Source organism: Candidatus Neptunochlamydia vexilliferae (assembly GCF_015356785.1).
Taxonomy (GTDB): domain Bacteria; phylum Chlamydiota; class Chlamydiia; order Chlamydiales; family Simkaniaceae; genus Neptunichlamydia; species Neptunichlamydia vexilliferae.
Genome location: NZ_JAAEJV010000002.1, coordinates 57,393 through 97,947 on the forward strand (window position 1 = coordinate 57,393; position 40,555 = coordinate 97,947).

Sequence of the window (40,555 nt, forward strand, 5' to 3'; positions counted from 1 at the left end):
GGGTGGCGGCACCGAAGGTCATGGGGTAGGCTTTTACACGGTAAAAGCCAGCTGATTTGAGTTTGGTGCAGAAAGCTTCTCCATAGGGGAAGGTTTCGATCGTTTTGTTGAGGTAGAGGTAAGCCTTAGGCTCGCGAGAAACGAGCCCTCCAACAAGGGGAAGGATGCGGCGCAGGTAGAAGAGGTGGAGTCCCCGGATGAATCGGTTTTTAGGAAGGGAGAGCTCAAGGATCATCAACTTGCCAGAAGGGGTTAACACCCGAAAACACTCTTCAAGACACTTTTCAACAGAGGTGACGTTGCGAATCCCAAAAGACATTGTAACGCAATCGACCGACCCTTTTTCAAGAGCAATGTTGGTGGCATCTCCCTCAGCAAGGGTGATCCGGTGGGTGTAGGGTTTGTCGATAATTTTTCGTTGCCCTAGACGGACCATTTCTTGCGACATGTCGAGCCCAAGGGCTGTTTCGACTTGCTTGGCCCTTTTCACAATGGTGATCAGTTGGTCACCTGTTCCCGTTGCTAAATCTAGGAGGCGGAGTCCCTTTTTTTGGGGGAGATGGCGGATCAGCTGCCGCCGCCAATAGTGGTCGATCCCAAAAGAGAGCAAACGGTTGACCAGATCATAACGAGGAGAGATCCGGTCAAACATCTTCCACACTTCATCACGCGATTCTTCAATAGCCATCTTTTTAAGTTAACACCTCTTTTTAAAAAGGACAACCTTTTAATTTTTTAAAAAGGGCGCAATTCCTTGGTGTAGAGGGTGATAAAATCCTTGAGTTTGTAACAAAAATGACCGGCTTTTTGCTCACTTTTTATGCAGGTTTTTGGTACAATAAACTTGCACTTTTAAGAGGTATTTTCTATAGTTGGAAAAGATGAAGCGAACGCCCAGAAACTATGATGGGAGCAAGCCAACTGGAAAGGAAGTGAAAGAGTTGCTTCCGGGAATGTTGGCAAAGCTTTCTGCAAAGTGTGACTATAAACCGCTCCAAATTTTAGAGGCATGGCCCGAAATTGTGGGAGAGCGGATTGGAAAGATGACCCGCGCGGTTAGTTTCGATGAGGGCGTGCTAAGAGTACAGGTAAAAAACTCTACCCTTTATAGCCTCCTTGTGGAGCATGAGAAACGACGCCTTGTGACGGAGTTTCAAAAGAGATTCCCAGCCGTAAGGGACATCTGGTTTAAGATTGGTTAGTAATTTATAGGACATTATGACGATGACGAAAGAAAAAGAACCTCGCAAGAAAGACTACACTGCGAGTTCGATCACAGTTCTTGAAGGACTTCAAGCGGTGCGAGAGCGGCCCGGGATGTACATTGGAGACACCCAGGTCAATGGACTTCACCAGCTGGTCTACGAGGTGGTCGATAACTGTATCGATGAAGCGATGGCGGGCTACTGTTCCCTCATTCAGGTCACGGTACATGAAAACAATTCGATCACCGTCGAGGATAATGGACGGGGAATTCCTGTCGGAAAACATGAAAAAGAATCGAAAAAGCAGGGACGGGACGTTTCGGCGGTCGAAGTGGTCATGACCATCCTCCACGCCGGTGGTAAGTTCGATAAAGATACCTATAAGGTCTCTGGTGGTCTCCATGGGGTCGGCGTGAGCTGTGTGAACGCCCTCTCTAAAGAACTACGGGTTGAAGTATCTAAAGATGGAAAGCTCCACACGATCGACTTCTCAAGAGGAAAGGTGGTCAATCCTCTAAAGGTTACTGGCGATACCGATAAGCAGGGAACCAAAGTCTTCTTCGTTCCCGATGACCAGATCTTCACCGTTACCGAATATGACCATGGAATTCTCCTGAACCGCCTAAGAGAGCTCGCCTTCTTAAACCGAGGGATTCAGATCCTCTTCCGTGACGAGCGGGATGAAGGGGCTGAAGAGATCACCTTCAAGTATGAGGGGGGAATCTCCTCGTTTGTCTCTTATCTCAATGAAAACAAGACGATCCTCTTTGACAAGCCGATTTATATTAAGGGGTCCAAGGAGCTTCACGATGGCCCTATTGAGTTTGAAGTAGCGATGCAATGGAATGGCTCCTATAGCGAATCGATCTATTCCTACGTGAACAACATCGCAACCCGCAATGGGGGAACCCACGTTTCGGGCTTCTCTTCCGCCCTAACCCGCTCACTGAACCAATACATCAAAAACAACAACCTCCTAAAAAATGCAAAGGTCTCTGTTACGGGTGAGGATATGCGTGAAGGGCTGACAACGGTCCTTTCGATTAAGATTGCAAACCCTCAGTTTGAAGGGCAAACGAAACAAAAACTTGGGAACAGTGAAGTTGCTTCGGTGGTTCAGCAGATTGTGGGAGAGGAACTTTCTACTTACCTGGCTGAAAACCCTCAGATCGCCCGCACGATTGTGGACAAGGCGATTCTCGCGGCGCAAGCGCGAGAAGCGGCAAAAAAAGCGCGGGAACTGACCCTTAGAAAGACAGCACTCGATAGCACCCGCCTCCCTGGAAAACTGAGTGACTGTCAAGAAAGTGACCCTGCAAAATGTGAGATCTACATCGTTGAAGGAGACTCTGCGGGTGGATCGGCCAAACTCGGTCGTGACCGCCGTTTCCAAGCGATTTTGCCGATCCGCGGTAAGATCCTCAACGTTGAGAAAGCAAGGCTCCAAAAGGTCCTCCAAAATAACGAGGTAGGGACCATGGTTTCAGCTTTTGGATGTGGCATTGGAAAGGATAACTTTAACCTTGAAAAGCTCCGCTACCATAGAATCATTGTAATGACAGATGCCGATGTCGATGGCTCCCACATTCGAACCCTTCTATTGACTTTCTTCTACCGCCATATGCCGGCTCTGATTGAGAACAATTACGTCTATATTGCGCAACCTCCCCTTTATAGGGTGTCACGGAAGAAAACGAGCCGGTACATCCACTCGGAGAGGGAGATGGATGAGTACCTCCTGAGCTTAGGGATCAGCGACATCACCGTTCGGATGGCTTCCCATAACCAATCGCTCGAAAAGGATGAGGTGAAAACCCTCCTGTATGCCATCCTTGAGGTGGAGAGCTTAATCGGCTCGATTGAAAGGAAGGGGATCCCTTTCCGCGAGTTTTTAGGAGCACAAAATGAAGAGGGGCACCTTCCCCGGTTTCACATTATTCTGAAAGGAGAGCATCAGTTCGTCTACTCGAACGATGAGTTTAAAGAGCTCAAAGCGCAAAACGAGGAAAATGAGCGGAAAGAGCACGCAGAAACGCTCGCGTCGATTCCTGAAGAGGAGCAGGCCGAGGAGATGAAAGAGTTCACCCCCCGCCCTCTTGCTTTTGTCGAGCTCTATGAAGAGGGGAAACTGAAAGCGCTGAAAGAAAAACTTGCGGACTATAGCTTCTCTCTTGGCCAATATGTAAAGGCGGAAGGGAAACTTCTCGACATCGTTGAGGAGGGAGGAGCGGAAACCCCCATTTACACCTTGAAGGAGCTGATCGAATTCCTTCGCGCGAATGGAAGAAAAGGGATCGAAATCCAGCGGTATAAGGGTCTCGGTGAGATGAACGCTGACCAGCTATGGGAAACCACGATGGATCCTGCTGAACGCACGCTGGTGCAGGTGACGATGCCCGACGCCGTTGCTGCCGACCACATGTTTACCATGTTGATGGGAGACGAAGTCGCTCCCCGCCGCGCCTTTATTGAATCACACGCCTTATCGGTTAAGAATCTAGATATATAACAGGAGAAACCATGTCGTATACAGAAGGAGAAACAGTTGTCCCACGCAGTGTGGAAGAGGAGATGAAGGAGAGCTACCTTCGCTACTCCATGTCGGTCATCATTGCCCGCGCTCTTCCCGATGTTCGTGATGGACTCAAACCCTCACAGCGACGGGTTTTATACGCGATGCGGCAGCTGAACCTCAGCCCCGGCGCGAAACACCGAAAGTGTGCAAAGATCTGTGGTGACACCTCAGGGGATTACCACCCTCATGGTGAGCAGGTCATTTACCCCACCCTTGTCCGGATGGCTCAAGATTGGGTGATGCGCTATACAATGGTCCAAGGGCAAGGAAACTTTGGCTCGATCGATGGAGACCCTCCAGCGGCGATGCGTTATACAGAAGCCCGCCTCACAAAGCCCTCGATGGCTCTGATGGAAGACCTCGATAAGGAAACGGTCGAATACATCCCCAACTACGACGAAACAAAAAAAGAGCCCACCGTTTTCCCCGCAAAGTTCCCGAACCTCCTCTGTAACGGTTCATCAGGAATTGCGGTGGGAATGGCGACCAACATCCCTCCCCACAACTTGACTGAGCTCTGCAAAGCGACCGAGCTTTTGATCGATAACCCCAATGTGACTATCGATGAGATCATGGAAGTGATGCCTGCTCCCGACTTCCCAACAGGAGGGATGATCTGTGGTTACCGCGGAATTAAAGAGGCGTTCCACACCGGAAGAGGAAAGCTTAGAGTTCGAGGAACCATTCATGTTGAAGAGACCAAAACTGCTGACAAACAGCGTCTCATCATCGACCAAGTTCCCTACAATGTCAACAAAGCCCGTCTCATCGAGCGGATTGCCGACCTTGTTAACAACAAAGCGATCACCGGAATCGCCGACATCCGTGATGAATCGGATAAGCAAGGGATGCGCGTAGCGATCGACCTTAAGAAGGGAGAGATCCCCGATGTGGTGATCAACCAGCTCTACAAATTTACCGACATGCAGATCACCTTCGGGTGTAACATGCTTGCCCTCGATAAAGGGCTTCCCCGCATCATGAACGTCAAGCAGATGATCGCAGCATGGGTGGAGCACCGGATCGAAGTGGTCCGAGCGCGGACCCGCTTTGAACTTAACAAAGCCGAAGCGCGGGCTCACATCTTAGAGGGATATCTCAAAGCGCTTAGCCACCTCGATGATGTGGTCAAGATCATCCGGAAAAGTAACACCCGTGAAGAGGCAAAGATTGCCCTTGTCGAAAAGTATCAATTTACCGACCGTCAAGTCAACGCTGTCCTCGACCTTCGCCTCTATCAACTCACCGGAATGGAAAAAGAGAAGATCGAAGCCGAGTACGCCGATCTTCAAGCAAAAATTGCCCACTACCGGGCTATTCTTGGCAGTGAAGCTCTTGTTCGAGGGATTATCAAGGATGAACTCGGAGATATCCAAAAGTTTGACAAGACCGAGAGAAAAACCCAAATCGTCCCAGCCGAAGAGGAATTCCAAATGGAAGACCTCATCGCTGACGAGCCGGTGATCCTCACCATCTCAAATGATGACTACATCAAGAGGATGCCAACTGGAACCTTTAGAGAACAGAAGCGAGGAGGTCAAGGAGTCATTGGCTTCGACCATAAGAAAGAGACCGATATGATCAAAGATATCTATGTTGCCTCGACCCACGATACCCTTATGTTCTTCACCAACTTTGGCCGCGTCTATTGGGTCAAAGTGTGGCAGATTCCTGAAGCGGGAAGACGTTCGAAAGGGAAACCGCTCGTTAACCTCTTAGAGGGCTTGAGTGAAGGGGAGCGGATTGCCGCGCAGCTCCGCGTCCGTAAATTTGATGAGGAAGAGGCATCGATCCTCCTTGCAACCAAGCAAGGGGTTGTGAAGAAAACTCTCCTCGAAGCCTTCAGCTCGCCTCGCCGTAAAGGGGTCTATGCGATCAACATCGACGAAGGGGATGAAGTCATTGCAGCCCACATGGTTCGCCCTGAAGAGCAGATCATGCTCTTTACCCACGAAGGGATGGCTGTTCGCTTTGACCAAGAGCAAGTCCGTGCGATGGGACGGGTGGCCCGTGGTGTCCGCGGCGTAAAGCTCAAAAGCGCTTCGGACCATGTCGTCTCGTGCGAAGTGGTTAGCGGTAACGAGACCGTCCTTGTTGTCTGTGAAAATGGATATGGAAAGCGGTCGAGTGTCGAGCAGTTTAGACAGACCCACCGTGGTGGCGTCGGAGTCCGCTCGATCATTACCAGCAAGAGGAATGGACAAGTTGTCGGCGCCCTTTCTGTCGGCGATAAAGATAGTGTGGTCCTTATGGCAAGCTCAGGGCACACCCTCCGCCTTAGCATGCAAGACATTCGGGTGATGGGGCGCTCCACCCAAGGGGTGAAAGTAGTCAACCTGAAAAATAGCGACACCCTTGTGGCGATGCAAAAAATCGAACATTTGGAAGAGAGTGAAGAGAAAAAATAGAGCCCTTTTTGTCACCTTCGAAGGAGGTGAAGGGGCGGGAAAGACCACCCTCATCAATCGGGTCTATGAAACGCTCTCCTCCAAGGGACACACCGTCATTAAGACCTTCGAGCCAGGGGATACCCCTCTGGGTGAGGAGATCCGTAAGCTTGTCCTCTTGCAAGAAGAGCGCCCCGTCTGTAAGCAAAGTGAGCTTTTCCTCTTCCTCACAGATCGGGCTCAACATGTGCAAGAGGTGATTGTGCCCGCCCTCGAAGAGGGGAAAATCGTCCTGTGCGACCGGTTTAATGACTCGACGATGGCCTACCAAGGGGTTGCCCGCGCTCTAGACCCCGATCTTCTCGAAAAAATCTGTCTCACTGCAACCGACGGCCTTGTCCCCGATCTTACCCTCTATCTCGACCTCGATCCCAAGGAGGGACTTAAGCGGGCGCAACACAAAGAGGCCCATGACCGGATCGAAAAAGAAAAAGGGGACTTTCATAGCAAAGTGCGTGCAGCCTTTCTCTCCTTTGCCGAAAAAGAGCCCGACCGATTCCATGTGATCGATGCGAGTCAGCCCATCGACACGGTCTACCAAAATGCCATGTCTGAGGTAGAATTAGCTTTATGTCACATCTAAAACCCCTTCTTGAAAACACTCCCCACGCCATCCTTGTTGAAAGTGACGCAGGGGTCGATGCCTTTGCCCGCACCCTCCTCAAAACCGATAAAAAAGAGCCCCCCGACCTCCGCCATCTCTATCCCGAGGGAAAAAGTCGTCGCCACCCGATCGAAGCGATTCGTACCCTCATCGAAGAGGCGAACCTGCTCCCTTTCGAATCGGAGCACAAAGTCTTTATCATCCATGAAGCTGACCGGATGCTTCCCTCTAGCAGCAACGCCCTTCTAAAAATCTTAGAAGAGCCCCCCTCCTTTGTGACCATTATCCTGATCAGCGCCCACCCGGAAGCGCTCCTTCCAACGATTACTTCCCGCTGCTTCCAGGTTCCCTCTGACACAAAAGTGACAACCGATCGAGAGCTTTCAGACCAGATGTTTCGCCTCGGGATGGCCCTGCTTCAAAAAGATTTCCTAGCGGCCAAAGAGCTTGCCGCGACCGAAGAGCCCCAAAAAGCCCTTGCCTATCTCTTCTCCTTTTACCGCGACCTTCACCTCCTCCGCGCGGGAGGCAACCCCGAGCTTCTCTTCTACAAAAACAAACAAGAGACCTTAGAGACAGTTGAAGGGGAGCTTCCCTCGCTCGAATCGATCGAGGAAAAGATTGAAAGGGCATCTGAAGCGGTTGAGCTCAATCTTTCCTTAGCTTCAGCACTTGCTATTTTCTAAAAACCTAGCCCTAATTCAAACGCGAAGGTATTTAGCCATTCAAAATGTCCACTATACTCAATTTCAAATGGAATATAGTGGATTTTTCCGAAAAATTTCTTGTTCTTTGAAATAGAGTAGTCTTGACCAATGAAAAGAGAAGAAAGAAAGCTATCATCATCCTCATTAGAAAATGCACTCAATGCTTCTAATCCAAAGAAAAATTGACTGGTTAAGTTAGGATTAACAAAGTAACTGATATTACCTCCTAAAATAATCATAAAGTCGTTACCAAATATGAAGTCGCTGGTGAGAGCTTGAAATCTTATGTTAAGGCCAAGGCCTAGATGATTCTTTTGGTATTGATATCCAATTTCTGGAATAAAAAAATGGTAGGTTGATAAGCCTCCAAAATAAAAATAGCTATTTTTAATCTCTGTAACATCAGGTTGAGACATTGCAGTATAGGCTTCTTGTTTTTCTTCAGCAGTTAGTGATAGGCCAAAGCAAATAATAAATAGGACAATAAATTTTTTCATAAATCCCTGTTAGTTGGGTATACATGTTGTATTTTCTTTTTACATCTGTAGCTCCTATTTTTTCAAGTCAAAATTTTAAAACTCGATGGTCAAGGTTTTTTATGCTGACACTTATAAAATAGCTTTTTGCTATTCTCTCTTAGAGAAACAGCCCTTTCATTTTCCAAAAGAGGACAATTCAAAAAAAATATTGCAAAAAATGTCTGCAAATGATTAGATGTAATTCTTTAATTAACAAAGAACTTTCAATATTTACCTGGAGAACGTAAATGGTCGTTTCAAGGCACCTTAACTATATTAGAAAGCACCTCAATAAACTCGTTGAGAAAACATCTGGTGAAGTCCATAGTGTTGCAAATCAGCTGGCTAAAGATATTCATGAAGAAATCGAGGCTTTTAAGGTTGCTTATGCTGATAGTTTAAACTTGACAGTTGATAAGTTAGACCCCTTAGTTAGGGGTTGGTTGGAAAAAATCAATCAAAGGGTAGAACATCTTGAAAAAAAGATAGATAAGGTAGCCTTAGTCTGGCCCGATTTTGCACTAAATACTTCCCTATCTGTGCCATTTATGGGGAATTATCCTAAAGTAACTCGATGGTCACCAAAATATGTTTTTGGTAAAGAGAATGCGATAATTCACTTTCATGGGATTTTTCCCTTAGACTCTAACCCAAAGCTTAGAATCCAGGATAAGGTGATTGAGCCTTATGAACATATCAATACACAAATCAGCTTCTCTATTCCAAAAGAGCTTTATGCTGAGGTTAAGTCGCCCCGATTTATAAAAGGAGAATTGAGGTTAACAGAAAGGTCACAAGTCATTTCTTGTATTTCCAGTAGATTAACCTTTAAAACAACCCTTGTTGCTTTTCCCGAGTTTGCCGGTAAGCTTTCTATTCTCACACATGAACAAGAAAAGCCAGAAACCGTTAATCTTCGCTGGGGTGAAACTATTATTAGAGGAGTAAAACCCAACAAATGGAAGATTTGCTTTGATGCCTATAATAATAGCCATTATGAGTTTATTGGTACGACACTGAACAACCCGATTCTAGAAGTTTCAGACTTAAAAGATCGCGTGAAAATTTTTGTTAAGGGTCCTAGGATGGAGCTTTTGCATCTACGGCATGTCGTCGATCAAGTTTCTATTCTAAAAGAGCCAGAACAAAAAACTCCACCAACTAAGGCTCCTCCTCCACCAGTGCCACCAACTAAGACTTCACCCCCATTAGTGCTACCAACTAAGGCTCCTCCGCCAGTGCCACAGATTCATCCTTTTCGGGCAGCTCTTGGTCACCTTCCCCATCAGATTCAATCCAATCACTTCCAATCATCCGGGCAGAAAATTCCCGCAGCTATTAAAAAAAGCTATCCCTACCTCTACAAAGAGCACATTCATAAAAAATCGACCCAAGAAGTGCGTATTGCTCCCGCACATAAAGCCATTGCTATTTACAAAAGTGGAAAATGGCGATTCTACTGGCTAGGGCCTCCATCATCGGCAATCGTAGAAAAAAAAGGTGGTTTCCAAAAAGCCTTCGATGCTTTTAAACCAAAATACCTAGAGATGGCTCGTAAGCCCTATATAGCCAGTCGTCTTTAACACTAAGATTAAATCCAATTAGGAGAAAACCTATGTCTAGCAGTTCTACCTATAGTTCTTCAAGTAGCAGCTCTTCGAGCTCAACTTACACAAATAACCCATTACACGAACCAAAAGACTATTGGGTAAAGAAGCTAGTGTTTAATTGCATAAGTTAGCGATCGTATTTCTAAGTTGAGCCCCCTTTACTTCTCTTTTTCTCCATACAAAAGGCTTTGCCCCTTCGTGGTATATGGAACTTCTTTTTTCTGGCTTGCTGTGAACAGTAAGCTCGAGTGGCGTAATAGAGCGCATGATAATCAAAACTTTTTTCGCGGGAGATTTGCATTTCTATAATGAAACAGTTCCTGCTTTGATCCTCACACATAACATCAACGACTGAAACACGGAGCGGTGCAGTTCCAGGGTCTTGATTTATTTTAAGAAGATTAACTCCTTGACAGGGCAAGGTCTTTCAAGGATATCATTTAAAAAATGGGTGAGAATGTCTTTATTTTTTTCGCTTCCAAAGATTCTTTTAAAGACTAAATGTTTTATTGGGTTTAAATACTTGCTGGTTAGGAACATTTTGCAAATCCTACAACGCTTTCGTAGCAAAGGAGGAGGTGATCGACCCCATTCATCGCCTTATGAGGATCTCCCTCTATTGGCAACCCAAGAGCCTCTGCGATTTTGTTTTTTGAGACCTCGGTTTCCCATGGCTTAATTGTTCCCTCTTGGAGGCACTTTACCCAGTACATCGGAGGCTAAGTTGAGCCAATGGTAGGGCCGTTCAACTTCTCTTGTGTATCAGCATCGACGAGCTGGAAAAAAAGGCCCGATCGAAGCGATCCGCACCCTCATCGAAGAGGCGAACCTGCCCCCTTTCGAATCGGAGCGCAAGGTCTTTATCATCCACGAAGCCGACCGGATGCTTCCTTCCAGCAGCAATGCCCTTCTAAAAACCTTAGAAGAACCCCCTTCCTTTGTGACTATTATCTTGATCAGCGCTCACCCCGAAGCCCTTCTTCCCACCATTACCTCCCGCTGTTTTCAGGTTCCCTCAGACGCAAAGGTGGCAACCGACCGGGAGCTTTCCGACCAGATGTTTCGCCTCGGCATGGCCCTGCTTTGAAAAGACTTTCTAGCTGCTAAGGAGCCTGCTGCGACCGAAGAGCCCCAAGAAGCCCTTGCCTATCTCTTCTCCTTTTACCACGACCTTCACCTCCTCCGCGCGGGAGGCAACCCCGAGCTTCTCTTCTAAAAAACAAACAAGAGACCTTAGAGACAGTTGAAGGGGAGCTTCCCTCGCTCGAATCGATCGAGGAAAAGATTGAAAGGGCATCTGAAGCGGTCGAGCTCGATCTTCCTTTAGCTTCAGCACTTGCTATTTTCTAAATTTTTTTCCTAGACATCTTGATAAAATATAACCGGCAGGTTAGACTCGAATTTGTGTTTGACCTGCCAACTATAGAAGGTCTATAAGTGGCAGGTTAAACATTTTGAGTTTAATTTGTTAATTATTAGAGTTTTGAGTTTGTTGAAATCATGACAACATGTTTGTTGGAGAATCGTTCAAAGAAAATTATTGGACGTATAAGAGAGCAGAAAATACTAAAAGATCTTTTTGACTCAAAAAAGGCTGAGTTTATTGCAGTTTATGGGCGTCGTAGGATAGGAAAAACCTATTTGATTAAGAACTTTGTAGATTCGGTGTCTACTGAATTTTTCCATGTAACAGGTATTCAAAAGGGAACTTTAGGAGAGCAACTAGGGGAATTTGCAAAACAGTTGGGAGTAGCTTTTTATAAAGGAGCTTCAATCACTTCCCGAAGGACTTGGATAAAAGCATTTGAAGATCTTACACGAGCAATCAATGAGATCCCTAAAGATAGAAAAATTATTCTTTTTTTTGATGAGCTTCCTTGGATGGCAACCCCCCGTTCAAAATTACTTACAGCTTTAGAGTTATACTGGAACCGCTACTGGGTGTTTGATGATCGAATCAAACTCATTATATGTGGATCAGCAACCTCATGGGTTATTGAGAATATTATTAATAATAAAGGAGGGCTTCATAATAGAGTCACAAGGACAATCCAATTAAAACCGTTTACCTTATATGAGGTAGAAAACTTTCTGAAAGAACATCATATCCACCTTGATCATCGTCAAATTCTAGACCTTTATGTTGTTTTAGGTGGAGTGCCTTTATACTGGTCTTTTATACAGAAAGGGCAATCTGCTCATCAATGTATTGATGAATTATGCTTTCAAAATGATGGACCTCTTATAAAAGAATTCGATAGGCTTTTTCAGTCACTTTTTAATGACCCCGCACCCTACATAGATCTCATTCGGATTATTGCAAGTCACCGTTATGGAATTGGCCAGGCAGAGCTTATAGCAAAGTCAAAGTTTCCTGGTGGAGGGGGAACGGTTCGTAGATTACATCAATTAGAGGAGACAGGGTTTATAACCAGTCTTATTCCTTATGGTCATAAGGATAAAGGAATCTATTACTTGGTTGAGGATGAGTATAGCCTTTTTTACTTATATTGGATTGAACCAAACCTTAAAACCCTCACTAAAAAAGGTCTTGCTGAAGGGTTTTGGTTGTCTCAATCTAAGCAACCTTCTTGGAAAAGCTGGGTTGGGTATGCATTTGAATCTATTTGTTATAAGCATATTCACCAAATCCGTAAGGCCTTAGGAATTGATCCAGGAGCTTTTATAGGGACTTGGCGGTATGTTCCAAGAGCTCAATCTGCCCAAGAAGGAGCTCAAGTGGATTTACTTTTTGATCGTCCCGATGGAGTGATAACAATATGTGAGATTAAGTGTTGTGACCATCCATTTGCAATCGACAAATCTTATGCAAAGAACCTTCTAAAGAAATTAGAAGTATTTCGTAAGCAGACAAGAACGAAAAAGCAGCTATTTCTTTCAATGATCACAACGTTTGGTCTTAAGCCGACAATGTATTCCGAAGAAATTGTAACCAATCAAATTACACTCAAGGATTTGTTTAGTTCCTAAGGTCTTTCAGAGTCAAAGCCAATAACTTTCTCATAGCAGAGAAGGAGATGGTCGACCCCATTCATTGCCTTATGGGGGTCTGCCTCTAATGGCAGCCCAAGAGCTTCTGCGATTTTATTTTTTGAGATCCCGGTTTCCCATGGCTTGACCGTTCTCTCTTGGAGGCACTTGGCCCAGTACATCGAGGCCAAGTCGAGCCAGTGGTAGGGCCAGTTCAGCTTCTCTTGTGTATCAGCATCGACGAGCTGGGAAAAAAAGGCCCGATCAAAGGAGGGGTTTTGGCAGATAAAGACCGCCTTGCCCCGTTCGATACCGCACCGGGCGAAGGAGCGCTGGATGATGTCGGCCGCTTCTTCTCTCTTCATCCCTTTTTGGAGCTCTTCGAAAGTAAAGCCATTCACTTCAAGGCTTGCGGGGTCACTTTTTGCCCACTCCACATCGGTCACAAAGAGGGGAGTTGAAAAAGCCTCGATCGAAGCGCCCGTTTGAATATCGATAATCTTGTAGGCAATCTCAATGATGTGGTGTCTTTTCACATTGAGGCCATTTGTTTCTGAGTCTAGAAAGATTCCAAGCACGGCATATCCTAAAAGGTTCGAGTATACACTTGTCAAATTTTAATGCATACATTAAATATAAGAAATATGGAAAAAGATACCCTTTCAGTCAACACCGCCATTGAGAAGCGGGATGAAATCTCTGAGCTTCTCTATCCCCTTCTTGCAAGCACCTACGCCCTCTACCTCAAAACGCAACACTGCCACTGGAATGTTGTGGGACCTCAGTTCTACTCTTTCCATCTCCTCTTCCAGAGCCAGTATGAAGAGCTTGCTGAGGCGATCGATGAGATGGCTGAGCGGATCCGCGCTCTTGGCTCTTTCCCTGAGGGCTCTTTCGACACCTTTTCCAAGGCGAGCTTTATCCCGGAGGCCGACAAGCCCCTTTCGGCGATGGAGATGATCCAGGCCCTCCTCGAGGGGCATGAGGCGCTCATCCAATATATGCGGAAACACCTCCCCTTCATCGAAGGGGAGGGGGATGGAGCAACCGCCGATTTTCTCAATAAAAGACTTGTCATCCACGAGAAAACGGCCTGGACTCTCCGCTCAACAATTCTCTAATCTTCTTCATAAATATGCTTGCTACGGATACGCTCTTTCCACTTCGTCCAGCCAGGAAGGCGGTAAAGCGATAGAAGGGCAAGGACAATGATCGTTCCCCCCGTCGCTAAAATGTACATCTTGTTCGCAATAGCAAGACCAATCGAGGCCGTTGCCCAAAGGGTTGCCGCCGTAGTCAGCCCCCGAATATGCCCCTTGTCTCGCAAGATGACACCAGCGCCCAAGAAACCAATCCCGCTCACGATCTGAGCAGCGACTCGCGAGGGGTCTGCGGTTCCACCTACCGTTCCCTCAAAGGTAGCAGGGGAGATATTCATCGAAATAAAGCCAAAAAGACAAGCCCCCAGGGCCACTGCTGCATGGGTCCGGATCCCAGCCAGCCCCACATGACGCTCTCGCTCTAGCCCAATCAGAGCTCCTAAGACAGCCGCCAAAAGGAGGTGGGCGGCCATGATCAGTTCAACATCAAAGTTTTCCATAGCCTCCTTTTAGTCGCTCGCAAACCAACTGTAAAGAAAAAAAACCTTTACGGAAAATGGTACCAGCGTTACCTTCGGCTTAGTGTCTAACCCGGTAATAGCTTATTTAAAAGGAAATGTTGCTGGAGATTGGCTGCCTTGGATACATACATAAATAACCTGAATGATGAATCACGCCCCTTGTGTTTAATTTTTTAATTTGCTAGCGTTGGGGTTGTAGTTAGTAGAGCTACCTAGGACAAGTTCCCTTACCCAAAACTGCTAAATTTTTTAACCCATGGGCAGGATTGGCTTGGGTGAAAGCCCCTAGAAGCACGGGAGCTGTCGCCCCTCTCAAATTGATAAGGAGCTATAAGAATGGCATACCCTGTAATATCATCAAAAAACACACAGGTATCTACATACCAACAGTTAAGTTATTCTGGAATTAAAGTAAAAGATCCTAAAGCCACGGCTGTTATAACGGGGGTCCTTTTGGGGGTCAATATACACCGCCGTAAATATTTAGTGACATCTGAAGAATTGGGAGAAATAAACTCGATCTTAGGGGCTGGGATTACAAACCAAATACCCACATATATTCAAACATGCAATACAGTAGATAAAGCTTTAAGTCTAACAGGCTTAAAGCTCCGTCGTCAAATGTATTCTAAATGGCCAGACCGTAGTCAGCAAAGGTTCCAAAGGCTAATAGACTTCATCATGAAATGCCCTTTTTGTATTATTTTGCCAGATAATCAGTGTCGATCAGGAGATGGAGAGGTACTTACTGTTCATAAAATAGAAATCAGTGCTTCGGATAGTCGGATATCGGCTATAGTTACACCAAAGTTTGCAGCATTGAGTAAACGTAGCTCGAAGTCAACTTATACTTTAGCTGCAGTCTCTGAAAATGCAATGGCTGCTTTAGCAATGATGGCTAACCGGTCTTCTATTCATTTAGATATGGTAGACAAACCTACCCAGCCTTTAATGCCTCACTCAGCAACAAATAGTCAGAAAGACTGCTGTAACTGCTTAATGCTTTAGATTCTTGTGCTTAAGGTGCTAATTATATAGCTAATTGCAATGCGCATTGCAACTAGCCCAGGAAAGAAAAATTTACCTTTTGTTCTTGCAAGGGGTGTGGTATGCTATGCGTATGAGCCTATCCCCCTAATAAGTTGATTGGGGTTTTTATGGATTTTCGAGCAGATTTTGAAGATTTATTTGAGCACATTGTCCAAGAGACAAGGGCGAAAAATAAAGCTTTAAAAGATGCCGAAAAGGCGAAAAAGATCAACAATTTATTAGGGGGATAAGCTCATGGTAGCTTCTCAAAGAAAATTTAGAGAGATCGTCTTTCAAACCCTCTACAGTCGGGACCTCAACGAGGAGGCCGACGCAAAGGTCCTTTCCTCTTTTTTGGACCAGTTTGTGGTGACCCGCAAGGTTCTCCATCAAGCTTATGCCAAGGTGGAAAAGATTTTTAGTGACCTAGAGGCGATTGATGCCTTGATTTCTAAATTTTCAAAAGATTATGATTTTAAAAGGATCTCTCGCGTTGAGCGGAACATCCTTCGGCTAGGCGTTTATGAGCTCAAGATGGAAGGGGAGATCCCCCCAAAAGTCGCGATTGCAGAGGCGATTCGGCTCAGCCGAAAGTTTGGAACTCCTGAGGGAGGAGCCTTTGTCAACGCTGTTTTAGATGCGATTTTTCAATCAGAGGAAGCTCCATGTCTATCGAAGCCCGTCTTGAACCCAACAAGCCCCTAAAGGAGCTTTCCACCTTTGGGATTGGGGGACCGGCCCGCCTCTTCATTACCATTGAGACACTCGATGAGATGATCGCTCTGCGCAAATACATTAACCGAGAAAAGATTCCTTACTGGGTCGTTGGCAAAGGGTCCAACTCCCTTTTCGATGACCGGGGTTTTGATGGACTGGTCATTTTAAATAAGATCGACTTTATCGAAATGGAAGAGGGGAGTCTCTACGTAGGGGCAGGCTATTCTTTTTCCTTGCTGGGAGCGCAAACAGCCCGCAAAGGGTGGGGAGGACTCGAGTTTGCTTCGGGCATTCCAGGAAGCGTTGGAGGGGCGATCTATATGAATGCGGGCGCTGGAGGGGCTGAAGCATGTGACGTTTTGACAAGCGTTGGTTGGATCGACGTGGAAGGCAATTTTATCGAAACGCCACGCAAAGAGTTGACCTTTTCTTACCGCACCTCTCCCTTCCAAAAAAAGGAAGCAATGATCGTTTCGGGGCGGTTTCAGCTTGAAAAGGTGGAAGGTGCGCGGAAGAAACAGCTTGAGATTATTGCTTACCGCACCGGAACGCAGCCCTATGGCGACAAAAGCGCTGGGTGCATCTTCCGCAACCCGAAAGAAAAAGGGGCAGGAGCCTTGATCGAAGCATGTGGTCTTAAAGGAAAACGGATCGGCGGAGCCGAGGTTTCCCCCATGCACGCCAACTTCATTGTTAATCGGGGCGATGCGACAGCTGCTGATGTCTTGGAACTTGCTCGATTTATTCAAGAGGAAGTGCGACAAAAAACAGGTCATAACTTACAAATGGAGGTGAGAAAAGTTCCCCATGATGTCTGATCCCCAATATTCTTTAGAAAAATTGCACCATCTTTTCGGCCCCAGCACTCTCTTCAAATCTCGCCTTGTCTCTTGGACAATGCTCTCGATTTTTCGAAAGCGCTGGAACCAAAAATCTGGAGGCACTTTTTCTGAAGAATCTTTGCGATCAGACGCCCGTTTTGATCTCCATTGCCACTCGACATGCTCTGATGGGACATGTACCCCTCTTGAGCTCCTTGAGCTTGCCAAAGAAAGGGAGCTCAGCGGCATTGCGATTACCGATCACGATACCCTCGATGCCTACACCGAGGAGCTTTTTGCTCAGGCCCAAGAGCTTGAGGTGAAACTCTATGTGGGGGTGGAGTTTTCAACCCGCCACCAAGGCTATCCCGTCCATCTCCTTGGCTACGGTCTTCAAAAAACCCCCGAGATCTTAGCCTTTTGTCAGGAGCACCAAGAGAGACGTCTTCAAAGAAACCGGGCTATTTTAGAAAAGCTGAGCCGTCTTTCGATGGTGATCGACGAAAAGGAACTGGGCGATCCAAGCGATCGGACGATCGGGCGTCCCCATATCGCAGAGCGTTTAATGGCAAAGGGGTATGTCCAGTCGATCCGAGAGGCCTTTGACCGGTTTTTAGGGGAGGGGAAACCCTGTTTTGAAGCTGGCTGCTCTTTTGGGGTCGAAGAGACGATTACTAAGATCCATGCGGCAGGAGGAAAGGCCTTTATTGCCCACCCTTACCTCGTTAAAAAGAGTGGTATTTTAAAAGAGCTTCTCGAGATGCCTTTCGATGGGATCGAGTGTTACTATAGCCTGTTCCATAATGGGCAAGAAAAAAAGTGGCTCAAGATCGCTGAAGAAAAGGGATGGCTCATCAGTGGCGGTTCCGACTTTCATGGAAGCGTTAAGCCCCATGTACAGTTAGGGTGCTCATGGGTCCCTGAAGAAGATGTCCTCAAAATCTTTGGAGAAAGATGAACAGCTACGACGAACTCTTTTCCCTAAAAGGTCCCCAAGAGCGACGAAAAGATCTTTCTGGAATCCTTGCTGCTGCTAAAAAACTGGGCCATCCCGAGCGAAAATTTCCCACTGTCCATGTCGGGGGAACCAATGGAAAGGGGACCGTCTGTTTCAAACTTGCTGAGGTCCTAAAAGATAATGGGTATCGGGTGGGGCTTTTCACCTCGCCTCACCTTTTTACCTATCGAGAGAGGATCCAAATCAATGGGAAAATGATCCCCGAAGAGGAGGTGTTTGGCCGTCTTAGCAAGATCTTACCGTTAGCTGAAGAGCCCACATTTTTTGATGTAACAACCCTTCTAGCTTTCGATTACTTTGCCGATGAAGAGATCGATGTGGCTGTCATTGAGGTGGGGATTGGGGGGCGTCTTGATGCCACCAATATTGTCACCCCGATCCTTTCGATCATCACCTCGATTGGCTACGACCACATGGCGATTCTTGGCGAAACCCTGGAAGAAATCGCCACAGAAAAAGGGGGGATTATCCGAGAGGGGATTCCCGTTATTGTGGGAGAGACAGCAGCCCTTCCCCCTATCTTAGAAAAAGCCACCGACCTGACCATTGCAAGGAACAACTCAACCGATATCGTCAGGAGAGCCCTTAAAAAGCTCCCCTTTAGTATTGATGTGGGAGAGGGGATCCGAAGACGTCCTCCCTGCCGGTATGAAAAGCGGGGCGATGTCATCTTTGATGTGGCCCATAACCCGACCGCTTTTGAACGTCTCTTTAAAACCGTTCAAAGGGAGTATCCCGGGAAAAAGATCCATCTCCTTTTAGGGCTATCAAAGGATAAAGATGTCGAGGATTGTTTAGAGGTGATCGAGCGATACACCGACCACATTGCCCTTTTGCCGGTCGAGCATCCCCGCCTCCTTCCCCATGAAGCCTTTAGAATAGGGACACCACTGACTGCAGAAAAGGCCCTTACTCATGCTAAGCAAGAAAACGCAGTCGCGGTTGTGACCGGCTCTTTTTACATCATGAGTAGCTTGAAGCCTCTTCGAGAATCTCTAGGGCTTCTTCCTTAGAAGGGGGCTCATTACCCAAAAGTTTAAACGCTTCGGTCACGATTTCATGAGGGGTTTTGACCCCAATTCCCGGGCACAAAATCTCAGCCTCATGGACCCTTCCAATATGGATTAGGCGCGCCGCCTCTAATCGATTCAGTCCCTCTTCCGCCTCTTCCCAATCGGGGGCCGTGACCGCCCCTTTTGCATTTGACTCTGGAAGCATTCCATCCTCCATGCTTGTTTGAGAATGGTGTACCACATCGACCTTCAGACCTGCAAGAATCTTTTGAACCAAAGCAATAAAACTTTTACTTTCTCCCTCTCTTTCTAGGAACGGGTTGTTATAGCGCAATTCATGTAAAAGAATGTCTAATTCTAGAGCCCGTTCTTCTAGCTCTTCGTAAGAGGCGTAGCGCCCCTCTTTCAGTTCGATTGCTTCGTCCACTAAAGCATGGAGCTCATTCTGAAGGCCAATGTGGTAGATCCTTCCGCAGAGGCTTTGGTAGGTTTCAAGAGCGCGGGCAGAAAGCTCTTTGAGATCGATTTGAGCCACCTCTTCCGTTGCTTCTACTAGCATATCAGGGGCATAAAGATCTTGTTTGTTCATCGTATTAAAAAGACCTTCAACCTGAAATAAGTTTGTTGCATTTATAAGCATAGAATACCCCGTTCTGTACTAATTATACCATACTTTTACCGAATAATCAATCGGCAAACATTTTTGCAATGATTAAAATATTTATTACAATGCCTTTTGAATCAAAAGCATCGAGGGAGCAGTCATCTTTTCCCCCCAAGTTTTGTGAGAAACTTCAAAACTCTCTTTGGGAAAAGTTTTTGCAAACTCCAAAAGAGCCTCTTTCTCCCGTTTTCCTTCCGTGTGACCGGGGTAGAGGGTGAGGGTCATGAGTCCTCCCCTAGAGAGGAGCGTAAGCCCTTTTGAGACACTTTTGAGGGTGGTATTGACTCGGGTGGTAATGGATTTGTCCCCACCGGGGAGGTAGCCGAGGTTGTAGACGATCAATTCAATATTTTCCTCAACCCCAGGGAAGGTTGAGTGGCATTCCAAGTGGTAGGAAATATTTTCCTCACCCACCCTTTTTTTTGTCTCTTCGAGCGCCTTTTTTTGGATGTCGAAAACATAAAGATGGGAAAGGCCCATCCCACTCAAAAAAAGGGTGTCATGCCCGTTACCGCAGGTGGCATCGATTGCCCGATCACCTGGCTTGAGGTGCTGTTTCCAAATCTGCCCTTGAAAAGAAAAACGGTCTTGGTGTAGAGTCATTGATTAATCCGGGGTATTAGCTCAGTTGGTTAGAGCGCCACGTTGACATCGTGGAGGTCGGCTGTTCGAGTCAGCCATATCCCAATGAACCTATTCGCTGTTTATAACATCCTTTCTTTTCGTGCTTTCTGCACCTTTTTGGAAGCTGATTTTTCGCCCTTGTCTCTTGGACAATGTGCTCAAATCAGTTTCCAAAAACCTGCTAGAAATCAGCTGAAAATTAAGAATATCATAAATAGCGAATAGGTTCATGCGTATCTCTTTCAGTGCTGCGGAACTTTTAGCCGCAGCCGTTTTAGATTATATCCCAAAGGCCACGTTAGTTCAAGGGGGAGGGGATGCCCAACCTTTTTATTATGACTTTATCTTTGGAGCCCCTTTTTCCGAAGAGATGCTTCCCTTAATCGAGGAGCGGATGCGCGCGCTTGCCTCCAAAAAACTCCCCCTAGAAGTGAAAGAGATGGTTCCCTTTAGTGGGGCCGAGTTTCTCCGTCATCAAAAGCACCACCACCGCGCCAAGCGGGCCAAGAAAGCTTCCACCCCACTCGTGCAGATCTTATACATGGGGGAGTTTGTCGACTATGTCCCTTTTGAGCTCGTTAAAAATACCCAAGAGATCCCCCTTTTCAAACTCACGAGGGTAGAAAAACGGCCCGACCTTGAGGGGAAAGAGGTCTACCGGATCGTCGGGCTCATTGCCGAGACCAAGAAAGAGCTTAAAGCCCTTGCCAAACAAAGGTTTGAAGATCCTCTAGAGGCTGGGGAAAAGAAAGGTTTTTTTCTTGCCGAGCGAAGGCGCAATGGGGATGGCGAGGAGGAAGAAAAAATTTACTGGAAGGCTAAAGGAGAAGCGCTCATCCACACCCTTTATAAAGAGTGGCGCGCGGCCCGCTTAAAAGAAGGTTTTGAGCTCGTGGTGACCCCCGATCAAGACCATCAGGCTCTGTGCACACGGTCTGGCGCCTTTGCGGAGTGGCATTTCCCTATGAGCACCCTCACGATTTGCTGTCTCAAAAAAGAGTTAGAAGCGGCAAAAAAAAGATTGGAAGCTCCCTTCGAAGTGGTCAAAAAAGGAGAACTTTATATTCTCATAAAAAAGATGTCGCAAAAAAAAGAGTTATTCTGTAGAATGGCTCCTTACGCTAATTAGGACGAAAAAGCATTGAGAACTAACAAAGAAATCCGGGCGCCAAAGCTGCGACTGATCGGAAAAGATGGAAAGCAAATCGGTGTTGTGACCAACTCTGATGCCCAGAAGCAGGCTCAGCAAGCAGGGCTTGACCTTGTGGAGATTTCTCCCAATGCCGTCCCGCCCGTTTGTAAGATCATTGACTATGGGAAATTCCGCTACCAAATGACGAAAAAGGAGCGGGAGAGTAAGAAAGCGCAACACCAGGCGAAGCTCAAAGAGGTCAAGGTCAAGCCCAACATCGATGAACATGACTTGCAAGTAAAGATCAAGCGAGCAAGAGAATTTATCGAAAAGGGAAATAAGGTTCGCGTGACCTGTATGTTCCGTGGGCGAGAAATGGCCCGCGTGGGGTTAGGGCAAGCTGTTGTAAGCCGTATTGTGGAAGAGCTCAGTGACATTGCGCAAACCGAATCGCCTCCTAGACAAATGGGGCGTAACTACAGCCTCGTTCTTGCCCCCGTAGGCAAAAAGAAAAACTAACATAAGTTTGGAGAATCATCGTGACGAAAATGAAAACAAAAAAAGCGATACGGAATCGCTTTAAGAAAACAGGAACCGGAAAGATCATGCGGACCAAGCAGGGACGGAGACACATTCTGACCAAGAAGACTTCGAAGAAGAAGCGGCAGCTGAAGAAGCAGACCGTAATGAGCGAGTCTTACGCTAAGAAATACAAGCGTCTTGCTTGCATGTAACCGCAAAAAGAATTAGGAGAATAAAGAGTTATGGTAAGAGCAAGAAATACAGTTGCTTCAAGAAAGCGGCGCAAAAGACTACTTAAGCGAGCGAAAGGGTTTAGTGGAGATCGGAAGAACCACGTCCGCCTCAGCTCAGATGCGGTGATGAAGGCGCTAGCCTTTAGCACAATGCACCGGAAGAAGAAGAAAGGGGACTTCCGTCGCCTTTGGATTACCCGGATTGGGGTTGCAGCAAAAGCGCAGGGGATTTCCTACAGTCGCCTGATCAATGGACTGACCAAAGCAGGATGTCAGATCAACAGGAAGATGCTTTCGGACATCGCGATCCGCGATCCCCAGAGCTTCGCCGCTTTCGCTGACACTGCCAAGCAAGCACTAGCGTCGTGAAAGAGCGGATCGAAGACCTTAGACAGTCATTCAAAAGTGAAATCGAAGAGATAGATAAGGTCAGAGATCTCGAAGCGCTCCGCATTAAATATCTTGGGAAGAAAAGTCCCATCCAAGCCCTTATGCAAGATCTCAGGAGCTGCTCTCAAGAAGAGCGTCCTGAGATGGGCAAGCTGATCAATACCCTCAAGCAAGAGGTCTCTCTAGAGATCGACGCCCACCACCAGACCCTTAAAGAGAAAGAGCTTTCCCTCCGTCTCACCCAGGAGAAAGTGGACGTCACTCTTCCAGGGCGTCGCCCTTTCCTCGGGAAGGAGCATCCCTTATCCCAAATGGAAGACGAAGTGATCGACATCCTCATCGGCATGGGGTTTTCGGTCCAAGAGTGTCCCGAGATCGAGTCTGAGTACTATAACTATGGGGGGCTTAACTATCCTCCCGACCATCCCGCACGCGACATGCAGGACACCTTTTACATTACCCCTGATATCCTCCTCCGCTCTCACACCACCTCGATTCAGCAACACATGATGGAAAACAGCACGCCCCCGATCCGGATCCTTGCAGCCGGCAAATGTTACCGGAACGAGACCATTACCGCCCGCTCACATGTTTTCTTCCACCAAATCGACACCCTCTACATCGACAAAGGGGTGACCTTTGCCGATCTTCTTGCCACCAAAGAAGAGTTTTATGCCAAGGTCTTCAAGCGGAAGATTGAGCTACGGGTTCGTCCCAGCTATTTTCCTTTCGTTGAGCCCGGCATGGAAGTGGACATTAAGTGTACCGCGTGCGGCGGAAGTGGCTGCCAACTCTGCAAACACACTGGTTGGCTCGAAGTTGCAGGAGCGGGGATGGTCCACCCCAACGTCCTCAAAGCAGGGGGAATCGATCCCGAAGTCTACTCCGGCTACGCCTGGGGTGGGGGAATCGAGCGTCTCTTCATGCTCCGACATGGCATCAGTGACATCCGCCTCTTCACCGAAAACGATACCCGTTTTCTCTCTCAATTTGCATAATCCTCTTGCCAATAAGAGCTCATAAAATGTATAGTGCTAATTTCTAAATGATTTGGAAGAGTGGCAGAGTGGCCGAATGCGTCTGTCTTGAAAACAGAAGTGCCGCAAGGTACCGGGGGTTCGAATCCCTCCTCTTCCGAATTTTTCCAAAAATTCGAAGTGGGGGATTAAAACTTTTTTTTATAGGGGTTCATCGATCACAAGAGTGGGGTTTTACAAAAAAAAATTTATTTCTTGAAACAATATTAATCAATGCCTTACACTGTCATCTTTGAACACTGATGAGCCGACTCAGGTCGGACTCTTGGGAAAATTTATGTACTTTTTGCCCAGAGTGGGTAATGTACGAAAAACTAACAAAAAACTAAATTCACGGAGGAATTTATGGCAACTTGCAAAAATATCGGGAATGCTGCTAATTGGTCAGCTTTCGTTGACTACAAAACTACAGGCCAAGACACACTAATTGGTGGTGTAGCCTTGGGCTTTATATGCCTTCTTGGGAAAAAACTTGACGTTGTCAAGCTTCCTAAGCTAGACCTTAATGTGTCTCAAGCAATCCTTGGGACGCTTCTCTCTTATAGCGGATCTGTCGGTATTCGTCAAGCCTTCTTCACTGAAAATAAAGAAGCAGGCGACACCAACAAAAAGAGCCCAATTTATAAAACTGCTGGGTTGGCGCTTATTCTTTTTGCTTTAACTTTAGGAACGCAATATTCTAAAGTTAAGAGTCTGTTTGGAAATAAATTTGTAGCAACTCTGAATCGGGAATTTGCAATTTCTATGGGTATTGCAGGGGCTCTTACTGCTGTTACCGGTTATCTTACAAGAGAAAAGGTTAGCTCTGAAGACAGCCTGCCCTCCACCGGTAGTAACAGCAACGATAGCACCCCCAAACAAAAAGAAACCATCAGTAACGACGACTAATCGTGCTGGAGTCAAACTCTTGTTTGATAACGAGGTGGCAATCGCCACCTCGTTTTTTTTTGCCACCAAAAAATGACGATCCCTTAGGTTTTGCTCTCGAAATTGAGGTTACTACTGTCAATGGCTTCAATTTTTTCATATCTGTCCAGAGAAAAAAATTCTCCTTTACTTTGGAGGGCGATATCTGCTAGAATCATTTCTGATTTTACTCTTGATAGACCCTTATAAAGCGGTCTGAGCTTTTAGGAGAGCAACGTGGCATCATTACATTCCCCTACCAGCCCTTGTTATTTAGGTGGTTCATGGATTCAAGGAGCGCAAGGTCTCGTAACCCACCTGTGTATAGATGCTGCTGCTGCGACGGTGGCTAGCATAGCCTTTCTCCTTATACGTGGAGTGGAAGATTTTTCTCCCGTCTTGTGTACAGCTCCAGCTACTGCGGTTGCTCTAGATGGGATGCATGCTATTACCCATATTTGGCTAGATAAGACTGAGAATATCACCCTTCCATGGGCCTTAGCGGGTTTTGTGTTGTTTGGTTTTGTAACTTATCTCATTGCCGATGTTTCTTTGAATCATTGTCAGATCAAGCTCTCTAATAAACGGATTTGTCAATATAGCGCTATTGCATTTGTTGGAATCGCTCTGAATAATGGACTTATCTATTTATCAGCGCAAGGGGAGCAAAATGGGACTGATTAAAGGTCTTTATTCTACCCCTCAAAAAAAGGGGGGGGGAGTACCAATGAGCCCCAAGGCAAGGCATTTGAACTTGGACAGTGGGGACAGTTTTTATTTGTTCATACAATGATTGTAATGGCAATCGAAGGGTTAGCGGTCTTAGCGATCAACCGCTGGAAGCAGAAAGAGGTGATCCCTCTTAATTTTGTAGCAGCCCATGCAGCGATCTCTGCTGGAATCTTCGCCAGTTGTATCGATGGGCGCACCTTTATGACTGGAAGGCGTATTCGCCGTTCTGAGTTTTCCTTTGGTTTGGGGAAGCCATTAGGACCCTTTATGATCACTTTTGTGATCACTTCCATTGCACTCCCTCTTGTGGCTCGCTTTGCCCCCGATTATGGCTTTACCTCTCCTTTAAGTACACGTAAGATCGCTTGTCTGGGAGTGGTGTCGTCACTCATTCATGGTCTCTTAGAATCAGGACCAGATCCAAGTATAGGGCGTATATGGGAGTAGTCATTCAAAAATTGGCTCTGCAAGGGGTGGGCACAACCCTTTTAGGGGGCGCTTTTGCTTATGTTGGAGCTCTAGGACTCCGAAAAGTCTCTTGGCTTCAACTAAAGATCCCTCGCTCCCATATCGGAATGGCGATGCTTGCAGGAGGACTCACCTCTGCAGCTGTCCGCATTCTCCTTGTTGATACTCCTGCGAGGGGAAATTTAAAAAAGATTAAGCTTTATGAAACCGCTTTTCTTGCTGCGATCTTCTTTTCTACTCTTTTCCTGATGCCGCGGATTGCTCCCCACTTTAAAGTGGAGACAATCATCACTAGAGAAGCCGTTCCTTGCGCCGCTTTGGTGACTGCAGGAGCGGTTTTTGCCTATCTCTTTACCAGTTCTTCTTAGGACCGGTAAAGAAATAACTTCTCAATCTTAAGCGCCATATCATCTTCATCTACTTTGTTGCAAATTCTTGTAAACTAACAAGTTTACTTCGAATTTGCGCTGTGTAGCTGAAACGCTATGACACTTAAGATCAGAAATTTATTTACCGGTCCTTAGGGTTATGCGCCACTAAGTGCAACTTGTGCTCAAAGAAGGAGTAAACCGCCACAAGGCGGGAGACGAGGATCGCAATGTAGAATTGCCCGATGATCCCCTCTAGAATCGCGCAGGTCTGAGCCACATCTTTGATCGCTAAGATATCCCCATACCCAATGCAGAGAAGGGTCACAAAGCTAAAGTACATCATCTCAGAGAGATAGTGGCTATGGGTGATCAGGGTGGGGTCGATATTGGCGAAGTAAAAGGAGCCAGGGGTAATCAGATCGACAAAGAAGTAGGCAAAGGAAAACCCGAAAGCGACCATAAAGTAGGCGCAGACAACGCCGATGAGGGTCTCCATCTTCACCCGGGCATTGAGAACCACTCGCTTAATGATCGAGCCGGTGATGATAAAGACAAAGACAATGGTGAGAAAAAGAAAGGGGAGGGCGAGGATTTTTGTGTTGAAGATCAGGTTAAGCCATTGAAAGACAAGGGCGGGAACGGCGATACAGCTGGCAACGATCTTGGTTTTCTTCGAGTGGTTGCAGTTGAGGGTGGCGGCAACGAAAACAGCAAACAAAAAGAGCTGCCAGATAGCGAGATAGAGGGTTCCCCGGTCGTAGGGGCGGAAGATAAAGAGGAGAATAAGAGAGATCAGAAGGAGGTTAAAGTGGCCTCCGCCAATCTTCATACACTTTTGGTAATACCGGTCGAAAAATCCTTTCATATTTTTCTATATCTGTGATTGAAGGGTTTGGATCAAGAAAAAATTATTTTTCTTGAAGAAGAAGGGATTTCATGCAAAGCTAAAACAGGGAACTGCAAAAGAGGGGAGTTATATACCCAAACAAGTTCAAGAGTTGGTTCTTGAACTTGTTTGGGTATATATGGCTGCAAGCTAGGAACCTACACCATGGGATAATCCTTTTCTAGGAGGGATGTCAAAGCTCAAGAAAGAGCTTTCAAGCTCTTTAGAAACATTCATTTACACTTTTGAGCATGACCACCAAGGTAGGCCTTATTCACCTTTACAGGTAAAAAGTTCGCACATTTATCGGTGGTATATGTAAGAAAGATACGTCGGGGGCAAGCCCCCCGTTGCCCCCTTGAAGCCGTGGACACTTCACGACGCAGCTTTTCTTCGCCTTCGGCTCTGAAGCTGCGTAGGTTCAGTGTTTTTTTTTGTTAAGCTGAAAGTCAAACCAAAGCGAATATGGTAAGTGGCTAAAAAACTGAAAAAAGGAGACTTACTGCTTGGTAAAAGATGAGCGAGGTTTTCTAAAAAAAATCTTTCCAGCGAACGGACATGGCTTCGGAGCCGAAGGCGAAGAAAAGCCATGCGGTGAGCTGTCCGCGACTGTCGTGCTTATGCCTTTGGTGGGGGAGACCCCAAGAAAGTGATCGGCGATCTGATCAAACTCAGGCAAGATCTGGAGTAGAGGTGTTTGAAGCAGGGGATCCTAAAGAGCTATTGAAGGGGAAGGTGCAAGCCTTTCTGCAAGATTTTGAGGGTTCGGAAGATAGCGAAGAGGCGGTGAAAACCCTCCTCTCTATGTGCGGGATGAGCTCCTCAATGGAGCCCATGAAGTAGGGGGAGCTGTGCACATAGGGGTGAAGACCTTAATGAATGTGTGTGAGGATTATGCTGGTGGCAGGAGCCTTCTCGATAGGGTCTGCCAAGAGGCGAAAGAAATCCGTATTCAACTCGACTTATAACTTAAAAAGTATTAATGTGGTCTTATGTTTTTTGTGAATAATGTCTATGGAGGGCGAGAGCCCTACCGCGTCCAACCCATTGAAAGGGATCGTTCTAAGGATGACCGTCCCCGCCAGCAGTTTCAAGATGAGGATGAGGAAGAGACCCGGGAAAACTTTCTGAAGGCGAGCAAAAAGCTCTATAAGAAAAAATCGGTCGTGACAATTGCTGAAATCATGAGCAAGAAGCTGGTCGAGCTTGAAGAGGGGCTGTCTCTTAAAGAGGCGTGGGAGCGGATCAAAGGTCATAAAATCAAACACTTTCCCTTGGTCAACTCAGAAGGAAAACTTTTAGGGATGCTCACAGAAGGGGAAATCCTTCGGGAGCTCCAAGAGGGGGGAAAGAAAACCTTAAAAGAGCTCGTCTCTGAGCACACCCTGTGTGCCGATCCAGAAACAGAAGTTTCCGAGGCGATTCAAGTTTTCACTGATCATAGTATTGAGGCGGTTCCCGTTGTCGATGCCAAAGAAAAAGTTGTCGGGATCCTGACCCAGAACGAACTTCTCCAGACAATGATTAAAATGACCCATATTTTCCCTAAATAATCGCTAAATGTGATATAAGTCGGGGATGGACCAAAAAACTTCCTTTACTCGTTTTCTTCCCTTTCTCATTTTAATCAGTTTTGTCTCGTTTTTAAATATTTTGGCACGAGTGATTTTCCCTGCCCTTTCCCCCTACATTTGTGAGGAGATGAACCTTTGCCATGGAGACACGGGAAATCTCTTCTTTGTCCTGTCGGTTGGCTTTGCAATTACCCTTTTTGGTTCGCAGTTTCTCTCGTCAAAAATTTCCCATAAGATGACAGTCATTTTTTCGATCTTGTCGACCGGGTTTGCCCTCGTTTTGACCTCTTATGCAGAGAGTTTTCAGTTCTTCCGTTTTTGCCTTTTTTTAGTGGGGCTTTGCTCAGGTTTTTTTATCCCTTCGGCAGTGGCAATGATCCGAAACGCTACCCCCGAAGGTCACTTGGGAAAAGCTTTTGGAATCTTTGCAACGGCTCAAAGTGTGGCCTTTATTTTTGGTCCCGTCATCGTTCAAAATACAATTGGTCTTTTTACCTGGCAGCAGATCCTGAATGGAAGTGGCCTCATTTCAAGTCTCATTAGTATTGTCCTTTTCTTCCTCATTAGGCAGGGAAATGAAAGGGGAGAGCCGATCACCTTAAACTTTGCGAAAAATGTCTTTTCCTGGCCTTCATTTTGGATCCTAATCGTTCTTCTTTGCGTTGCCAACGGACTCAATATCGGGATTTACAATATGGCCCCCGACTACTTCCAGCGGCATGGCCTTATCGATAAAGGTGCGGTCTATAAGCTCATTATCATTGCCCGCATTTTAAGCTTTGGAACAGCGATTGCTGCAGGGATCCTTGCCGATCGGTTTGGCCTTAAGCGGTCAATGGTCCTTGCCTTTGTCTTTTGCGGGATCCTCACCTCGATGATGGGAACGATGACCCCTTCGGGCTCCCTTCTTCTCTTTACCCTCCAATCTCCCATGGCTGCTTGCCTGATGCCCTTAATCCATTTTGCGGTGGCAACCATTGTTCCTCCGGAGAAAAATGCTGCGATCGTTTCGATCAGCGCCCCCTTTGGGTTCTTAATGGGAGCGGGGGTTCTCCCTCAACTCCTCGGCTTTTTGGGTGACTTTAACCTCTACGAACAAGGGTTTGTCCTCTTTGGCTTTACCGCTCTCCTATCGGGGGTTCTTTTCAACACTAATGCTGTCTACAAACATGTCGCCTTCAGCCAAGCAAAAAGCGCAGAGAGCGCACCTGGATAGAGATTTTTAATGCAAATTGACCCATCTTTTCTACTCTGGCGCCCTCTCAAAATCTCTATCAAGGTGCGCTAATGTCTATTGGTGTTCTCCTTGTTAACCTAGGGACCCCAACCTCTTCAGCCCCTTCCGATGTTAAACGTTACCTCACTGAATTTCTCACCGATGGACGGGTGATCGACCTTCCCCCTTTAAAGCGGAACCTCCTTGTGAGGGGAATCATCGTTCCCAAACGGTATAAAGAGTCGGCAAAGCTTTACCAATCGATATGGACCAAGGAAGGGTCTCCCTTACTTGTCTATGGCAAAAAAGTAGAGGCTCTTCTTCAGGAAAAGCTCGGTGAGGCCTACCAAGTAAAACTTGCGATGCGCTACCAAACCCCGTCGATCGAAGAGGGGTTAAACGCCTTAAAGGTAAGCAAAAAACTCATCATTCTTCCTCTCTTTCCTCAGTATGCTTCCGCGACAACCGGCTCGGTTCACCAAAAGGTTTTCGACATCCTTTCCAATTGGGAGGTGATCCCCGAAGTTCGCTTTATCGATCAATATGCGAGCCACCCCACCCTCATCGATGCTTTTTGCGCGAGGGGGAAAGAGTATGACCTCGAAAGTTATGATCACATTGTCTTTAGTTATCATGGCCTTCCAGAAAGACAACTCCGCAAAGCCGATCAGACCGGAACCTGCCTAAAAACCACCGACTGCTGCCAGAAAAATCCTCGCTGCTATGCCGCCCAATGCCTTGCCACAACAAAGGCCATTGTAAAGCGGCTTTACATCTCCCCGGAAAAGTGGAGTCACTGTTTTCAGTCGCGGCTTGGCAAAGACCCTTGGATCAAGCCTTATACCGGCCCTGTTCTCCAGTCTCTTGTCGAAAAAGGGGCGAAGCGGGTCCTTGTTTTTTGCCCTGCATTTGTGGCTGATTGTTTAGAGACGCTTGAGGAGATTGGGAGTCAATATCGCAAAGAGTTTACTGAAGCAGGAGGGGAGGTTCTCGACTTGGTCCGAGGGCTCAATGACCACCCCAAATGGATCGACACCCTAGAGGAATTAGTGAGGTGATGGTGTGTTTAGCGGACAGCTCACCGCGTTCGTTTCTGTGCCCTCCGGGCTTGAACTCACGTCAGTTCGCGGGGGAAGAAAAAAAACTCTCCAGTGAACGGACATGGCTTCGAAGCCGGAGGCGGAGAAAAGCCGTGCCGTGAGCTGTCCGCGGCTTCAAGATGGTTGTGTAAAATCGGCATGAAGGAGGGGTGGATCAGTGCTTCGCACGGCCCCCCGAGGAAGGTCGATTTGGCTTGCCAGATTGAAGCTCAAGGGGCAGCGGGGGCGCCAGCCCCGACAGGTCTATATATGGATAAATGGATTTTTCAACTGGTTAATTTCTTAAATTTTCTCTTGCACAAACCGTCAATTAACTAACTAAGGAGCTGGGCAAAAATAACTTATACATTTCTGCAACCATAACATCTTCATCTGCTTTGTTGCAACTCCTTGAAAGCTAATAAGCTTCCTGCGGATTTGCGCCGCGCAGCTAAAGCGCTATGGCACCAGAAATGCATGAGTTATTTTTGCCCAGCTCCTAATTGATCTGTTTGGAGAAAAGGGTGATGGTGCTTAAGGGGGTGTTCGGCCCCTCATTAGCCATGTACTTAAGGAGGTCGCCTGCTTGAGGATCAAACCAAAGATCAGCATGCCAAAACATCTTCTTGAAGCCGGTCAGGGTGAGCTTCACCCGGAGAGCCTCATAGGTTTTGCCATGAATTTCTAAGGTCTCATACCGCTGCTTCGTCGCAACCATATTGTGGAGGCTCATCTTCTTGGGATGGACAATCGAGAAGGTAAACGATCGATTGTCAGAGTGGATAAAAGGCTTGAAACAGAAATCAAACTCCTGAACCCAAGCATTATTCCCAATGTGGAACTCCCTCACACTCTTTTCCCCATTAACCTCTTGAGTGGCAATCAGGTGAGCCCCATCTCTTAAAACGGTATAGGTATTGCTTTGATTCTTGATCGCATAGGTAAAACACTGGGTGACCCGCTCCGGAGTGGCGATGATCTTTGTTTGACCTGTGAGGCTTTCCCCTATAATGTGGAGCATATCGTCACTCTTTTTGAGATCAAGTGTCCAGGTTGTTTTTGAGGTCCGCCCCTCCAAATCTTTGTTATAGATATAGGTGACCTCGGCAAAAAGACTCGAACAGACAAGTAAAAAAACGATGATTTTCATATTTTCGGTGTATAACACCTTGCGCTTTTTTTGTCCTCTATCTAAAATGAGTTATCTATTTGGAGGTATTATGAAATATCTATTTGGACTGCTTTTATGCATGTTTTCTCTATTTGCTAAAGAACAAGGAGACACTATGGCAAAGACCCACCCGATTATCGTGATGGAAACCACTCAAGGAACCATCGAACTGGAACTTAGACCTGACGTTGCCCCTAAGGCCTGTGAAAATATGATAAAACTTGCTGAACAAGGGTACTATAATGGGATTATCTTCCACCGTGTCATTCCAAAGTTTATGATTCAAGGTGGAGACCCCACCGGAACAGGACGGGGCGGCGAGTCGGTTTGGGGAAAACCCTTTGCTGACGAATGCACCCCAAGCCTCACCTTTAGCGAAGAGGGACTCCTTGCTATGGCCAATGCCGGCCCAGGGACCAACGGAAGCCAGTTCTTCATCACCACAGCTGAAACCCCGTGGCTCAATGGAAACCACACCATTTTCGGGAAGGTGGTTAAGGGCTACGATATTGTCCAAAAGATCGAAAAGGTCGAAACAGGAATGGGCGACAAACCTGTCAAAGAACAGAAAATCATCAAGATGTATGTAAAGAAATGAAAATAGCGCTCATCGGTTATGGAAAGATGGGGCGGGCGGTCCATGAGATCGCCCGAGAAAGGGGGCACGAGTGCTCTTTGATCTATCATCCAGATGCAGATGTGTGTATCGACTTTACCGAGCCAGGAGCGGTCCGGGGAACGCTCGAGCTCCTCGCTCCAGCCAAGACCCCTTGGGTCCTCGGCACAACCGGATGGAGCCAGGAAGAGGTTTTGCCCCTTGTTCGAGAGAGAGAAATCCCTCTTCTGTATGGCCCTAACTTTTCTTTCGGTATCGCCCTTTTCCGCCGTCTCGTTCGGACAAGTGCGGCGCTCATGGGAGAGCGGTATCGGGTCAGCGGTACCGAAATCCACCACACCGAAAAAAAAGATGCCCCTTCCGGAACAGCCTTAAAGCTCATGGAAGACATTTCAGGCCTCTCCTTTGATAGTATTCGGGAAAATGGGGAGGTAGGAACCCACCAGATCACCTTTGACTCGGAAGAGGATCAGATCGAGCTCACCCACCAGGCAAAAAGTCGGATGGGCTATGCAAAAGGGGCCGTCTTGGCTGCCGAATGGCTTGCCGACAAGGGGGGAGTCTTTACCTTTGACGATTATATAGAAGAGGCAATGCAAGGATGTTTAAAGGCGTCATCACCGCTTTAGTTACCCCTTTTAAGGAGGGCCATCTCGATGAACAGGGCTTTCGAGAAAATATCTGGTTTCAGCTCGAAGAGGGAGCCGATGCTCTCCTCGCGCTGGGAACTACCGGCGAAGGGGCCACCCTCACCCCAGGAGAGCGGAAACGGGTCATTGAAATTCTTGTCGAAGAAAGCAAAGTTCCCCCCCTAGTGGAAGTGGGCGACAACTCGACAGCCCGCGCGGTTACCAAAATCCAAGAGGCGGAAAAGATGGGGGTCCAAGGGGTTTTGGCAATCGCTCCTTATTACAACCGCCCCACCCAAGAAGGACTCTTTCGCCACTTTGAAATCCTCGCTGCTGAAAGCTCTCTTCCTATAATCCTCTATAACCAGCCTAAGCGGACCGGCGTCTCGTTTACCGTAGAAACGCTTACCCGCTTAGCTGAAATTAAAAATATCGTCGGGATTAAAGATGCCTCGGGTTCGATCCCCTTTGCTGCGGCAGTAATGCACGCCTTGCCCAACTTTCTTTTTTTTGCGGGAGATGATCTGATGGCTCTTCCCCTCATGACAATTGGCGCTACAGGTGTGGTGTCGGTCCTTAGTAATTTAATGCCCCAAAAGATGTCTGAAATGGTCCGCACGCAAGACCGCAATCTTTACCGCGAGCTCTATCCCTTTATGGCCTTTTCTCAAGTCGAAACCAATCCCATTCCGATTAAAGCCATGATGGAGAAAGCAGGTCTTGCAGCAGGGGAGTGTCGCCTTCCCCTAACCCCTTTAAGTTCCGAGAATCAACAAAAAGTAGAAGCATGGATAAACTCTCAGTTGGTCTCTTAGGAGGAAGGGGCCTCGTTGGGCAAACCTATGTCAAACTTCTTGAAGAGCACCCCCTTTTTAAGCTTGCCTTTATGCCAAGTCGCGAAGAACTTCCCGATGTAGAAAAAGCAAAAGGGTGCGCCCTGATTTTTTCAGCACTTCCCAATGAAGCAGCAGAAAAGATCGATCCCCTTTATGCGGCGGCTGGCTTTCCCGTCTTTGCATCGGCCTCTTGCCATCGGATGAACCATCCTCTGATCATCCCGGAAATTAACGGCGCAAAATTAAAAGAGTTGAGAGGGGGTTTTATCGTTTCAAAGCCCAACTGCACCCTCCAAAGTATGCTCCTTCCTCTTTATCCCTTGCACCAGCGGTTCACTCTAAAGAGCATTGCCGTCACCTTTTTGCAAGCGATCAGTGGCGCTGGAGCCGGCTTTGAACTCGAAGATAATGTCCTTCCCTTTATCGCCGGGGAAGAGGAAAAATGTTTAGAAGAGACCCGTAAAATTTTAGAGATGCCTACCCTTCCCATTTCTGTCCATTGCACCCGCGTTCCTGTTTCTCATGGACACCTGGCTTGTATCTCGGCTTCTTTTGAAACAAAGCCCACCCTGAGCGAAGTGAAAGAAGCTTGGGAAAGTTTCGGCCCCTTAACATATCGAGAAGAAGAGGACCGCCCCCAACCCCACCTTGACCTTGGCGCGGGGATGGAGATCTCTTTGGGACGCCTCCGTTCGTGTCCTCTTTTTGATATTCGCTTTACCGCCCTTTCTCACAACCTCATCCGAGGAGCCGCAGGTGGGGGACTTTTAACCGCGCAACACTGGATAGAATATGCTCAAGCGTCATGCAGCCTTTGAAAAACTTAGCCCTTCTTACCTTTTTCCCGAAATTCAGCGGCGGAAAGAGGCCTACCTGAAGGAAAACCCCGATACCGAACTGATCAGTTTTGGCATTGGAGATACCGTTTTGCCCCTTCCCCCTGTCATTGCCGAAGCGTTAGCGCGCGCAGCCCTCGAGCTTGGAACCGAAAAAGGGTACACCGGCTATGGAAAAGAGCAGGGACTCCGCCCTTTACGCGAGGGGCTTGTTTCCCGTTTTTATCCCCAATTTTCTCCCGATGAAACCTTCATCTCCGATGGAGCCAAAAGTGACCTGGGCCGCCTCCAAGCTCTTTTTGGAGGAAACCTCACCGTGGGGATCCAAGATCCAGCCTATCCCGTCTACTTCGATGGAAGCATCCTCCAAGGGGTAGAGGAGATCAAACTTCTCCCTTGCACTCCCAAAAACAACTTCTTCCCCACCCTACCTTCAGGCATCGATCTTCTCTACTTCTGCAACCCCAACAACCCGACCGGTAAAGCGTGCACTCACGAAGAGCTCGAAAAGATCGTCGCCTATGCCAAGAAAAACAACACCCTCATCCTTTACGACAGCGCCTACGCCGCCTTTATCCAAGACCCCAACCTCCCCAAAACGATCTACGAGATTCCCGGCGCTGAAGAAGTGGCGATAGAAATCGGTTCCTTCTCCAAGATGGCTGGCTTTACCGGGATCCGTCTTGGCTGGACCGTCATCCCCCAAAAGCTCACCTTTTCCTGCGGAAGTCCCATCGCCAAAGACTTTCACCGCTTCGCCTCGACCATTTTCAACGGCGCCTCCAACATCGCCCAAAAAGGGGGGATCGCTGCTCTCACCGATACTGGCTACGCCGCCCTCCAAAACAACATCACCTACACCCAAGAAAATGCCGCTCTCCTCAAAGAGGCCTTTTCGAAAATGGGTTACACCGTCTACGGCGGGGATAATGCTCCCTACCTCTGGATCGCCACTCCCGGCCGCCAATCGTGGGATGTTTTCCAAGAGTTTCTTGAGGAGAAGCACCTGATCGTCACCCCCGGCAAAGGGTACGGCCCCTCGGGTGAGCACTTTATCCGAGCAAGCGCCTTTGGGTACCGCTCCACACTTCAGAAAATAATCGCTGAGAGACAAAATGTATGATGAAAAATCCGAGGTTGAAGCGATTCAGAGTTTAGAAAGTAAAAAACCAGATACATAGAAAAATTTGTCACGCACTGCATAGTAATTTCAAAAAGTAAAAGCGCGGTCCTAAAATTTGGCATGATTCAAAAGGTCGGATAAGGAGATCTCGTTACCGAGACCTCCTCTCCTAAGAACTGGCCGTGCAAGTTTCCCTGCAACCAGCTCAAGCATCTATAAGGCCTTCATCGGAAGACCCGGCTTTTAAGGCAACTCGTATGCAATATATGTGCCTGTTGCCAAGGAGTCTTTTTATCCAGGGCAACGTTGTCTTTAGGAAAATGAAGATGATACCGTTTTTGATCTAACGATATTTCTTCACCACATTTGCTGCATTTCCCCTTTTGCCTTTCCCAAGTTTTGTAAATCGTTTCTCTATTGATGCGATTACACTCATGGGTATAACGATCTTCGTAGTAGTACTTCCAATCGTTGTCATAGGGGTTAGCCTCTCCTCTTATGAGATAATATCTCTTCACTAATATAGAAGAGGGCAAAATCTGCTTTTGAATGTTTCCTTTTTCATCCTTAGAGGTGAAAATCCAATCTCTATTGCCATATTTGTGAAAATATTTGTTTTTTATCCACTTACGACTTTTCATTGGATGTTCTCGTTTTGCTTTTCTCCAGAGGGTTTCATACATGTACTTCTCCAAACTTTTGAAGGTTTTTGTATGATTGATGTACCTGTGATAATTACACCATCCCCTTGTGATTGCATTGAGCTTAACCAACATTCTGGGAGAGTGCCACATCCTTTGGATCGTATCCTTTAGCTTTTGTTTAACAGAGCTAATGGACTGCTTTGACGGCTTAATGAGCAGCTTATCTCCATGTTTGCAGATATTCTGTCCTAAGAAATCAAATCCTTTTGAGATATGGGTTATCAGGGTTTTCTCCCTCGAGAGTTCGAGACCTCGTTCTCTCAGGAAACTTTCTATCAAAGGCTTTACCTTTTCTTCTAGTAGAGCTTTTGATGAACCGGTTATCACGAAATCATCAGCGTATCTGCAGAGATGCACTTTTGTTTCCCTGATTTTCCTAGACCCTGGATAACCAAAGGTTTCGTACAAAACTTTTTCCATTCCATCTAAGGTCATATTTGCAATAACGGGAGAAATTATGCCTCCCTGCGGAGAGCCCTTATCTGTCGGGTAAAGTCGGTTATTTTTTATATACCCAGCTTTTAACCATTTCCTCAGCACCTTTTCTTCGATGGGGATATTCTTTTCTATCCATTGATGATTTATTTCATCAAAGCATGATCGAATATCACCTTCTAAAATCCATTGAGCTGAGTTTTTTCTAGACAAGAGTTTATGCAGGTAGCTTATTGCATCGGCAGCTCGCCTCCCGACCCTAAAACCATAAGATCGAGAGTCCGCCTTTGCTTCGGCAATTGGGTCAAGGCTCAAAAGATACAAGGCTTGTCTGCTCCTACTTATCATCGTGGGAATGCCCAGTGGACGTTTTTTCCCATTCTTTTTGGGAATAGATACTCGTCTTAGGGGCAGTTCTTGGATGTCTTTTCTAGCAAGATCCTTGACTGCTTGTTCTTTTGAGCGGCTTGTTTTCCAAACCTGACCGTCTGCTCCCGCAGTTTTGCTCCCTTTATTTGTTGTCACCCGATATACTGCCAGCCTTCTGGCTGATAGTGATCGGATGAGAAGGCGACGTAAGTCTTTTACCTTAAGATAGTCCTTCCTTTTAAAAGCCTTCACGATACGTGCTTGTAGTCTTCGCACATCTCTTCTTGTCTGGATCCAATCAATGGATTTCCAGTTTTCGGTGATGCAAGGATTTGCGTCAGCTTGATTTGCCGTCATACACTTTGCCTCTTTTGCTAAGAACTCCAAGGTTCTCGTGATTAAACACCAGATGGACGTCTGCTTATCCTATCCATTACAGATAGGCTTTTGCTTTTTCCATCCTCCTACACCCTCAATCCCTATGGGATTTGCTCGCACATTTCCTTCCTTGAATAAGGAGAGGTTGAGGGGTTATCACGTTCCAAGCGAGCGACATTATTGAAGGGTTTAGGCTCCATCTTTACACCGGCAGTCTCATGACCACGACTGTGCAACTATAAGACACAGTTCCTGGCTGCATGCCTTTTTGGCTAAGGCTTATCAACACTTTTAGCCTTTTAGGGATAACGATGCTTACAATGGTTCACATCCGTTAGCCATGCCCTTCTTACCTAGCCCTTGAACGATAGAGTGTTGATCGTTCTGACTTCTTGCTCGCGCTTGAAGTCAAAGGTACATTGTCTCCAGAGCTTAAGGTAGAGAGATTACTCTCACTCCTTTCCGGATAGGTATACGGGGTGGTACCCGTAGTCAATCGAGTCGACATTCGCTCGCTTAGCTTCGTGTCGCACTATAATGGTCCCATAAATTAGAGCCACCTGCTAAGCTTATAACCTCCGTAATAAGGAGGCCAAAAGTGGCAAAGAAAAGAAAAACATATTCAGCGGAGTTTAAGCTCAAGGCAGTACTAGAAATCCTGAAAGAAGATAAAACAGCATCACAGCTAGCAGGAGAACTAGAGGTAAATCCTATGGTACTTGCAGGTTGGAAAAAACACTTTAAAGAAGTTGGACTTCAGGTTTTTGAGAAGCCAAGAAGAGCCTCAGGGCTAAAAAGAAGTGAAAAGGAAAAAGCTGAGCTTTTCGAACAAATTGGGAGGCTTAAGATGGAAATAGAATGGCTTAAAAAAAAATTAGCTATATTGACCTAGTTAAGAGAAGATCACTTGTAAACCCTGAAGACGAGTGTTTTTCCCAACGAAAACAATGTGAACTACTTAGTGTATGGCGCTCAGGCTTGTACTATCAATCTTGAGGGCCAAGCCAAGAGGACTTGCAGTTAATGAGAGCAATCGATGAGCAGTATCTTAAAACCCCTTTCTACGGTAGGCGTAGAATGACTTTAGAGATTGTCAAAGTCAAGGAAAATTCCATAGGTATCGATGAGATAAATTCCATAGATCTACATAAAAATATTTTTACTCCCCCCTCTTACTTGTAATATCCTTAGTTCTAAAGCTTTGACCTGTGATCGTGATGATTTGCGAGTGATGAACAATTCGGTCCGATATTGCTGAGGCTAAAATATTGTCAGAAAAAATTTCTCCCCATTTGTCGATCGATTTGTTAGTTGTGATGATCATTGAGCCAGTTTCGTATCTTTTTGAGATGATCTCAAAAAAGTCATCCACGCTATAGTCGGGGACTTTCTTAAATCCTAGTTCATCTAGGATCAGTAGATCTGGAGCAAGGTACTCTTTAACTTTTTTAGAGTAAGAGTTATCGGCTTTTGAGCTGTGGAGGGTCCGGAGCATTTCTCCTACTCCGGTAAAAAGGACTTTGTGTCCTTTTTGTAGTCCTTTGATCCCTGTTGCTATTGAGAGATGGGTTTTGCCTGTTCCTGGTTCTCCAATGAAAATGATGTTTTTTTTCTCTTTTATGAACTGACAGGTCATAATGTCGCTGATCTGTTTTTTATCAAGCGAGGGTTGGAAGGAAAAGTCAAAATCTTCTATGGTTTTTCTTGAAGGGAGTTTTGCTTGGAGGCAACGCTTTTTATAGTTGTTATCCCTTCGACTGTTGGCTTCATCTTCTAAGAGGACTTCAAGGAACTCTCTATAGGAGATGGAGCTTTTTTCTGCATAAGCTAATCGCTCATCTAGGGTGTTACAAACTCCTGCGAGTTTGAGGTTTTTTAGACTTTGTTTGATTTGGTTCATTTATAAGTCCTTGTCTAGGGGGAGGTTATAGCTCCCGTTTTCACAGATGTTTTTAATGATACGGTAGCCAGTTGCTCCGTAATATAAGGCACGTTCGCATGCCTTATCGATCACTTCTTTGGGATGTTCTTTTTTGAGGGAGAGGATTCCTTGTATCCCTCGGTTCCAATTTTTTGGGTTTTTTTCTAAAAAATAGATGAAATATTTCCCCGCGTAGAGTCCGATGTCTTCCATTTTGAGTCGATATTTTTCTTGGTACTCTGTCGATGTGATTTGCTTATATTGGGGGTAGTGCTCAGGAATTGTTACGAAGGCCCCTTTTTCCTTGCTTCTAATATGAAGGACAATTTCTTCTCCTTCATAGAAGATACGGATGGTATCCCTTCCTTGCTGGACATCCAATTCTTTTCCAACATATTTGTAAGGAACTGAGTAGTAGCTATAGTCAATATAAACATGGCAGTCCCGATAAACCTTAGACTATGGAATTTATCTCATCGATTGCTATGGAATTTATTTTATCTTTGACAGTTATTGGAGCTTACACAATATCCCGACATAAAAGGACTGCAGAAAGCATTTTGAGCAAGAAAAAGAAAAACGACCCTCCTCGCCCAGTCAATAAAGTGGTTCAAGCAACTTTAGAGGGAAAGGAAGAGGCAATCCAGCGTCTAAAGGCAGAGGTTGAAAAAAGGGATCCCCAGAGAGAAAAACAAAGTGTGGCTCTTGTTGATGGAGAACATAAGTTGCGCAACCTGCTTAAAACCTATTTACCTTGGTTCACAATCATCATTGATATCTTCCATGTGATGGAGTACCTATGGATGGGAGCCCATATTTTTTTTAAA

Annotated in this window: 44 protein-coding genes, 2 tRNA genes and 3 pseudogenes (1 of these 49 running past the window's edge); 36 read left to right on the forward strand and 13 right to left on the reverse strand. The window is 46.5% G+C overall.

Going from position 1 to position 40,555, the window contains the following annotated elements; translation table 11 throughout:
* Nucleotides 1-688: the 5' portion of a bifunctional demethylmenaquinone methyltransferase/2-methoxy-6-polyprenyl-1,4-benzoquinol methylase UbiE gene (ubiE, locus tag NEPTK9_RS00830; RefSeq protein ID WP_194846934.1), read on the reverse strand. It extends 41 nt beyond the left edge of the window; the window shows 688 of its 729 coding nt (coding positions 1-688); its start codon is at nucleotides 686-688; its stop codon lies beyond the left edge, outside the window.
* Between the two features lie 193 nt (nucleotides 689-881).
* Between ubiE and NEPTK9_RS00835 the strand changes: the two genes are divergently transcribed.
* The 5 genes from NEPTK9_RS00835 to NEPTK9_RS00855 are packed head-to-tail and all read left to right on the forward strand — an operon-like array spanning nucleotide 882 to nucleotide 7,517.
* Nucleotides 882-1,202: a DciA family protein gene (locus NEPTK9_RS00835; protein ID WP_194846935.1), complete on the forward strand. Its 321-nt coding sequence runs from the start codon at nucleotides 882-884 to the stop codon at nucleotides 1,200-1,202.
* Nucleotides 1,203-1,218: 16 nt separating this feature from the next.
* The gene (gene gyrB, locus NEPTK9_RS00840) at nucleotides 1,219-3,714 is read left to right on the forward strand and encodes a DNA topoisomerase (ATP-hydrolyzing) subunit B (RefSeq protein ID WP_194846936.1); all 2,496 of its coding nucleotides are present in this window, start codon (nucleotides 1,219-1,221) and stop codon (nucleotides 3,712-3,714) included.
* 11 nt (nucleotides 3,715-3,725) lie between these two features.
* Nucleotides 3,726-6,188 carry a DNA topoisomerase (ATP-hydrolyzing) subunit A gene (gene gyrA, locus NEPTK9_RS00845; RefSeq protein ID WP_194846937.1) on the forward strand — a complete coding sequence of 821 codons (2,463 nt, stop codon included), beginning with the start codon at nucleotides 3,726-3,728 and terminating at the stop codon, nucleotides 6,186-6,188.
* Nucleotides 6,172-6,810, forward strand: a complete 639-nt coding sequence (gene tmk / locus NEPTK9_RS00850) for a dTMP kinase (RefSeq protein WP_194846938.1) — start codon at nucleotides 6,172-6,174, stop codon at nucleotides 6,808-6,810. The genes gyrA and tmk overlap by 17 nt, the downstream gene beginning before the upstream one ends.
* On the forward strand, nucleotides 6,798-7,517 hold the full coding sequence (locus NEPTK9_RS00855; protein WP_194846939.1) for a hypothetical protein: 720 nt from the start codon (nucleotides 6,798-6,800) through the stop codon (nucleotides 7,515-7,517). Before tmk ends, NEPTK9_RS00855 begins: the two co-directional genes overlap by 13 nt.
* Here NEPTK9_RS00855 and NEPTK9_RS00860 read toward each other — a convergent pair.
* On the reverse strand, nucleotides 7,514-8,035 hold the full coding sequence (locus NEPTK9_RS00860; RefSeq protein ID WP_194846940.1) for a hypothetical protein: 522 nt from the start codon (nucleotides 8,033-8,035) through the stop codon (nucleotides 7,514-7,516). The genes NEPTK9_RS00855 and NEPTK9_RS00860 overlap by 4 nt on opposite strands.
* A gap of 269 nt (nucleotides 8,036-8,304) precedes the next feature.
* Between NEPTK9_RS00860 and NEPTK9_RS00865 the strand changes: the two genes are divergently transcribed.
* Nucleotides 8,305-9,639, forward strand: a complete 1,335-nt coding sequence (locus NEPTK9_RS00865; protein ID WP_194846941.1) for a hypothetical protein — start codon at nucleotides 8,305-8,307, stop codon at nucleotides 9,637-9,639.
* A 253-nt stretch (nucleotides 9,640-9,892) separates the two neighbouring features.
* Here NEPTK9_RS00865 and NEPTK9_RS09940 read toward each other — a convergent pair.
* Together NEPTK9_RS09940 and NEPTK9_RS00880 are read right to left on the reverse strand one after the other, a co-directional pair.
* A pseudogene (locus NEPTK9_RS09940) lies at nucleotides 9,893-10,206 on the reverse strand (PD-(D/E)XK nuclease family transposase); the annotation flags it as partial.
* The gene (locus NEPTK9_RS00880) at nucleotides 10,197-10,379 is read right to left on the reverse strand and encodes a hypothetical protein (RefSeq protein WP_194846944.1); all 183 of its coding nucleotides are present in this window, start codon (nucleotides 10,377-10,379) and stop codon (nucleotides 10,197-10,199) included. The pseudogene NEPTK9_RS09940 and the gene NEPTK9_RS00880, both read right to left, overlap by 10 nt.
* Before the next feature lie 44 nt (nucleotides 10,380-10,423).
* On the opposite strand from NEPTK9_RS00880, the gene NEPTK9_RS00885 reads away from it, so the two are divergent.
* Both NEPTK9_RS00885 and NEPTK9_RS00890 read left to right on the forward strand, forming a co-directional pair.
* On the forward strand, nucleotides 10,424-10,753 hold the full coding sequence (locus NEPTK9_RS00885) for a hypothetical protein (RefSeq protein ID WP_194846945.1): 330 nt from the start codon (nucleotides 10,424-10,426) through the stop codon (nucleotides 10,751-10,753).
* Between the two features lie 413 nt (nucleotides 10,754-11,166).
* Nucleotides 11,167-12,657 carry an AAA family ATPase gene (locus NEPTK9_RS00890; protein ID WP_194846946.1) on the forward strand — a complete coding sequence of 497 codons (1,491 nt, stop codon included), beginning with the start codon at nucleotides 11,167-11,169 and terminating at the stop codon, nucleotides 12,655-12,657.
* Here NEPTK9_RS00890 and NEPTK9_RS00895 read toward each other — a convergent pair.
* On the reverse strand, nucleotides 12,654-13,235 hold the full coding sequence (locus tag NEPTK9_RS00895) for a 3'-5' exonuclease (protein WP_194846947.1): 582 nt from the start codon (nucleotides 13,233-13,235) through the stop codon (nucleotides 12,654-12,656). The two genes, NEPTK9_RS00890 and NEPTK9_RS00895, sit on opposite strands and share 4 nt — an antisense overlap.
* 66 nt (nucleotides 13,236-13,301) lie before the next feature.
* Here NEPTK9_RS00895 and NEPTK9_RS00900 point away from each other — a divergent pair, with 66 nt between their 5' ends.
* Nucleotides 13,302-13,778: a Dps family protein gene (locus NEPTK9_RS00900; protein WP_194846948.1), complete on the forward strand. Its 477-nt coding sequence runs from the start codon at nucleotides 13,302-13,304 to the stop codon at nucleotides 13,776-13,778.
* Here NEPTK9_RS00900 and NEPTK9_RS00905 read toward each other — a convergent pair.
* Nucleotides 13,775-14,257 carry an MgtC/SapB family protein gene (locus NEPTK9_RS00905; RefSeq protein ID WP_194846949.1) on the reverse strand — a complete coding sequence of 161 codons (483 nt, stop codon included), beginning with the start codon at nucleotides 14,255-14,257 and terminating at the stop codon, nucleotides 13,775-13,777. The two genes, NEPTK9_RS00900 and NEPTK9_RS00905, sit on opposite strands and share 4 nt — an antisense overlap.
* Before the next feature lie 357 nt (nucleotides 14,258-14,614).
* Here NEPTK9_RS00905 and NEPTK9_RS00910 point away from each other — a divergent pair, with 357 nt between their 5' ends.
* The 5 genes from NEPTK9_RS00910 to NEPTK9_RS00930 all read left to right on the forward strand — a co-directional run bounded on the left by NEPTK9_RS00910 (nucleotide 14,615) and on the right by NEPTK9_RS00930 (nucleotide 18,876).
* Nucleotides 14,615-15,286, forward strand: a complete 672-nt coding sequence (locus tag NEPTK9_RS00910; RefSeq protein ID WP_194846950.1) for a hypothetical protein — start codon at nucleotides 14,615-14,617, stop codon at nucleotides 15,284-15,286.
* Nucleotides 15,287-15,562: 276 nt separating this feature from the next.
* Entirely contained in the window at nucleotides 15,563-16,012 is a 450-nt protein-coding gene (gene nusB / locus NEPTK9_RS00915; protein ID WP_194846951.1) for a transcription antitermination factor NusB, read from the forward strand.
* Nucleotides 15,973-16,842, forward strand: a complete 870-nt coding sequence (murB, locus tag NEPTK9_RS00920) for a UDP-N-acetylmuramate dehydrogenase (RefSeq protein WP_194846952.1) — start codon at nucleotides 15,973-15,975, stop codon at nucleotides 16,840-16,842. Before nusB ends, murB begins: the two co-directional genes overlap by 40 nt.
* Nucleotides 16,832-17,803, forward strand: a complete 972-nt coding sequence (locus tag NEPTK9_RS00925; protein WP_228546940.1) for a PHP domain-containing protein — start codon at nucleotides 16,832-16,834, stop codon at nucleotides 17,801-17,803. The genes murB and NEPTK9_RS00925 overlap by 11 nt, the downstream gene beginning before the upstream one ends.
* On the forward strand, nucleotides 17,800-18,876 hold the full coding sequence (locus NEPTK9_RS00930) for a bifunctional folylpolyglutamate synthase/dihydrofolate synthase (protein ID WP_194846953.1): 1,077 nt from the start codon (nucleotides 17,800-17,802) through the stop codon (nucleotides 18,874-18,876). Before NEPTK9_RS00925 ends, NEPTK9_RS00930 begins: the two co-directional genes overlap by 4 nt.
* Here the strand turns inward: NEPTK9_RS00930 and NEPTK9_RS00935 are convergent.
* Entirely contained in the window at nucleotides 18,827-19,465 is a 639-nt protein-coding gene (locus tag NEPTK9_RS00935) for a hypothetical protein (protein ID WP_194846954.1), read from the reverse strand. The two genes, NEPTK9_RS00930 and NEPTK9_RS00935, sit on opposite strands and share 50 nt — an antisense overlap.
* 135 nt (nucleotides 19,466-19,600) lie before the next feature.
* Nucleotides 19,601-20,143: a tRNA 5-(aminomethyl)-2-thiouridylate-methyltransferase MnmM gene (mnmM, locus tag NEPTK9_RS00940; RefSeq protein WP_194846955.1), complete on the reverse strand. Its 543-nt coding sequence runs from the start codon at nucleotides 20,141-20,143 to the stop codon at nucleotides 19,601-19,603.
* 10 nt (nucleotides 20,144-20,153) lie between these two features.
* Here mnmM and NEPTK9_RS00945 point away from each other — a divergent pair.
* The 11 genes from NEPTK9_RS00945 to NEPTK9_RS00995 all read left to right on the forward strand — a co-directional run bounded on the left by NEPTK9_RS00945 (nucleotide 20,154) and on the right by NEPTK9_RS00995 (nucleotide 25,952).
* Nucleotides 20,154-20,227: transfer RNA gene (locus NEPTK9_RS00945), tRNA-Val, on the forward strand.
* A 166-nt stretch (nucleotides 20,228-20,393) separates the two neighbouring features.
* Nucleotides 20,394-21,293: a hypothetical protein gene (locus NEPTK9_RS00950; protein WP_194846956.1), complete on the forward strand. Its 900-nt coding sequence runs from the start codon at nucleotides 20,394-20,396 to the stop codon at nucleotides 21,291-21,293.
* Between the two features lie 12 nt (nucleotides 21,294-21,305).
* The gene (gene infC / locus NEPTK9_RS00955; protein WP_194846957.1) at nucleotides 21,306-21,815 is read left to right on the forward strand and encodes a translation initiation factor IF-3; all 510 of its coding nucleotides are present in this window, start codon (nucleotides 21,306-21,308) and stop codon (nucleotides 21,813-21,815) included.
* Nucleotides 21,816-21,835: 20 nt separating this feature from the next.
* A complete protein-coding gene (rpmI, locus tag NEPTK9_RS00960; protein WP_194846958.1) occupies nucleotides 21,836-22,030 on the forward strand; it encodes a 50S ribosomal protein L35 in 195 nt (64 codons plus the stop codon).
* 30 nt (nucleotides 22,031-22,060) lie between these two features.
* On the forward strand, nucleotides 22,061-22,420 hold the full coding sequence (gene rplT, locus NEPTK9_RS00965; RefSeq protein ID WP_194846959.1) for a 50S ribosomal protein L20: 360 nt from the start codon (nucleotides 22,061-22,063) through the stop codon (nucleotides 22,418-22,420).
* Nucleotides 22,417-23,439 carry a phenylalanine--tRNA ligase subunit alpha gene (gene pheS, locus NEPTK9_RS00970; protein WP_194846960.1) on the forward strand — a complete coding sequence of 341 codons (1,023 nt, stop codon included), beginning with the start codon at nucleotides 22,417-22,419 and terminating at the stop codon, nucleotides 23,437-23,439. The genes rplT and pheS overlap by 4 nt, the downstream gene beginning before the upstream one ends.
* A gap of 54 nt (nucleotides 23,440-23,493) precedes the next feature.
* A tRNA-Ser gene (locus NEPTK9_RS00975) sits at nucleotides 23,494-23,578 on the forward strand.
* Nucleotides 23,579-23,823: 245 nt separating this feature from the next.
* Nucleotides 23,824-24,366 carry a hypothetical protein gene (locus NEPTK9_RS00980; protein ID WP_194846961.1) on the forward strand — a complete coding sequence of 181 codons (543 nt, stop codon included), beginning with the start codon at nucleotides 23,824-23,826 and terminating at the stop codon, nucleotides 24,364-24,366.
* A 255-nt stretch (nucleotides 24,367-24,621) separates the two neighbouring features.
* Nucleotides 24,622-25,068 (forward strand): hypothetical protein, encoded by a 447-nt coding sequence (locus tag NEPTK9_RS00985; protein WP_194846962.1) that lies wholly within the window; start codon nucleotides 24,622-24,624, stop codon nucleotides 25,066-25,068.
* A 114-nt stretch (nucleotides 25,069-25,182) separates the two neighbouring features.
* Complete coding sequence (locus tag NEPTK9_RS00990) at nucleotides 25,183-25,563, forward strand: hypothetical protein (protein WP_194846963.1); 381 nt, start codon at nucleotides 25,183-25,185, stop codon at nucleotides 25,561-25,563.
* On the forward strand, nucleotides 25,554-25,952 hold the full coding sequence (locus NEPTK9_RS00995) for a hypothetical protein (RefSeq protein ID WP_194846964.1): 399 nt from the start codon (nucleotides 25,554-25,556) through the stop codon (nucleotides 25,950-25,952). The genes NEPTK9_RS00990 and NEPTK9_RS00995 overlap by 10 nt, the downstream gene beginning before the upstream one ends.
* Nucleotides 25,953-26,094: 142 nt before the next feature.
* On the opposite strand, the gene NEPTK9_RS01000 is transcribed toward NEPTK9_RS00995, so the two are convergent.
* Nucleotides 26,095-26,820: an ion channel gene (locus NEPTK9_RS01000; RefSeq protein ID WP_194846965.1), complete on the reverse strand. Its 726-nt coding sequence runs from the start codon at nucleotides 26,818-26,820 to the stop codon at nucleotides 26,095-26,097.
* 714 nt (nucleotides 26,821-27,534) lie between these two features.
* Between NEPTK9_RS01000 and NEPTK9_RS01005 the strand changes: the two genes are divergently transcribed.
* The 4 genes from NEPTK9_RS01005 (at nucleotide 27,535) to hemH (ending at nucleotide 30,689) form a co-directional block, all read left to right on the forward strand.
* Entirely contained in the window at nucleotides 27,535-27,684 is a 150-nt protein-coding gene (locus tag NEPTK9_RS01005; RefSeq protein ID WP_194846966.1) for a hypothetical protein, read from the forward strand.
* Between the two features lie 149 nt (nucleotides 27,685-27,833).
* Nucleotides 27,834-28,394: a CBS domain-containing protein gene (locus tag NEPTK9_RS01010; RefSeq protein ID WP_194846967.1), complete on the forward strand. Its 561-nt coding sequence runs from the start codon at nucleotides 27,834-27,836 to the stop codon at nucleotides 28,392-28,394.
* A gap of 25 nt (nucleotides 28,395-28,419) precedes the next feature.
* The gene (locus NEPTK9_RS01015; RefSeq protein ID WP_228546941.1) at nucleotides 28,420-29,631 is read left to right on the forward strand and encodes an MFS transporter; all 1,212 of its coding nucleotides are present in this window, start codon (nucleotides 28,420-28,422) and stop codon (nucleotides 29,629-29,631) included.
* Nucleotides 29,632-29,702: 71 nt separating this feature from the next.
* A complete protein-coding gene (gene hemH, locus NEPTK9_RS01020) occupies nucleotides 29,703-30,689 on the forward strand; it encodes a ferrochelatase (RefSeq protein ID WP_194846969.1) in 987 nt (328 codons plus the stop codon).
* Nucleotides 30,690-31,209: 520 nt separating this feature from the next.
* Here hemH and NEPTK9_RS01025 read toward each other — a convergent pair.
* Nucleotides 31,210-31,878, reverse strand: a complete 669-nt coding sequence (locus tag NEPTK9_RS01025) for a hypothetical protein (RefSeq protein ID WP_194846970.1) — start codon at nucleotides 31,876-31,878, stop codon at nucleotides 31,210-31,212.
* Between the two features lie 118 nt (nucleotides 31,879-31,996).
* On the opposite strand from NEPTK9_RS01025, the gene NEPTK9_RS01030 reads away from it, so the two are divergent.
* From NEPTK9_RS01030 to NEPTK9_RS01050, 5 genes are read left to right on the forward strand one after another with little or no spacing between them, the layout of a single operon-like run.
* Nucleotides 31,997-32,479, forward strand: coding sequence for a peptidylprolyl isomerase (locus NEPTK9_RS01030; RefSeq protein WP_228546942.1), 483 nt, complete (start codon nucleotides 31,997-31,999; stop codon nucleotides 32,477-32,479).
* Nucleotides 32,476-33,126 (forward strand): 4-hydroxy-tetrahydrodipicolinate reductase, encoded by a 651-nt coding sequence (locus NEPTK9_RS01035; RefSeq protein WP_194846972.1) that lies wholly within the window; start codon nucleotides 32,476-32,478, stop codon nucleotides 33,124-33,126. The genes NEPTK9_RS01030 and NEPTK9_RS01035 overlap by 4 nt, the downstream gene beginning before the upstream one ends.
* On the forward strand, nucleotides 33,099-33,941 hold the full coding sequence (gene dapA / locus NEPTK9_RS01040) for a 4-hydroxy-tetrahydrodipicolinate synthase (protein WP_194846973.1): 843 nt from the start codon (nucleotides 33,099-33,101) through the stop codon (nucleotides 33,939-33,941). The genes NEPTK9_RS01035 and dapA overlap by 28 nt, the downstream gene beginning before the upstream one ends.
* Nucleotides 33,914-34,780, forward strand: coding sequence for an Asd/ArgC dimerization domain-containing protein (locus NEPTK9_RS01045; RefSeq protein ID WP_194846974.1), 867 nt, complete (start codon nucleotides 33,914-33,916; stop codon nucleotides 34,778-34,780). The genes dapA and NEPTK9_RS01045 overlap by 28 nt, the downstream gene beginning before the upstream one ends.
* Nucleotides 34,755-35,921 (forward strand): LL-diaminopimelate aminotransferase, encoded by a 1,167-nt coding sequence (locus NEPTK9_RS01050; RefSeq protein WP_194846975.1) that lies wholly within the window; start codon nucleotides 34,755-34,757, stop codon nucleotides 35,919-35,921. Before NEPTK9_RS01045 ends, NEPTK9_RS01050 begins: the two co-directional genes overlap by 26 nt.
* Before the next feature lie 224 nt (nucleotides 35,922-36,145).
* Here NEPTK9_RS01050 and ltrA read toward each other — a convergent pair whose 3' ends face one another.
* A complete protein-coding gene (gene ltrA / locus NEPTK9_RS01055; protein ID WP_194846976.1) occupies nucleotides 36,146-37,786 on the reverse strand; it encodes a group II intron reverse transcriptase/maturase in 1,641 nt (546 codons plus the stop codon).
* Nucleotides 37,787-38,405: 619 nt separating this feature from the next.
* Here ltrA and NEPTK9_RS01060 point away from each other — a divergent pair.
* A complete protein-coding gene (locus NEPTK9_RS01060) occupies nucleotides 38,406-38,699 on the forward strand; it encodes a transposase (protein WP_194846977.1) in 294 nt (97 codons plus the stop codon).
* A gap of 267 nt (nucleotides 38,700-38,966) precedes the next feature.
* Here NEPTK9_RS01060 and istB read toward each other — a convergent pair whose 3' ends face one another.
* Nucleotides 38,967-39,707: an IS21-like element helper ATPase IstB gene (gene istB / locus NEPTK9_RS01065; RefSeq protein ID WP_194846978.1), complete on the reverse strand. Its 741-nt coding sequence runs from the start codon at nucleotides 39,705-39,707 to the stop codon at nucleotides 38,967-38,969.
* Nucleotides 39,708-40,172: pseudogene (locus NEPTK9_RS01070) on the reverse strand (Mu transposase domain-containing protein); the annotation flags it as partial.
* 116 nt (nucleotides 40,173-40,288) lie between these two features.
* Between NEPTK9_RS01070 and NEPTK9_RS01075 the strand changes: the two are divergent.
* Nucleotides 40,289-40,555 (forward strand): annotated as a pseudogene (locus tag NEPTK9_RS01075) (ISKra4-like element ISBeg3 family transposase); the annotation flags it as partial.

What these genes read in the sequence shown, in the direction of transcription:
- NEPTK9_RS00910 (WP_194846950.1), top strand. Translation starts at nt 14,615, where the DNA reads ATGGCATACCCTGTAATATCATCAAAAAACACACAGGTATCTACATAC.
- NEPTK9_RS01035 (WP_194846972.1), top strand. Translation starts at nt 32,476, where the DNA reads ATGAAAATAGCGCTCATCGGTTATGGAAAGATGGGGCGGGCGGTCCAT.
- NEPTK9_RS01010 (WP_194846967.1), top strand. Translation starts at nt 27,834, where the DNA reads ATGTTTTTTGTGAATAATGTCTATGGAGGGCGAGAGCCCTACCGCGTC.
- NEPTK9_RS00995 (WP_194846964.1), top strand. Translation starts at nt 25,554, where the DNA reads ATGGGAGTAGTCATTCAAAAATTGGCTCTGCAAGGGGTGGGCACAACC.
- hemH (WP_194846969.1), top strand. Translation starts at nt 29,703, where the DNA reads ATGTCTATTGGTGTTCTCCTTGTTAACCTAGGGACCCCAACCTCTTCA.
- NEPTK9_RS01030 (WP_228546942.1), top strand. Translation starts at nt 31,997, where the DNA reads ATGGCAAAGACCCACCCGATTATCGTGATGGAAACCACTCAAGGAACC.
- NEPTK9_RS00835 (WP_194846935.1), top strand. Translation starts at nt 882, where the DNA reads ATGAAGCGAACGCCCAGAAACTATGATGGGAGCAAGCCAACTGGAAAG.
- NEPTK9_RS00930 (WP_194846953.1), top strand. Translation starts at nt 17,800, where the DNA reads ATGAACAGCTACGACGAACTCTTTTCCCTAAAAGGTCCCCAAGAGCGA.
- NEPTK9_RS00900 (WP_194846948.1), top strand. Translation starts at nt 13,302, where the DNA reads ATGGAAAAAGATACCCTTTCAGTCAACACCGCCATTGAGAAGCGGGAT.
- NEPTK9_RS00890 (WP_194846946.1), top strand. Translation starts at nt 11,167, where the DNA reads ATGACAACATGTTTGTTGGAGAATCGTTCAAAGAAAATTATTGGACGT.
- NEPTK9_RS00950 (WP_194846956.1), top strand. Translation starts at nt 20,394, where the DNA reads ATGCGTATCTCTTTCAGTGCTGCGGAACTTTTAGCCGCAGCCGTTTTA.
- NEPTK9_RS00935 (WP_194846954.1), bottom strand. Translation starts at nt 19,465, where the DNA reads ATGAACAAACAAGATCTTTATGCCCCTGATATGCTAGTAGAAGCAACG.
- NEPTK9_RS00990 (WP_194846963.1), top strand. Translation starts at nt 25,183, where the DNA reads ATGGCAATCGAAGGGTTAGCGGTCTTAGCGATCAACCGCTGGAAGCAG.
- NEPTK9_RS00855 (WP_194846939.1), top strand. Translation starts at nt 6,798, where the DNA reads ATGTCACATCTAAAACCCCTTCTTGAAAACACTCCCCACGCCATCCTT.
- NEPTK9_RS01050 (WP_194846975.1), top strand. Translation starts at nt 34,755, where the DNA reads ATGCTCAAGCGTCATGCAGCCTTTGAAAAACTTAGCCCTTCTTACCTT.
- ltrA (WP_194846976.1), bottom strand. Translation starts at nt 37,786, where the DNA reads ATGACGGCAAATCAAGCTGACGCAAATCCTTGCATCACCGAAAACTGG.
- NEPTK9_RS01045 (WP_194846974.1), top strand. Translation starts at nt 33,914, where the DNA reads ATGGATAAACTCTCAGTTGGTCTCTTAGGAGGAAGGGGCCTCGTTGGG.
- NEPTK9_RS01015 (WP_228546941.1), top strand. Translation starts at nt 28,420, where the DNA reads ATGGACCAAAAAACTTCCTTTACTCGTTTTCTTCCCTTTCTCATTTTA.
- nusB (WP_194846951.1), top strand. Translation starts at nt 15,563, where the DNA reads ATGGTAGCTTCTCAAAGAAAATTTAGAGAGATCGTCTTTCAAACCCTC.
- NEPTK9_RS00980 (WP_194846961.1), top strand. Translation starts at nt 23,824, where the DNA reads ATGGCAACTTGCAAAAATATCGGGAATGCTGCTAATTGGTCAGCTTTC.
- NEPTK9_RS00880 (WP_194846944.1), bottom strand. Translation starts at nt 10,379, where the DNA reads ATGTACTGGGTAAAGTGCCTCCAAGAGGGAACAATTAAGCCATGGGAA.
- NEPTK9_RS00865 (WP_194846941.1), top strand. Translation starts at nt 8,305, where the DNA reads ATGGTCGTTTCAAGGCACCTTAACTATATTAGAAAGCACCTCAATAAA.
- NEPTK9_RS00905 (WP_194846949.1), bottom strand. Translation starts at nt 14,257, where the DNA reads ATGGAAAACTTTGATGTTGAACTGATCATGGCCGCCCACCTCCTTTTG.
- gyrA (WP_194846937.1), top strand. Translation starts at nt 3,726, where the DNA reads ATGTCGTATACAGAAGGAGAAACAGTTGTCCCACGCAGTGTGGAAGAG.
- NEPTK9_RS00925 (WP_228546940.1), top strand. Translation starts at nt 16,832, where the DNA reads ATGATGTCTGATCCCCAATATTCTTTAGAAAAATTGCACCATCTTTTC.
- NEPTK9_RS00860 (WP_194846940.1), bottom strand. Translation starts at nt 8,035, where the DNA reads ATGAAAAAATTTATTGTCCTATTTATTATTTGCTTTGGCCTATCACTA.
- dapA (WP_194846973.1), top strand. Translation starts at nt 33,099, where the DNA reads ATGTTTAAAGGCGTCATCACCGCTTTAGTTACCCCTTTTAAGGAGGGC.
- gyrB (WP_194846936.1), top strand. Translation starts at nt 1,219, where the DNA reads ATGACGATGACGAAAGAAAAAGAACCTCGCAAGAAAGACTACACTGCG.
- mnmM (WP_194846955.1), bottom strand. Translation starts at nt 20,143, where the DNA reads ATGACTCTACACCAAGACCGTTTTTCTTTTCAAGGGCAGATTTGGAAA.
- rplT (WP_194846959.1), top strand. Translation starts at nt 22,061, where the DNA reads ATGGTAAGAGCAAGAAATACAGTTGCTTCAAGAAAGCGGCGCAAAAGA.
- NEPTK9_RS01000 (WP_194846965.1), bottom strand. Translation starts at nt 26,820, where the DNA reads ATGAAAGGATTTTTCGACCGGTATTACCAAAAGTGTATGAAGATTGGC.
- murB (WP_194846952.1), top strand. Translation starts at nt 15,973, where the DNA reads ATGTCTATCGAAGCCCGTCTTGAACCCAACAAGCCCCTAAAGGAGCTT.
- istB (WP_194846978.1), bottom strand. Translation starts at nt 39,707, where the DNA reads ATGAACCAAATCAAACAAAGTCTAAAAAACCTCAAACTCGCAGGAGTT.